This is a genomic window from Rhodanobacter sp. PCA2 (genome assembly GCF_013620825.1).
Classification (GTDB): domain Bacteria; phylum Pseudomonadota; class Gammaproteobacteria; order Xanthomonadales; family Rhodanobacteraceae; genus Rhodanobacter_A.
On the sequence record NZ_NJIC01000015.1, the window covers coordinates 1 to 55810 of the forward strand.

The 55810-nt window shown below is 68.2% G+C and carries 55 protein-coding genes and 1 pseudogene (1 of these 56 cut by a window edge); 31 read left to right on the forward strand and 25 right to left on the reverse strand.

What is annotated here, in order from left to right; translation table 11 throughout:
* The coding region (locus tag PCA_RS05440) for a M13-type metalloendopeptidase (protein ID WP_181301583.1) at positions 1-2013 on the forward strand (2013 nt) is incomplete at its 5' end.
* Between the two features lie 147 nt (positions 2014-2160).
* Here the strand turns inward: PCA_RS05440 and PCA_RS05445 are convergent.
* The 7 genes from PCA_RS05445 to panE all read right to left on the reverse strand — a co-directional run bounded on the left by PCA_RS05445 (position 2161) and on the right by panE (position 8907).
* Entirely contained in the window at positions 2161-3732 is a 1572-nt protein-coding gene (locus PCA_RS05445) for an efflux transporter outer membrane subunit (RefSeq protein ID WP_181301584.1), read from the reverse strand.
* A gap of 10 nt (positions 3733-3742) precedes the next feature.
* Positions 3743-3946: a DUF2892 domain-containing protein gene (locus PCA_RS05450; protein WP_181301585.1), complete on the reverse strand. Its 204-nt coding sequence runs from the start codon at positions 3944-3946 to the stop codon at positions 3743-3745.
* 69 nt (positions 3947-4015) lie between these two features.
* Positions 4016-4726, reverse strand: a complete 711-nt coding sequence (locus PCA_RS05455) for an ABC transporter ATP-binding protein (RefSeq protein WP_181301586.1) — start codon at positions 4724-4726, stop codon at positions 4016-4018.
* A gap of 4 nt (positions 4727-4730) precedes the next feature.
* Positions 4731-5930: an ABC transporter permease gene (locus PCA_RS05460; RefSeq protein ID WP_181301587.1), complete on the reverse strand. Its 1200-nt coding sequence runs from the start codon at positions 5928-5930 to the stop codon at positions 4731-4733.
* The gene (locus PCA_RS05465; protein ID WP_181301588.1) at positions 5927-7078 is read right to left on the reverse strand and encodes an efflux RND transporter periplasmic adaptor subunit; all 1152 of its coding nucleotides are present in this window, start codon (positions 7076-7078) and stop codon (positions 5927-5929) included. The genes PCA_RS05460 and PCA_RS05465 overlap by 4 nt, the downstream gene beginning before the upstream one ends.
* A complete protein-coding gene (locus PCA_RS05470) occupies positions 7075-7683 on the reverse strand; it encodes a TetR/AcrR family transcriptional regulator (RefSeq protein ID WP_181301589.1) in 609 nt (202 codons plus the stop codon). The genes PCA_RS05465 and PCA_RS05470 overlap by 4 nt, the downstream gene beginning before the upstream one ends.
* A gap of 294 nt (positions 7684-7977) precedes the next feature.
* Positions 7978-8907, reverse strand: coding sequence for a 2-dehydropantoate 2-reductase (gene panE / locus PCA_RS05475; protein WP_181301590.1), 930 nt, complete (start codon positions 8905-8907; stop codon positions 7978-7980).
* Positions 8908-9206: 299 nt separating this feature from the next.
* Between panE and PCA_RS05480 the strand changes: the two genes are divergently transcribed.
* The 11 genes and pseudogenes from PCA_RS05480 (at position 9207) to rlmH (ending at position 22863) form a co-directional block, all read left to right on the forward strand.
* Positions 9207-11504, forward strand: a complete 2298-nt coding sequence (locus PCA_RS05480) for a TonB-dependent receptor (protein ID WP_181301591.1) — start codon at positions 9207-9209, stop codon at positions 11502-11504.
* 103 nt (positions 11505-11607) lie between these two features.
* Entirely contained in the window at positions 11608-12294 is a 687-nt protein-coding gene (locus PCA_RS05485; RefSeq protein WP_181301592.1) for a Fe2+-dependent dioxygenase, read from the forward strand.
* Between the two features lie 14 nt (positions 12295-12308).
* Positions 12309-13049: a tetratricopeptide repeat protein gene (locus tag PCA_RS05490; RefSeq protein WP_343204416.1), complete on the forward strand. Its 741-nt coding sequence runs from the start codon at positions 12309-12311 to the stop codon at positions 13047-13049.
* Positions 13050-13225: 176 nt separating this feature from the next.
* The gene (locus tag PCA_RS05495; RefSeq protein WP_304624777.1) at positions 13226-13693 is read left to right on the forward strand and encodes a type IV pilin protein; all 468 of its coding nucleotides are present in this window, start codon (positions 13226-13228) and stop codon (positions 13691-13693) included.
* Positions 13690-14277, forward strand: a complete 588-nt coding sequence (locus PCA_RS05500) for a GspH/FimT family pseudopilin (protein WP_181301594.1) — start codon at positions 13690-13692, stop codon at positions 14275-14277. The genes PCA_RS05495 and PCA_RS05500 overlap by 4 nt, the downstream gene beginning before the upstream one ends.
* Before the next feature lie 11 nt (positions 14278-14288).
* Positions 14289-14735: a type IV pilus modification protein PilV gene (gene pilV / locus PCA_RS05505; RefSeq protein ID WP_181301595.1), complete on the forward strand. Its 447-nt coding sequence runs from the start codon at positions 14289-14291 to the stop codon at positions 14733-14735.
* A 58-nt stretch (positions 14736-14793) separates the two neighbouring features.
* Entirely contained in the window at positions 14794-15921 is a 1128-nt protein-coding gene (locus PCA_RS05510) for a PilW family protein (protein ID WP_255436684.1), read from the forward strand.
* Positions 15922-15987: 66 nt separating this feature from the next.
* A complete protein-coding gene (locus tag PCA_RS05515; RefSeq protein WP_181301596.1) occupies positions 15988-16536 on the forward strand; it encodes a hypothetical protein in 549 nt (182 codons plus the stop codon).
* A 173-nt stretch (positions 16537-16709) separates the two neighbouring features.
* Positions 16710-20723, forward strand: coding sequence for a PilC/PilY family type IV pilus protein (locus PCA_RS05520; protein ID WP_181301597.1), 4014 nt, complete (start codon positions 16710-16712; stop codon positions 20721-20723).
* Positions 20724-20872: 149 nt separating this feature from the next.
* Positions 20873-22132 (forward strand): annotated as a pseudogene (locus PCA_RS05525) (SNF2-related protein); the annotation flags it as partial.
* 260 nt (positions 22133-22392) lie between these two features.
* Positions 22393-22863 carry a 23S rRNA (pseudouridine(1915)-N(3))-methyltransferase RlmH gene (gene rlmH, locus PCA_RS05530; protein WP_181301598.1) on the forward strand — a complete coding sequence of 157 codons (471 nt, stop codon included), beginning with the start codon at positions 22393-22395 and terminating at the stop codon, positions 22861-22863.
* A gap of 7 nt (positions 22864-22870) precedes the next feature.
* On the opposite strand, the gene PCA_RS05535 is transcribed toward rlmH, so the two are convergent.
* On the reverse strand, positions 22871-23545 hold the full coding sequence (locus PCA_RS05535; RefSeq protein ID WP_181301599.1) for a hypothetical protein: 675 nt from the start codon (positions 23543-23545) through the stop codon (positions 22871-22873).
* 195 nt (positions 23546-23740) lie between these two features.
* Between PCA_RS05535 and PCA_RS05540 the strand changes: the two genes are divergently transcribed.
* Together PCA_RS05540 and PCA_RS05545 are read left to right on the forward strand one after the other, a co-directional pair.
* On the forward strand, positions 23741-24190 hold the full coding sequence (locus tag PCA_RS05540) for a GNAT family N-acetyltransferase (protein ID WP_181301600.1): 450 nt from the start codon (positions 23741-23743) through the stop codon (positions 24188-24190).
* Between the two features lie 11 nt (positions 24191-24201).
* Positions 24202-24771: a Maf family protein gene (locus PCA_RS05545; RefSeq protein ID WP_181301601.1), complete on the forward strand. Its 570-nt coding sequence runs from the start codon at positions 24202-24204 to the stop codon at positions 24769-24771.
* Position 24772: 1 nt separating this feature from the next.
* On the opposite strand, the gene PCA_RS05550 is transcribed toward PCA_RS05545, so the two are convergent.
* Complete coding sequence (locus PCA_RS05550; protein WP_181301602.1) at positions 24773-25585, reverse strand: CPBP family intramembrane glutamic endopeptidase; 813 nt, start codon at positions 25583-25585, stop codon at positions 24773-24775.
* A gap of 193 nt (positions 25586-25778) precedes the next feature.
* On the opposite strand from PCA_RS05550, the gene PCA_RS05555 reads away from it, so the two are divergent.
* Together PCA_RS05555 and PCA_RS05560 are read left to right on the forward strand one after the other, a co-directional pair.
* Positions 25779-26555, forward strand: coding sequence for a class I SAM-dependent methyltransferase (locus tag PCA_RS05555; RefSeq protein WP_181301603.1), 777 nt, complete (start codon positions 25779-25781; stop codon positions 26553-26555).
* 109 nt (positions 26556-26664) lie between these two features.
* Complete coding sequence (locus PCA_RS05560; protein WP_181301604.1) at positions 26665-28215, forward strand: TerC family protein; 1551 nt, start codon at positions 26665-26667, stop codon at positions 28213-28215.
* 15 nt (positions 28216-28230) lie between these two features.
* Here the strand turns inward: PCA_RS05560 and PCA_RS05565 are convergent, their stop codons facing one another.
* The gene (locus PCA_RS05565; protein ID WP_181301605.1) at positions 28231-28626 is read right to left on the reverse strand and encodes an MAPEG family protein; all 396 of its coding nucleotides are present in this window, start codon (positions 28624-28626) and stop codon (positions 28231-28233) included.
* A 96-nt stretch (positions 28627-28722) separates the two neighbouring features.
* Between PCA_RS05565 and PCA_RS05570 the strand changes: the two genes are divergently transcribed.
* Positions 28723-29589 (forward strand): neutral zinc metallopeptidase, encoded by an 867-nt coding sequence (locus tag PCA_RS05570; RefSeq protein ID WP_181301606.1) that lies wholly within the window; start codon positions 28723-28725, stop codon positions 29587-29589.
* A 214-nt stretch (positions 29590-29803) separates the two neighbouring features.
* Positions 29804-30190 (forward strand): YkgJ family cysteine cluster protein, encoded by a 387-nt coding sequence (locus tag PCA_RS05575; protein WP_181301607.1) that lies wholly within the window; start codon positions 29804-29806, stop codon positions 30188-30190.
* A 39-nt stretch (positions 30191-30229) separates the two neighbouring features.
* Here PCA_RS05575 and PCA_RS05580 read toward each other — a convergent pair whose 3' ends face one another.
* Positions 30230-31027 carry a class III extradiol ring-cleavage dioxygenase gene (locus PCA_RS05580; protein WP_181301608.1) on the reverse strand — a complete coding sequence of 266 codons (798 nt, stop codon included), beginning with the start codon at positions 31025-31027 and terminating at the stop codon, positions 30230-30232.
* Between the two features lie 132 nt (positions 31028-31159).
* Positions 31160-33028, reverse strand: a complete 1869-nt coding sequence (locus PCA_RS05585; RefSeq protein ID WP_181301609.1) for a DEAD/DEAH box helicase — start codon at positions 33026-33028, stop codon at positions 31160-31162.
* A 109-nt stretch (positions 33029-33137) separates the two neighbouring features.
* Here PCA_RS05585 and PCA_RS05590 point away from each other — a divergent pair, with 109 nt between their 5' ends.
* Positions 33138-33887 carry an SDR family NAD(P)-dependent oxidoreductase gene (locus PCA_RS05590; RefSeq protein WP_181301610.1) on the forward strand — a complete coding sequence of 250 codons (750 nt, stop codon included), beginning with the start codon at positions 33138-33140 and terminating at the stop codon, positions 33885-33887.
* A gap of 1 nt (position 33888) precedes the next feature.
* Positions 33889-34443: a GNAT family N-acetyltransferase gene (locus tag PCA_RS05595; RefSeq protein WP_181301611.1), complete on the forward strand. Its 555-nt coding sequence runs from the start codon at positions 33889-33891 to the stop codon at positions 34441-34443.
* Positions 34444-34452: 9 nt separating this feature from the next.
* Here PCA_RS05595 and PCA_RS05600 read toward each other — a convergent pair whose 3' ends face one another.
* On the reverse strand, positions 34453-35796 hold the full coding sequence (locus PCA_RS05600) for a DEAD/DEAH box helicase (RefSeq protein WP_181301612.1): 1344 nt from the start codon (positions 35794-35796) through the stop codon (positions 34453-34455).
* 149 nt (positions 35797-35945) lie between these two features.
* Positions 35946-36632, reverse strand: a complete 687-nt coding sequence (locus PCA_RS05605) for a class I SAM-dependent methyltransferase (protein WP_181301613.1) — start codon at positions 36630-36632, stop codon at positions 35946-35948.
* A gap of 82 nt (positions 36633-36714) precedes the next feature.
* On the opposite strand from PCA_RS05605, the gene PCA_RS05610 reads away from it, so the two are divergent.
* Both PCA_RS05610 and PCA_RS05615 read left to right on the forward strand, forming a co-directional pair.
* The gene (locus tag PCA_RS05610; RefSeq protein ID WP_181301614.1) at positions 36715-37968 is read left to right on the forward strand and encodes an MFS transporter; all 1254 of its coding nucleotides are present in this window, start codon (positions 36715-36717) and stop codon (positions 37966-37968) included.
* Between the two features lie 37 nt (positions 37969-38005).
* Complete coding sequence (locus PCA_RS05615; protein WP_181301615.1) at positions 38006-38491, forward strand: peptidylprolyl isomerase; 486 nt, start codon at positions 38006-38008, stop codon at positions 38489-38491.
* 244 nt (positions 38492-38735) lie between these two features.
* Here the strand turns inward: PCA_RS05615 and PCA_RS05620 are convergent, their stop codons facing one another.
* From PCA_RS05620 to PCA_RS05635, 4 genes are all read right to left on the reverse strand, one after another.
* On the reverse strand, positions 38736-39266 hold the full coding sequence (locus PCA_RS05620; RefSeq protein ID WP_181301649.1) for a C40 family peptidase: 531 nt from the start codon (positions 39264-39266) through the stop codon (positions 38736-38738).
* 105 nt (positions 39267-39371) lie between these two features.
* The gene (locus PCA_RS05625; protein ID WP_181301616.1) at positions 39372-40598 is read right to left on the reverse strand and encodes a TonB family protein; all 1227 of its coding nucleotides are present in this window, start codon (positions 40596-40598) and stop codon (positions 39372-39374) included.
* A 1-nt stretch (position 40599) separates the two neighbouring features.
* On the reverse strand, positions 40600-40986 hold the full coding sequence (locus PCA_RS05630; RefSeq protein WP_181301617.1) for a BlaI/MecI/CopY family transcriptional regulator: 387 nt from the start codon (positions 40984-40986) through the stop codon (positions 40600-40602).
* Between the two features lie 70 nt (positions 40987-41056).
* Positions 41057-42388: a hypothetical protein gene (locus tag PCA_RS05635; RefSeq protein ID WP_181301618.1), complete on the reverse strand. Its 1332-nt coding sequence runs from the start codon at positions 42386-42388 to the stop codon at positions 41057-41059.
* A 90-nt stretch (positions 42389-42478) separates the two neighbouring features.
* Here PCA_RS05635 and PCA_RS05640 point away from each other — a divergent pair, with 90 nt between their 5' ends.
* Positions 42479-43738, forward strand: coding sequence for an FAD-dependent oxidoreductase (locus PCA_RS05640; protein ID WP_181301619.1), 1260 nt, complete (start codon positions 42479-42481; stop codon positions 43736-43738).
* Positions 43739-44008: 270 nt separating this feature from the next.
* A complete protein-coding gene (locus PCA_RS05645) occupies positions 44009-44266 on the forward strand; it encodes a hypothetical protein (protein ID WP_181301620.1) in 258 nt (85 codons plus the stop codon).
* Between the two features lie 236 nt (positions 44267-44502).
* On the opposite strand, the gene PCA_RS05650 is transcribed toward PCA_RS05645, so the two are convergent.
* The 7 genes from PCA_RS05650 to asnS form a co-directional block, all read right to left on the reverse strand.
* Positions 44503-44934 carry a Rid family hydrolase gene (locus tag PCA_RS05650; protein WP_181301621.1) on the reverse strand — a complete coding sequence of 144 codons (432 nt, stop codon included), beginning with the start codon at positions 44932-44934 and terminating at the stop codon, positions 44503-44505.
* Positions 44931-45593 (reverse strand): carbonate dehydratase, encoded by a 663-nt coding sequence (gene can / locus PCA_RS05655; RefSeq protein WP_181301622.1) that lies wholly within the window; start codon positions 45591-45593, stop codon positions 44931-44933. Before can ends, PCA_RS05650 begins: the two co-directional genes overlap by 4 nt.
* A gap of 10 nt (positions 45594-45603) precedes the next feature.
* Complete coding sequence (locus PCA_RS05660; protein WP_181301623.1) at positions 45604-47070, reverse strand: aldehyde dehydrogenase; 1467 nt, start codon at positions 47068-47070, stop codon at positions 45604-45606.
* 90 nt (positions 47071-47160) lie between these two features.
* Positions 47161-47949, reverse strand: coding sequence for an SDR family oxidoreductase (locus PCA_RS05665; protein WP_181301624.1), 789 nt, complete (start codon positions 47947-47949; stop codon positions 47161-47163).
* A 31-nt stretch (positions 47950-47980) separates the two neighbouring features.
* On the reverse strand, positions 47981-48295 hold the full coding sequence (locus PCA_RS05670; protein ID WP_181301625.1) for a hypothetical protein: 315 nt from the start codon (positions 48293-48295) through the stop codon (positions 47981-47983).
* A gap of 2 nt (positions 48296-48297) precedes the next feature.
* Positions 48298-49143 carry a MalM family protein gene (locus tag PCA_RS05675; RefSeq protein ID WP_181301626.1) on the reverse strand — a complete coding sequence of 282 codons (846 nt, stop codon included), beginning with the start codon at positions 49141-49143 and terminating at the stop codon, positions 48298-48300.
* An 8-nt stretch (positions 49144-49151) separates the two neighbouring features.
* Positions 49152-50567, reverse strand: a complete 1416-nt coding sequence (asnS, locus tag PCA_RS05680; protein ID WP_181301627.1) for an asparagine--tRNA ligase — start codon at positions 50565-50567, stop codon at positions 49152-49154.
* A 165-nt stretch (positions 50568-50732) separates the two neighbouring features.
* Here asnS and PCA_RS05685 point away from each other — a divergent pair, with 165 nt between their 5' ends.
* The 7 genes from PCA_RS05685 to radA all read left to right on the forward strand — a co-directional run.
* Entirely contained in the window at positions 50733-51059 is a 327-nt protein-coding gene (locus PCA_RS05685) for an iron-sulfur cluster assembly accessory protein (RefSeq protein ID WP_181301628.1), read from the forward strand.
* 201 nt (positions 51060-51260) lie between these two features.
* Positions 51261-51689 carry a 30S ribosomal protein S6 gene (rpsF, locus tag PCA_RS05690; RefSeq protein ID WP_181301629.1) on the forward strand — a complete coding sequence of 143 codons (429 nt, stop codon included), beginning with the start codon at positions 51261-51263 and terminating at the stop codon, positions 51687-51689.
* 14 nt (positions 51690-51703) lie between these two features.
* The gene (gene rpsR, locus PCA_RS05695) at positions 51704-51934 is read left to right on the forward strand and encodes a 30S ribosomal protein S18 (protein ID WP_077483437.1); all 231 of its coding nucleotides are present in this window, start codon (positions 51704-51706) and stop codon (positions 51932-51934) included.
* A 159-nt stretch (positions 51935-52093) separates the two neighbouring features.
* Entirely contained in the window at positions 52094-52546 is a 453-nt protein-coding gene (gene rplI, locus PCA_RS05700; RefSeq protein WP_181301630.1) for a 50S ribosomal protein L9, read from the forward strand.
* A 302-nt stretch (positions 52547-52848) separates the two neighbouring features.
* Complete coding sequence (locus tag PCA_RS05705) at positions 52849-54243, forward strand: replicative DNA helicase (RefSeq protein ID WP_181301631.1); 1395 nt, start codon at positions 52849-52851, stop codon at positions 54241-54243.
* A gap of 169 nt (positions 54244-54412) precedes the next feature.
* On the forward strand, positions 54413-55501 hold the full coding sequence (alr, locus tag PCA_RS05710) for an alanine racemase (RefSeq protein WP_181301632.1): 1089 nt from the start codon (positions 54413-54415) through the stop codon (positions 55499-55501).
* Between the two features lie 91 nt (positions 55502-55592).
* Positions 55593-55810 carry the start of a DNA repair protein RadA gene (gene radA / locus PCA_RS05715; RefSeq protein ID WP_181301633.1) on the forward strand. The gene runs 1159 nt beyond the window's last position, so the window shows 218 of its 1377 coding nt (coding positions 1-218); it begins with the start codon at positions 55593-55595; the stop codon falls past the right edge of the window.

The window sequence follows — 55810 nt, forward strand, 5'->3', positions numbered from 1 at the left end:
GCCCCGGCCCCGGCCGCCACCACTGCCGCAGCCCCCGCGCCGACCACCGCGTTCGACGTCAGCGAGCTGGGCCCCAGCGACGAGGCCTGCACCGACTTCAACAGCTTCGTCAACGCGAAGTGGGTCGCGGCGAACCCGATCCCGGAAGACCGCACCCGCTGGGGCGCCTTCGACAAGCTGGCCGAGGACAGCCTGAACACCCAGCACGACATCGTCGACGCCGCCGCCAAGGGCGCCGCCACGGCCCAGGCCGGCTCGATCGAGCAGAAGATCGGCCAGCTGTACCAGTCCGGCATGAACGAGGACGCCATCGAGAAGGCCGGCTTCGACCCGATCAAGCCCAAGCTCGACGCGATCGCCGCGCTGAAGAACGGCGCCGACGTGGCCGCCTACATCACCAAGGCCTACGCCGAAGGCGACGGGCTGGTGTTCGGCTTCGGTTCCGGCGCGGACTTCCAGAACGCCGCCATGCAGATCGCCTACGCCAACCAGGCTGGCCTGGGCCTGCCCACCAAGGACTACTACACCGACGCCAAGTACAAGGATCTCCGCGACGCCTACGTGGCCTACATCGCCAAGGCGCTGCAGCTGACCGGCGTGTCCGAGGCCGACGCCAAGAAGCAGGCCGACGAAGTGCTGGCGTTCGAGACCAAGCTCGCCGCCGCCTCGCTGGCGCCGGTGGAAGAGCGCGACCCGAAGAACCAGTACCACTTCGTCAGCGTCAAGCAGGCCGACAAGGTCACCCCGCACTTCAACTGGGAGAACTTCTTCAAGGCCCAGGGCGTGACCATCGACAAGGGCTTCTCGCTGTCGCAGCCGAAGTTCTTCGCCGAGTTCGACAAGCTGCTGGCCAGCGCGCCGGCCAGCCAGTGGCAGGCCTACCTGCGCTTCCACACCATCGACGACGCCTCGAACTACCTGAGCAAGAACTTCCAGGACAACAAGTTCGACTTCTACGGCAAGACGCTCGCCGGCCAGCCGCAGCAGAAGCCGCGCTGGAAGCGCGTGCTGGGCGCGGTCAACATGTCGATGGGCGAGGCGCTTGGCCAGCTGTACGTCGCCAAGGTGTTCACCCCCGAGGCGAAGGAGCGCGCGCAGGTGCTGGTGGACAACGTGCGCAACGCGCTCAAGACCCGCATCGAGAACCTCGACTGGATGAGCGACGCCACCAAGCAGCAGGCGATCGCGAAATGGAACACCTTCCTGCCGAAGATCGGCTACCCGGACAAGTGGCGCGACTGGTCGGGCCTGAACGTCAACGGCGACAGCTACTACGGCAACGTGATGGCCGCCTCCAAGTTCAACTACGACTACGACATCGCCAAGATCGGCAAGCCGACCGACCGCAAGGACTGGGGCATGACCCCGCAGACGGTCAACGCGTACTACAACCCGACCGACAACACGATCAACTTCCCGGCCGCGATCCTGCAGCCGCCGTTCTTCAACGCCAAGGCCGACGACGCGATCAACTACGGCGGCATCGGCGCGGTGATCGGCCACGAGGCCAGCCACGGTTTCGACGACCAGGGCAGCCAGTTCGACGGCGCGGGCAACAACAAGAATTGGTGGACCAAGGACGACCGCGCCAAGTTCGACGCCCGCACCGACAAGCTGGTGCAGCAGTTCAACGACTACGCGCCGATCAAGGACAAGCCGGACGCGCACGTCAACGGCAAGCTCACGCTGGGCGAGAACATCGCCGACCTGGGCGGCCTGAACGTGGCGTACGACGCGCTGCAGGTCGCGCTGAAGAACAACCCGAAGGAGGCCGGCGAGAAGATCGACGGCTACACCGAGGACCAGCGCTTCTTCCTGAACTGGGCGCGCGTGTGGCGCGGTTCGGTGCGCGAGAAGCAGGCGCTCCTGTACCTCAACACCGATCCGCACGCACCGGCTTCGCTGCGCGCGATCGGCGCCCCGTCGAACATGCCGGCTTTCGCCTCGGCGTTCCAGTGCAAGCCGGGCGACGCGATGGTGCGTTCGGGCGACAAGCAGGTGAAGATCTGGTAATTCCCGCCGGGCCGCGACGCCAGTCGTCGCGGTCCGCGGTCTCCTCGACGCCGCGCGCATGCGCGGCGTTTTTTTCGTGCGGGTGTTCCCGGCGAATCCGGGCGAACGCCGGATCGGGTGCGGAAGCGGGAAAAACGGCAAAGCCCGTCAGTCGGACGGGCCCCCGCCGTGGATGCCCGCCACCTGCGCCCGGCCGACACCCTGGCGGTTCGCCGCCGCGGGCGTCCCGTAGCCGCCGCCCATGGCCTGATACAGCGCCGCGCTGTCGGCAAGCCGTTGTGCCTGGGCGCCGATCAAATCGATTCGGCTCTGCTGCGCCCGTTGCCCCGCGACCAGCCATTGAACGTAGCTGGCAGCGCCGAGCGCGTATTGGCGCCGCATGGATTCAAGCGAGGCCTGCGCCGCCGCGTCGGCGGCAGCGAACGAGGCCAGCGCATCGGCATCGTGGTCCAGCGCCCGCAACGCATCGGCCACGTTGCGCAGCGCATCTAGCACCACGCTCCGATAGTTGGCCGCCGCCGCATCGAGGGCGGCCAGCGAGGCCCGTTTCTCGGCCGGCAGGCCCGGATCGAACAGCGGCTGGGTCAGCTGGCCCAGCACGCTCCACACGGCCGAGCCGCCGCCGAACAATGCCCCCGTGGTCAACGCTTGCGTGCCGAGGCCGGCGCTGAGGTCGAGCTGCGGGTACAGCTTGGCCACCGCCACCCCGTATTCGGCGTTCGCGACGTGCAACAGCGCCTCGGCCGCCTGGATGTCGGGGCGACGACGTACCAGTTCGGAAGGCAGAACCACGGGCAGGTCGGAAGGCAGCCTGAACTCGTCCAGCGCGAAATCCGGCACCTTCGCCGCTCCCGGCGCCTGCCCGGCGAGTACGGCCAGAAGATGCTCGCTTGCTTCCAGTTGCTTGCGCAGCAATGGCAACCCGGCACGCGTCTGTTCCACCTGGGTCTGGAGTGCCAGCACATCGTCCGGCGAAGCATTGCCGAGACGCACCCGCTCCCGGGTCAGTTGCAACTGCTCGTCCTGCGCATGGATCACGGCTTCCGTTGCCGCGATCTGGCCGGCAAGCCTGGCCCGGGCAATCGCGGTCGTGGCGATGTTGGCGGCCAGGGTCAGGCGGGCGCCGTCCAGTTCGTGGCGCCGAAAGTCCGCACGGGCGGCCAGCGCTTCCAGCGCCCGCCGGTTGCCGCCAGCCAGATCGAGCCGGTAATGCACGCCGATGCTGGCGTTGTACAAACTGAATTCGCGCGCCTCGCCAGCCTGGCCGAGCATGTTCGGATTCAGGCGTTGGCGCTGCGCGGAGACACCTGCATCGACGCGTGGATAGAGCGTCGATCCGGCCTGCGCCGAATAGGTCTCCTGCGCCTGCCGCAAGGTGGCCTTGGCGGACGCCAGCGTGGGACTGGCCAGGAAAGCCTGCTCGATCCACGCATCCAGCCGGCGGGAGTTCAGGCCGTGCCACCACTGCGCGCCGACGTCCGCGCCGACATCGAAGCGTTGCGCATCTCCAAGCCCCGTCGCTGCGGCTGCCGTCTGGACGGGCAATGGCGTCGTCGTGTAGCCGGATGCGTCGGGAGGCGCTGGCTGCTTGAAGTCGGGCCCGGCGGCACAGCCCGCCAGCAATCCGGCAAGAAGCGACGAAAGCACCACCCGCACTGGAGCACCCCGCAGCCTCGGGCGACCTGCCGCATTGCGGTGGATCGAAACGGCGCTGTTCATGATCGCCAGCTCACCGCGGCCTGCGCAACGGGCAGGTGTTCAGTCCCAGCAGGCGGTAGCCCGGACAGCGCCCGGCGATGCCGGTCAGCAACGGCATCACGCCGATCAGGCCGAACCAGCGCCACGGCGTATCGAGCCAGAGCGGCAGGCTCAACAGCAATAGTCCGACGACGATACGGATGAGGCGATCGATGCCTCCGACATTGATTTGCATGGTGCTGTTCCTCGCTGGGTGGTGGGATGTGCGGTCACGGCCGACTTTGCGGCGGCCCGGTTTGTGCGGTCAGTCGAAACCGCGTCCCTCGCCGGCTTCCTCGTGGGTCACGCCGTCGCGGATGTGGTAGATGCGCTTGAAGGTCGGGATGATCTTTTCGTCGTGGGTGACGACGATGACGGCGGTCTCGAATCGCCTGGCCATGTCGTTCAAAATGCGGATCACCGCCATGGCGCGCTGCGAGTCCAGCGGCGCGGTCGGTTCGTCGGCAAGGATCACCGGCGGCCGGTTCACCAGCCCGCGCGCGATGGCCACGCGCTGCTGTTCGCCGCCCGACAATTGCGAGGGCATGGCCTGGGCGCGATGCTGCACGTCCAGCGCGGTCAGCAGTTCCAGCGCACGCTGGCGCGCCTCGTCGTTGGACACGCCGGCCAGCATCGGCAGCAGCGCCACGTTGTCGGTCGCGTCGAGGAACGGGATGAGGTAAGGCGCCTGGAATACGAAACCGATCTTGTCGCGGCGCAAGGCGCGCAGGTCGCGTACCTTCCAGCCGTCGTCGTAGATCACCGTGTCGTCCAGGATCATGCGGCCGGACGTCGGGTCGATCACCGCGCCCAGGCACTTGAGCAGGGTGCTCTTGCCCGAGCCGGAGGGACCGATCAGGCCGACCACTTCGCCGGGCGCCACTTGCATGTTCACGTCTTTCAAGGCAAGGACGGCGGTGTCGCCTTCGCCGAAGCGCTTGCTCAGGTTCTCGATGCGGATGCCTCTTGCGCTCATGCCCTTACCCAATGGCCTCGGCCGGATCGACCTTGAGCGCCATGCGGATGGCGACGACGCTGGAAAGCACGCAGATCGCGAGCACGGCAAAGAAGCCCGCGACCGTGTCGCCCGGCACCAGCAGCACGTACTTCGGGAACAGCGGCGCAGCGAACGTGGCCGTGATCTTGCCCACGACGAAACCGATCACGCCGAGCACCAGCGCCTGCTGCATGATCATGGCGGCGATCGTGCGGTTGCGCGTGCCGATGAGCTTGAGCACGGCGATTTCGCGGATCTTGTCCATGGTCAGCGTGTAGATGATGAAGGCCACGATGGCCGCGCTGACGATCGCCAGGATCGCCAGGAACATGCCGATCTGCCGCGCCGACGTGGCGATCAGCTTGCCGATCAGGATGCCTTCCATCTGCGTGCGGTCGTACACCGTGAGCCGTTTCCAGCGACGGATCGGTTCGGCCACTTCCTGCGGCGTGAACTCGGGCCGGATGCGTACCAGGATGGCGTTGACGTAGCTGTTGCCGGTCTGCGAGCCGATCACCGCGTCCAGCAGGCCCGGCACGCCGGGGCGGTTGAAGGCCGGATTCGCTTCGGTGCGGCGGCGCTGCATGAGGATGGCGTCGTTGTCCTTGAGGAACTGGGCCTCCTGCGCGTCCTTCAGCGGAACGAACACCATCGGGTCGCCGTTCGACGAAACCATGCGGCGCGTCAGGCCGACCACGGTGTAGCGGTTGCGGCGGATCTGGAGCGCATCGCCGAGTTGGAAACCGGTGGCGAGGTCGGCCACGGCCTCGTAGTGCCCGCGGGTGATCTGGCGTCCGGCGACGAGATGGGGCGGCCAGCCCGGAACGCCGGGTTCGCCCGCGGCGATACCCACCACCATCGCCCTGACGTCCTCGTCGCCCTTGCCCACCTGCATGGTCAGATAGGTGACGTTCGCCGCCTGCGCCACGCCGGGCATGGCGCGGATGCTGCGCCACAGGTCATCGGGGATGCTGGAGGATTCGGCGTAGGGGCCGAGGGTGCCTTTCTGCACTACCCAGAGATCGGCGCCGCTGTTGTCCAGCAGGACCTTGCCGTCGTCCACCATGCCGCGATACACCCCGGCCATGGTCAGCGTCACGCCGATCAGCAGGCCCAGGCCGATGCCGGTGAAGATGAATTTTCCCCAGGCATGCAGGATGTCGCGTCCGGCCAGGCTGATCACGGCAACACCCCGGGAAGGCGATCGACCACGTGGATGCGGCTGCGCGCAGTGAGCGCCTTCTCGCTGTACACCACCAGCCGGTCGCCGGCGGCCAGCCCCTTCGCCACTTGCACGCGACCGTCGAGATCGGAACGGCCGAGCACGACCGGCGCGAAGGCGAGCTTGCCGCCGGCGAGCTTCCACACGCCGCGCTTCCCGCCGACCGTGCGGATGGCGGCGTTGGGAATCGTCGGCGCGACGGGCAATGCGGGCAGTTGCACGGTGACTTCGGCCAGTTCCCCCACCGGCGGCAGCGGCGACAGCGGCGTGTCGAAGACGATCTTGGCCAGCGTTTCTTCCGTTACCGCGTCGGCCAGGGGTTCGATCCGCAGCACGCGGCCCGGCTGGAACCCGCCCGGCCGCGAGCGCAGCACGATGCGGGCGGGCAAGCCGGCGGCCAGACCTTCCGCGCTGATCTGGTCGAAGCGCGTATCGATCCACAGGCTCGCGGGATCGATCAGCTCGACGACCGGCTGGCCCGCCACCACGGTCGTACCGGGGTCCGCATCGCGCGCGGTCACCAGTCCGGCGACCGGCGCCACCAGCCGCAGGTTGCCGCGTTGCGCGCGCAAGGCTTCCAGTTCGGCGCGCATGCGGCCGGCGTCTCCGCGCGCCGCTTCCAGCGCCGCGTTGGCGACCGCCAGCTCCTGCCGCCGGGTCGCGGCGTTTTCCTCGCTGGTGCTGCGCGCAGCCAGCAGCTGCTCGTAGCGGTTCGCCTGGGTCTGCGCGAAGGCACGCTTCGCCTCGGCCTGCCGCAAGGCGGCTTCGGCGCTGCCGATCGCGGCCTGCTGTGCGCCGATGCGCTGGTCCAGGTCCACCGGGTCCATCTCGCCCAATACCTGGCCCGCCCTGACCACGTCGCCCACGTGCACGTCCAGCCGCGCGACCCGCCCGGCATAGGTCGGGCCGATCCTGTACGTGTAGCGTGCCTGCACCGTGCCGATGCCCGACAACGCCGGCGCGATGGCCTGCGGCTCCGTGGTGGACACGGTCACCGCCACCGGCGCCAGCGGACCCGAGCGCAGGACGACGAACGCGAACAGCAGGACGAACGGCGCAATGACCGCGATCAGCGCGAGCGTGCGCCGCTGCAGGCGGGGGAATTTCATTGGCCGCTCCCGATGCCGCGGCGATAGATCGCGAACACGCCCGGCGCGTCGCGACGGATACGCGCCACGTCGCCCGCCAGCAGCGACTGCATCACCAATCCCTGGATCGTGCCGATGAACAGGACCACGGCGGCATCCGCGTTCAGTCCCGCATCCAGTTCGCCCTGCGCCTTGCCGGCTTCGAGCAGGCGGTGCAGGCGTTCGCCGTAGCGGCGGATCAAGGTCTGCACGATGCGCTTCGGCAAAGTCTCCCCCTGCCGCTGCAATTCGCCGAACAGCATCCTCGGCACGCCCGGGTGCTCGGTCACGAAGTCGACGTGCGCCATGAAGACCGCCTCCAGCGCCGCGACCGGCGACGCAACGCCTTCGGCCGCCGCGTCCACCCGCGCCAGCAGGTGGTCCCCGACCCAGGACATCACCGCCTCCAGGATCGCTTCCTTGGTCGGGAAGTGGCGGAACAACGCCCCCTGGGTCAGCCCCATGCGCTGCGCGATGGCCGTGGTCGTGATGTCGCCGGGATTCTGCTCGGCCGCCAGCCCGACCACGGCCTCGACGATGACCGCACGCCGCTCGTCGGCCGGTAGATGCCTGCGAATGCTGCCCATGATCTGCGCCATAAGTAAGTAAGTTATTACTATCTTACCGTTGTGCAGGCCAATTGCAACAAGGCGCGCCCGAAAAGCCGGCCACGGCGATCTTCAGCCCGGCCGGACCAGGAGGGAGGACTTCCGCAGGTGCGTCTGCAATGCGACACGGGCGTGGCATGGCGCACGCACGCCGGACCAGACGGCCGGGCCACAGCGTGTTCCGCGGTCGGGCGCAGCGATTCCACCCATCCGCCGTCAGAACCACCGCGTCGCGTTCGCGGCGACGCGGTTCATGGTCGGCGCGGCGCTTCGCTACGCCGCGTGCGCGCTGCGCACCTCGTAGGCCTTGAGGTGGGTGTAGGCCAGCCGCAGCATCGGCGTGTCCACGCCGTGTGCCTCGCCGCGGGCCAGCAGGTCGCCGATCACGTGGTCGGCCTCGACGCGGCCGCCGTGTTCGAGGTCGCGCATCATCGAGGCGCTGAGCGCGGAGCCGGTTTCGGTGAGCACGTCGCTGCCCCGCTGCAGCACTGCCGGGTGCGGTTCGTGGCCACAGGCGGCGGCGACGCGGCGACACTCGTCGAACAAGGCCAGCGCGGCCTCGCGGCCGCCGGGCGCGGCCATGATGTCGCCCACCGGCGCGCGCAGCAGGCAGGTGATGCCGGCGAGGCTGGCGAGGAACACCCACTTGTCCCACATGTCCTGCACGATGGCGGTGCTGGCGTGCGGTTCGAAGTTCGCGCCGGCCATCGCCTGCGCGACGCGCTGCACGCGTTCCGGATCGCCGCCGTCGCGCGCACCGAAGCTGAGGCTGTGCGAACGGTTGAGATGACGCACGGCGCCGTCGGCGTCCAGCGTGGCGGCGATCACGCATTGGCCGCCCAGCACCCGCGCGGCGCCGAAGCGCGCGTCGAGCAGGTCGAGCTGGCGCATGCCGTTGAGGATGGGCAGCACCGCGCTGCGTTCGCCCATCGCGGGCGCGATGTCCTCGATCGCCTGCGGCAGGTCCCATGCCTTGCAGCTCAGCAGCACGAGATCGAACGGCTCGCGCAGCGTGGCCGCGGTCACGGTGGGCGGCGCGGGGAGATCGGCGTCGCCCAGCGCGCTGCGGATGCGCAAGCCGTTGTGCGCGAGCAGCGCCGCGCGTCGTTCGCGCACCAGGAAGCTCACGTCCTGCCCTGCCTGCAGCAGGCGCCCACCAAAGTAACCGCCGGTGGCGCCGGCGCCGACAACCAGCATGCGCATGCCTGCTCTCCTCGTGACCGTTCCCGTCGAAACGCCGGTCAGGGTAACGCGTCGCACGGCGGATGCCGAAGCAACCGGGCGCGACCCACTTTTTCGCAACTATATATTGCGAATCATTATCGTTTGCCTTATCTTGCCGGCGGTCAGGGGGAGCGTGTCACCGGCATCGATGCACGCGCTCCACCGCCCCGCATGCGGTTCGCCACAGGTCGTTGCAGCCACACCGCGCCTCTTTCAACCCAAAGCGCGAACCGGCGCCTCGCAGCGCCGGCTCCGACTGCAATCTCAAAGGAAACACGATGTCCGCCTCTTCGTCGCCGCTGGTCGCCGTACGCTCCCGCCCCGCCGCCCCGAAACACCTGCTCGCCTCCACCATCGGCCTCGCGCTGGTGTCTGCCCATGCCACCGCCGCCGACAACACCGCCAGCCCGCCGGAGCCGCCGGCCACCGGCCCGCAAACCACCCAGCTCAAGGGCGTGCAGGTGCAGGCGAACACGCTCAATGCCACCTCGCCCAAGCTCACTGCAAACCTGCTGGACACGCCGCGCTCGATCGACGTGATCCCCGCGCAGGTCATCCAGCAGACCGGCTCCAACTCGCTGGTGGACGCGCTGCGCACGGTGCCGGGCATCACCTTCGGCGCCGGCGAAGGCGGCAACCCGAACGGCGACCGCCCCTTCATCCGCGGCTTCGATTCGCAAAGCTCGCTGTTCATCGACGGCGTGCGCAGTTCCGGTTCGCAGTCGCGCGAGATCTTCGACATCGAGCAGATCGAGGTGACCAAGGGCCCCAGCTCCGCCTACAGCGGACGCGGCTCGGCCGGCGGCAGCATCAACCTGGTGACCAAGGCGCCGGAAGCGCACGACTTCATGCACGCCAGCGTGGGCGTGGGCAGCGATACCTACGCCCGCGCCACCGTCGACTGGAACCAGCGCGTGGGCGACGACGTGGCGTTCCGCCTCAACGTGATGGATCACCACAGCGACGTGCCCGACCGCAACGGCCCGCAGCAGAAGCGCTGGGGCGTGGCGCCCTCGATCACCTTCGGCCTGGGCCAGCCCACCAGCGTCACGCTGGGCTACTACCACCTGCACAGCAACGACATACCCGACAGCGGCATCCCGTACGACAACCCGTTCGCCGCCACCAGCCCCAACGCGCATCTCAACGGCAGCGGCAAGCCGATAGCCGTGCCGCACGACACCTTCTACGGCCTGCTCGACCGCGACTTCCAGCGCCAGGACAACGACGTCGGCACCATCCGCGTGCAGCACGATTTCGGCGGCGGCTGGCTGCTGCGCAACAGCAGCGTGTATGCGCGTTCCACCAACGACTACATCTGGACCCTTCCCGACGACAGCAACGGCAACTTCCTGTTGAACGGCGGCGTGTGGCGGCGCGGCAACAATCGCGTCAGCAGCACCGACAGCCTCACCAACCAGACCGACCTCACCGGCGAGTTCACCACCGGCAGCATCAAGCATAGTGTCGCCATCGGCGCCGAGCTGGCCCGCGAGAAGACCTGGCGCGACAGCTACATCCTCGGCGCGATCGATCCCGCCACCGGCAAGGTGTACCCAAGCCAGACCGGCAGCATCGTCAACGGCGCCTGCAAGCCGGGTATCGGCGCGGTCTCCGGATACTGGTGTGCCCCGGTGCTGAATCCGAACCCGCACGATCCGTGGAACAGCCCGATCACGCGCGCCAACGCACCGACCAACATCGTCACCAACACCCGCTCGGCCTGGGCCTTCGACACCATGACGCTCTCCGAGCAGTGGGAGCTGAACCTCGGCGCGCGCTTCGACAGCTTCCGCACCCGCTCCACCAGCGCGGCGGCGCGCCTGAGCAACGACAGCAACTTCTGGAACTACCAGGCCGGCCTGGTCTGGAAGCCCGCTAAGAACGGCAGCGTATACCTGTCCTGGGGCACCTCCTCCACCCCGCCCGGCGTGGATGCGGGCGACGGCGCCGACGGCATCGCGGTCACCAACCAGGATCTCAAGCCGGAGAACAGCCGCAACCTGGAGCTGGGCAGCAAGTGGAGCCTGCTGGACGAGCGCATTTCGCTGTCCGCCGCGGTGTTCCGCACCGAGATGAGCAACGCCCGCGTCGCCACCGGCGGCCGCGGCAGCGCGCAGATCAACGCCGGCAAGCAGCGCGTGGACGGCGTGGAGATCGGCGTCAACGGCAAGCTCACCGAGCGCTGGACCGTCTACGGCGGCTACACCCACCTCGACAGCAAGCTGGTGAAGGCCGCCCCCGGCGACCCGGCCAGCCTCGGCAAGCGATTCCCCAACACGCCCGAGGACAGCCTGAGCGTGTGGACCACGTATGCGGTCACCCAGCGCCTCACCATCGGCGGCGGCGCGTTCGCGATGGGCAAGGTCTACGGCAACGCCGACAACACCAAGTGGGTGCCCGGCTACACCCGCTACGACGCGATGGCCGCGTACGTGGTGAACCCGCACCTCACGCTGCAGCTCAACGTGCAGAACCTCACCGACAAGTACTACTTCAACGAGGCCTACACCACGCACTACGTCGCGGTGGCGCCCGGCCGCGCGGCGATGCTGACCGCGGACTTCAGGCTGTAGGCGCGTAGCCGCCCGGCTTGGGCACCACCGCCGGTCCGCACCGCGCACCCTCTGCAACCCGCTCCCCCACGGGAGCGGGTTGCGGCACTCCACAAGGATCACCATGCTGCTGCACATCCCCGACATCCTCGACGCCGAGCAGATCGCGCAGTTCCGCACGCGGCTGGACGGCGCCGAGTGGGCCGACGGGCGCGTCACCGCCGGCTACCAGTCCGCCCAGGCCAAGCGCAACGGCCAGCTGCGCGAGGACGACCCGCTCGCCCGCGAACTCGGCGCCGTCGTCACCGACGCGGTGTTGCGCAATCCCACCTTCTTCGCCGGCGCGCTGCCGCGGCATGTCTATCCGCCACTGTTCAACCGCTACGGCGAAGGACAGGACTTCGGCATGCACGTCGACAACGCCGTGCGCTACGACCGCACGCGCCAGCCCGCGCAGACCGTGCGCACCGACCTCTCCGCCACGCTGTTCCTCGCCTCGCCGGAGGAATACGACGGCGGCGAACTGGTGATCGAGGACAACTTCGGCACGCATGAGGTGAAGCTGCCCGCCGGCCACCTGGTGCTCTACCCCGGCAGCAGCCTGCACAAGGTGCAGCCGGTGACGCGCGGCGCGCGGGTCGCCGCGTTCTTCTGGATCCAGAGCCTGGTGCGCGGCGACGGCCAGCGCCGCATCCTGTTCGAACTCGACGTGACGATCCAGTCGCTCACCGCCAGCGGCGCCGATGCGGACGCCCTGCTCTCGCTCACCGGCGTCTACCACAACCTGCTCAGGCAATGGGCGGAGAGTTGAGGCAGGACGCGCCCGTGTACGCACGGCGCCTGGATGCGGACGCGCTGGCGCAGCAACTGCGCGACGATCCCGCCGCCGCCATCGTCGCCTTGCGCGACGCCGCCCGCGCCGACGACGCCGAGGCGCAGGCCTGGCTGGGCCAGCTCCATCTCGACGGCAACGTCGTGCCGCGCGACGCGGCCGAAGCGCACTACTGGTTCCAGCGCGCCGCCCATGCCGGCGTGCCGATGGCAATGAACATGCTGGGCCGCTGCTGCGAGAACGGCTGGGGCGTGGCCGTGGACTTCCCGCTCGCCGCCGTGTGGTACCGCCGCGCCGCCGCGCACAACCTCGACTGGGCGATCTACAACCTCGCCCACATGCACTGGAACGGCCGCGGCATGGCCGCCGACCGCGTCGCCGCCTTCACGCTGTTCCGGCGCGCCGCCGCACTGGGTCACGCGCGCGCCATGCACTTCCTCGGCCAGTTCCACGAACACGGCTGGGAGACGCCGGTGAACCTCGACCGCGCGTTCGATCTCTACCGCCAATCCGCGGAACTCGGCGACTATCGCGGCCTGTGCAGCTGGGCCTCGGTGCTCGCCGGCATGGGCCGCGTCGACGAAGCCGTCCCGTTGATAGAACGCGCCATCCCGCTCGCGCCGACGCACTATCTTGGCCCGCTCGCTGCGCAACTGCGTCCATCTGCGCATGTGGCCTTGCACCGGCTCGCGATATGGATCGACGAGCTCAGCACGCCGCGCGCAGACGCTTGATCCCTCGCTTGAGCGCAGCCCGCATCCGCGCCTTCAACGCAAATTCTTGCGTCGACAGGTGGTAGCAAAAACTCGATCAGCGGCGGGCACCTGATTATCCACCGCATGCATAATCGTGCTGCGTCCGCAACCCGTTGCGGACCGAAGTTGAATTCAATCACCGGGGAAACATCACGATGAAGAGGACGCGCATGCGCCGCTTGCCGGTTTGCGGCTTCACGTTGATCGAATTGATGATTGTGGTTGCGATCATCGCAATCCTGGCGGCGATCGCCATCCCCAGCTACATGGACTACGTCACCCGCAGCAAACTGAGCGAGGCCTACAACGCCTTGTCGGCCTATCGCGTCAGCATGGAGCAGTACTACCAAGACAACCGCACCTATGACAAGGGATCAGCCTGTGGCGTAGCGGTAGCAGCGAGTACGTACACCTATTTCACTGTCGCATGTGCGCCCGCCAGCGGTAGTTCCGCTGGCGAAGCGTATACGGCAACCGCGACTGGCAAGACCGGAACTCCGGTTGCCGACTTTACATTCCAGATCGATAACAACAACAACCGTCAGACCACCGCCACCCCGGCTGGCTGGGGAACGGCCCCCATCGATTGCTGGGTCATGCGCAAGGGTGGAGGCTGCCAATGAACCCGGCGCCCCAGCACGGTTTCAGCTTGATTGAACTGATGGTGACGATTGTCATTTTCGCCGTGCTGGTGCTGCTTGGCGTTCCCAGTTATCAGGAGTGGATACTCAACAGCCGCATCCGCAATGCCTCGGAATCCATCCAGAATGGCTTGCGTCTGGCCCGCAATGAAGCTACTCAACGCGATCTCGACGTCCGGTTCGAACTGACCTCCGCTGCGGCCACCGCCGACTGGACCGTATGCGCCTTGACGGCGACGGCGACGAGTTGCACCGATACCGGGGCGGTTCCGATCCAGAGTTTTGTGGCCAGTGGTGGCGCTGGGGGTGTCCTGGTTGGCGCCAGCGTCGCCATCGCCCAAAGCACGACCTTTGACACCGGCCTCACGGGCGGATTACCCGCCGGCATCACATTCGACCCGCTGGGCCGACCGACAGCATATGGCACTACGTCGCTGCTGCGCATTGATGCTTATGCGGCGCAGGCAGGCAGCCGGCGACTGGTTACCACCATTTCACCCGGAGGCCAGGTGCGCATGTGCGATCCCCAACTTCCATTGAGCACCAGTCCCCAGGGGTGCAAGTGAAGACCAGGCGCATGAAAACTGGTGGTCGTGTTCCTTTGCAACGAGGCATCGTACTGCTCGATGCACTGGTCGCGATCGTGATTTTCTCGATCGGCATCCTGGGCATGGTGACTCTGCAGGCAGCCGCGATAAAACTCGCCGGCGATGCAAAGTACCGTACCGACGCCGCGATGCTGGCCGATCAGGTGATAGCGCAGATGTGGACCAGCGATCCGACTGTGCTGTCGACCAATTACGCGGGCGCCTCCGGTACCGGCGGGACCGGTTATACGACATGGGCTGCAACCCTCGATTGCAAGTCCGCTACTGCATCCACCAGTTGTCTGCCCGCGGCAGCGGCTTATCCGCCCAGCATCGTAGTCGGGGCCGACAATCTCGTCACCGTCACCGTCAAGTGGAAAGCTCCGAACGACACCGGCCCCCACAACTATGTCTCCATCACCCAAATCACCCGCTGACAAAGCGTTCACCCACGGCGACCATGCCTGCGCATGCGACACGCATTGTGCGGCGACGATGCGCCATCGGGGCTTCAGTCTGATCGAGCTCATGGTCGGCATGCTCGTAAGCCTCATCTGCATTCTCGCCATCATGTCGGCTTTCGCGGTGTACGAGGGTCGCAAACGAACCACGACCAGCGGCGACGATGCCCAGCAGAGCGGCAGCTATTCGCTGTACTCCCTGGAACAGCAGATCCGCACGGCCGGTTCCGGCATGGTGCAAGGCAATCGCTACGGCCTGTGGGGTTGCCCGATGGAGGCATGGTCGTCGAGCACAAAACGGCTACCGCTCGCCGGGGCACTGCCTGCGCCGTTCGACACTTGGCCGCTAGCCACCCGCGCCGTACCGGTACTTGTGGCCGATGGCGGCACCGATGCCGGCGGCAACGTGCTGCCCGATGTAATCGGCATCATTGGCGGCAACCCGGCGCTGCGGGTGTTCAAGGCACCTGTCACCGGCACTCCGGATGCCTCCCATGTGGTGCTCGGCAACTCGTTCGGTATCAACCAAGGCGACTACCTGCTGGGCATCCGCTCCGACGGTACCTGTGCCCTGGCACTTGCCGCGACGGCGCCCGATGCCTCGAACAACATCACGCTGTCCGTACCCGGAAGCCCGAGCACGGGCTTGATAAATACGGTCAATTCGTACGTCTTCGACATGGGAACCGAGCCCGTCATCAGCCTGTACGGCGTCGATGCGACCAGCCACTCCCTGGTCTCGTTCGATCTGCTGCAGCGCCCGGTGAACGGCCTCGCCGCTGCCGTGCTTCCCGTCGCCGACGGCATCGTGCAGATCAAGGCCCTGTATGGCATCCACGATGGCAGTGGCGGGGCCGGTGAGGATCCGGACGTTGTCGATACATGGGTACAGCCCACAGGGGCATGGTCCATCGGGACGCTTACCGCGACCACAGCTGCCGCCGCTGCAGCCATGAACCAGATCAAGGCCGTTCGCGTGTCCATCGTTGCGCAAAGCAAGTTGCCCGAGCACGCATCCGATTACACAAACGGCGGCAGTTTGGTGCTGTTCCCCGACCAGCCAACCGTGAAATACACGATCACCACGCAACCGCATTATCGGTACAAGGTCTACGACACCACGATCCCGATCCACAACGCACTTATCACCAAGTACTTCTGAGCCGCCCACATGAGCACAAAGAGCGTTGGAATGACAGGCAGGCACGGACCGCGGAATCAACGCGGCATGATCGCGACCCTGCTCGCCATCATCGTCCTGGTCGTGACCGTGCTGGCCGCCGTGGCCCTGATGCGTTCCGTGGATACCAGCAACACCATCGCCGGCCGCGTTGCCTTTCGCCAGACAGTGATCCAAGAGGCTGCACTCGCCTATGAGGATGCCAAAGCCAAGATCATCTTCAATGAACCAACCAGTGACAACAACGTGACCAGCCTGGGTTATTACGCCACCCCGCAAGCGGCTACCGTTCGCACCGACAAGGATCTACCCGATGTATTGGTGAACGAAACCGCGGGTGGCATCGGTACCGTGCTTGGGGTAACCAGCGGCGACAAGGTGTTCTATGTGGTGGAACGACTCTGTCCCAACATCGGTCCAGCCGACCCCAAGACCTGCATCGTACCAGGCGCTTCCATCCAGGGTGGTTCCGTCTCCAACCAGACCAAGGACAACGGGCCACCGTTCACCTCGGGTGCCTATGCGGCTTTCCGCCTTAGCGTAAAGGTGGTTGGTCCGAAAAATACCGTGGGTTATGTGCAATCCGTAATGCGCTGACCGAGGTAGTCGCACAGCGACAGGCGAATCTTGATCATGCAGACAGCAGACATGTGCCCGACGCAGTCAGCACTCGCGCACAGGAAGGTCAAGGGCAGCTTTTCATCCATCGAGAAGCAGGCGCAAATTGCGGCTTCGACAAGTTCTCTACTCATCGAATTGTGGAAATGGCCATGTACAAGTCACTTCGCGCATCTTTCATGTCTGGACCAGGAAGCATGCTACTGGCCTGCATGCTGACTTTGGGTGGAGGCGGCACCGCACAGGCAGCGACGACAACGCTGGCCGACACTCCGGTCTACAGCGCCTCCAACGTGCCGGCCAATCTGATGATGGCACTATCCGTGGAATTTCCGACGGGTACGGTTGCAGCCTACAAGGGTACCAACGACTACACATCGACCACGCGATATCTTGGCTATTTCGACAATGCAAAGTGTTATACGTACGACAGTACGGACGGGTATTTCGTGCCTGCCAGTACAACCACAACCGCCAGCTGTGACAGCACACACTGGAGCGGCAACATGCTCAACTGGGCCACGATGGCGGCCTTGGATGAGTTTCGGCAAGCACTGACCGGCGGCAATCGCGGCGCAACAGGTCTCGGGGGGGCCGATACCGCAACCACTACCGTGCTGCTTCGCTCGAACCTTACCAAGCAGGGAAGCTACCGCACCAACTTTCCTGATAAAAACGTGAATCCTTCGGGAGTGGTCGGAGACACAACCCTCAATACAGCGAGCACGGTGTACATCAGGAACGGGGGTCTGGGCACCACATTCGAAGTCGCAGACAACTCGGGCTTCACCAATAATCCAGCCAGCGGCACCCCCGGGCGTAGCGGCTACCAGGCCGCGACACACATGAAAACATACAACGCGCAGGTGCAGGTATGCGTTGCGGACCTGCTTGAAACCAATTGCAATTCCGCACACGCCAGCACCGATTATCCAGGTGCTGGCGTTTATGCCAAGCCCGAGGGGCTGATTCAGCAGAATTACACCAAGATACGAGTCGGCGCGTCGGGCTACGGATATTTGATGGGAAATGTCAACGGCCAAGCCAACGGCGTCGTGCGCGCACTGTTACGTGACAATGGCCCAACCGCATACAACGGCAACGCCCCCCGCATAAACCCCAACCCATATGCGGAATGGGATCCAACGACTGGCATCTTCGCCTCCAATCCCGACACTGCCGATACCACCGGAACAGCGCCTGGCGGTGGAAATGCGACGCAGACTGGCGCGATCAACTACCTGAATCAATTTGGCTATACAAGTGCGGGCTATGAAACATACGACACCATAGCGGATCTCTACTGGGCGACACTTGCCTATTTCATGCAGGTTCCCCTTGACACCAGCTACACGAGCAACCTGTCCAGCACCAACAGCACCGACCCAAGTTTTCCAGCATTTACTGGAACCCCTCCCAATGACCCGATAAGTTATTCTTGCCAAGCCAACGCCATTGTGACGATCGGCGATGATCACACCCACTACGATACCAGGGTTCCCGGCGGCACACTCACCAGCGCCGTCGTTGGCGGCGGATTACCCGCCATACCCGCCAATGGTACCGTTCCGGCAGTAAACGCCGCATCCTATACGACGGCGCTCGGCAATCTTCCACTTATCGAGGGGACGACACCGGCAACAAATAGCTATGCCCAGTACATAAATTCCGGAACTCCTCCTTCACTCGGGAGCGTGGTCTGGGGGGATCAGGCAACGTACTACATGCCTGGCTTGGCCTACTTTGCGCATACCAACGATATACGCAATGACGACCCCAATGTGAAGTCCACGCAGGGCAAGCAAACGGTGGACACCTATACGGTCGATGTCCTGGAACCAGGCAGTTATGATGGCACTTCGGGTCACGAGATCTATAATCCGACAAAATATACAGCTGCGGGCCCCAATATTTATTGGCTTACGGCCAAGTACGGTGGCTTCAACGACATCAATGGGAATGGAAGACCGGCCAGTTTCTTCACCTGGCATACCAATTCGACCACAGTCGCTGCCAAGACTTTACGTCCGGACAATTTCTTCGTGGGCAACCAACCGGACCTGCTGCAGTCCGGGCTCAAGCAAATTTTTGGTCGCGTAGCCTCGACCAGCATTGCGCGCGGCGCCGCCCCTGGTGTCACCTCGACACGCGCCCTGGCTTCAATACCAGCCAGTACGGCGCCCTACTTCTCTCCAGTCAGCGGCTTCCCGATCTACAACGTCCAGTACAAACCTGTCTCGTGGGATGGTGATGTGTCCGCCTTCGTAGCCAGCAACACGGCAGGAGGCAGCGTGACACCGGTCGCAGGCACCAATACCTGGAGTGCCCAAACGCAGTTGGAGGCATTGACGCAGTATGTAAATAGCACCAACAACGGATGGGATACCGGCCGCCGCGTCATCACCTGGAACAACGCCACGAAAAAGGGCGTACCTTTCCGTTACGCCAACTTGTCGCCGGCCGAGCAGACTGCTGTAGGCAGCACATCCCTGGTCAGTTTCCTGCGCGGCGACAAGAGCAACGAGGGGACGACCTTCCACGTACGCAGTCACATCCTTGGCGACATCGTCAATTCCTCGGCCGTGCTGGTGCAAAACGCACTATCGCCCTCGTACTCGGAATCTGCCAACCCGGGCTATACCGCCTTCGCGACATTGGTGCAGAACCGCCAACCTGTGACCTATGTGGGTGCGAACGACGGCATGCTGCATGCCTTCGAGGCCGACTTCACCAACCCGACGGTGACCAACCCGGTAGGGGGGGGCGGCAGCGAATTGTTTGCCTACGTGCCCAGCCTGCTCTATGCGGGACCAAACAATTCCCCCCAGGTCGACGGACTCGCCGCGCTGGCGAACCTGGACGGCGTTACCACGAACAACTACAGCCATCATTTCTATGTCGACAGCACGCCACAGGTGGGCGACGTCGATTTCAGCTATACGGGCCTCAATCCCCTGCCTTCCACTGCCACAACATCCAGTTGGCATACCGTCCTGGTGGATGGCCTGGGCAAGGGCGGCAAGGGGATCTTCGCACTCGACATCACATCGGTACCTTCATCCATCCAGCCAACCGGCAGCAATACGGCAACGGGAGAACAGGCACTCGCGTCCAAGGCGCTATGGGAGTTCACCGATGCCGACATGGGTTACAGCTACGGCCACCCATTGATCCTCAAGACACGCAAATACGGCTGGGTGGTGGTGATGACGTCCGGCTATGACAACACCACGGGGCCACTTGCGGGCCACGGCATCCTGTACGTGCTAAACGCCAAGACCGGTGCCTTGCTGCAAAAGATCGACACCGGCGTAGGCAGCGCCACCAATCCTGCCGGCTTGGCGCAGGCAACGGGCTATACCCAGGACGTGAGCGACGGCACGATCGACCAGGTCTACGCAGGCGATCTGCTGGGGAATGTCTGGCGTTTCGATTTGTCGGAGACGGCACTCGACGCCAGCGGAAATCCGACCCCAAACTATCCCGCGCCTACCCTGTTTGCCACGCTCACCGATCCCTCGGGCAATCCGCAGCCGATCACCACCGCTCCGCGCATCGAAGAAGGCATCGACTCCACCGGCCTGGGTACGCTGCGCTGGGTATTCGTGGGCACGGGCCAGTTCCTTGATACCAGCGACCTGAACAACGCACAGAAGCAAACCATGTACGCCCTCCGCGACGGCAGCGGCAGCACGCCATCCACGACTGGCCTCCCCTTGACTCGCAGTGTTCTGGTGACGAATCCGCTGACAACTCCGCTGAATGTTGCTGACAGTGCCAGCGGCTGGTACTACGACCTTCCGGGAGCCGCCGGCAGCAACGGCGGTACCGAACGGATCGTGGTGAATCCCGATGCATCTGCTGGCGTCTCGGTGATCGCGTGGGCCACAGTTACACCGTCCACCGATCCGTGTTCGTTGCAGGGAAATATCTACGCCGCCGACTTCTCGACAGGGCAGTCCGTGTTGCAGGACAGCGCGGGCAATGTGATGCAATCCATCACCACCAATACGGCGACTACCGGACTGCAGATGATCCAGTTGCCAGGTGGCCAGTTCGCGATCCTGTATGGACAGACCGGATCCCTGCCGCAAACTGCCAAGATCAAGCAGCCCGCTGGCAGCAACCTGCTCAATCGCGTCAATTGGCGCGAAATCCTCAACTGACCGGCACAAGCATGTGATCCACGGCGGCGCCCGGGGCAACCCGGGCGCCGCTTTTCATCTTCAAGGACGGGTACAAGCGATACGTGGCGGTTCCCACCACACGGCTTGCAGCGGATAATTGTCGGCCCTCGAACCCAAGCGGCTGTGCAATGTTCGTACCTGGTCAACGCTGGATCTCCACCGCCGAGCCGGAGCTCGGCCTCGGCACCGTGCTGCGCGTCGAAGGACGCGGCGTGCAGGTGCTGTTCGCCAAGGCCGGGGTGTTGCGACCTTACGCGGTGGATTCCGCGCCGCTGGTGCGCGCCGAGTTCCGCGCCGGGCAGCGCGTGGCCGGCAAGGGGATCGCGTTCCTGGTCGAGCAGGTGGAGATCCGCGAGGACCTGCTGATCTACCGCGGCGAAGGCCGCGAGCTGCACGAGGGCCAGCTCGACGACGAGCAGAGCGTGAGCCAGGCCGACGATCGCCTGATCGGCGGGCGCACCGATTCCGTGGCGCAGTTCGAGTTGCGCGTGGAAGGCCTGCGCCGCCGCGCCGAGGCGCGCCGTTCGCCGGCCTGGGGCCTGGGCGCCGCGCGCGTGGGCCTGGTGCCGCACCAGTTGCGCGTGGCCGGCATCGCCTCGGCGCGCCGGCCGCCGCGCGTGCTGCTGGCCGATGAGGTGGGCCTGGGCAAGACCATCGAGGCGGGCATGATCGTGGCGCGCCAGCTCGCCACCGGCCGCGCCTCGCGCGTGCTGTTGCTGCTCCCCGACACCCTCGTCTACCAGTGGTTCGTGGAACTGCTGCGCCGCTTCAACCTCAGCTTCGCGATCTACGACGAGGAGCGCTGCGAGGCGCTGTCGCTGTCGGACGAAGGCGAGGCCAGCGGCAACCCGTTCGAGGACGAGCAACTGGTGATCGCCGACTTCGCCTTCCTCGAAGCGAACCCGAAGCGCGCGCAGCAACTGCTGGACGCGCCGTGGGACCTGCTCGTGGTGGACGAGGCGCACCACCTCGCCTGGACGCCCGAGGCCGCCAGCCCGCGCTACACCCTGGCGGAACGGCTGGCCGCGAAGACGCCGGGCGTGATCCTGCTCACCGCCACGCCGGAACAGCTGGGCCGCAGCGGCCACTTCGCCCGCCTGCGCCTGCTCGGTCCGCAGCGCTACCACGACCTCGACGCCTATCTCGCCGAGGCCGAGCGCTTCCAGCCGCTGTCGCAGGTAGCCGACAAGCTGCTCGATGGCGAAGCATTGAGCGACGCCGAACTCGCCATGCTGCGCAACGCCTTCGCCGGCGATGCGGCGCTGGAAGCGCGGCTTGCCGACACCACCAGGCCCGAGCACGCGCGCGAAATCCTCGCCGCGCTGATCGACCGCCACGGCACCGGCCGCGCGATGTTCCGCAACCGCCGTGCCGGCATCGGCGGTTTTTCGCCAACCGTGCCGCCGTGGGAGGGGGCCGGGGGCGCCCGCGGGGGGGGGGGCGGGGGGGAGGGGGCACGCTCGCGCCATGTCGACCACGAAGCGAAGCGCTGCTTCGGCAGGTGCTTGCGCAAGCCCCGACCCCTCACCTCGATCCTCTCCTCGCTCCTCAAAGCTGCGGCCATCCATGGCCGCTCTCCGCGTGCCCCTGAGGGGAGAGGAAGCGAACGCGGGCGCTGCGCGCCGGCTTTCATTTTTGGACGGCAATGATGCGTGTGCGCATCGTTGCCGTCGGCGAACGCATGCCTGTGTGGGTGGCCGAGGGCTTTGCCGAGTACCGCAAGCGCCTTTCGCACGAGTTGCCGCTGGAGCTGGTGGAACTGAAGCCCGGCGTGCGCGGCAAGGGGCGTGATGATGCGAAGGCGATGCTGGATGAAGGCGCGGCGATCCTCGCCGCGTTGCCGCGCGACTGCCATGTGGTGGCGCTCGATGGCCGCGGCAGGACCTGGTCCAGCGAGGAGCTGGCCGAACAGCTGACGGCGTGGCGCATGGCGGGCCGCGACCTCGCCTTCCTGATCGGCGGACCTGATGGCCACGCACCCGCGGTGCTGGCGCGTGCTGACCAGCGCTGGTCGCTGGGTCCGCTCACCTTGCCGCACATGCTGGTGCGGCTGGTGCTGGCCGAGCAGCTCTATCGCGCCACCACCATCGTGGCGGGGCATCCCTACCACCGCGCCTGAGCGCGCGTCAGCGGTGCTGCTCGTCGTCGCCCAGGCCGTGGGCGACGCCCATGCCCGCACCCATGCCGCCCACGCCCATACCCATGCCGCCGCCACCACCGCCGGTCTTGCCGCCCTCGCGGCCGCCGCCTTCGTTCCTGCCGCGGCTGGCGCCGGGGCGTGCCGGTCCCTGCTTCGGTATCGCGAGGCTGGCCGGCACGGGTTCCAGGTCCAGCACGCGGCGAATGAAATCGCGCAGCGACACCACCAGCTCGTCGGTGTGCGTGGGCCGGCCCGCGGCAAGGTCGGCGGCGGCCTTCGCGGCCAGCCGCACCTGGGGCTCGGTGCCCAGCAGGATGATGTCGGACAACGCGGCCTCCACCGCGTCGCGCATGCGTCGCGCGCGGTCGCCGTTGGCCGAAGATGCGGCATCCGGCACGGGCGATCCTTCCGCACGCTGCCGCAACTCGCGCAGGTGGGTGGGATCGACCGCGAGGTTGCCGGTGAAGGAGCCGCCCAGCGTCTTGTAGGCGGCGATCAGGGTACGCAACCGTTCGTTGATCTGGCGGTTCTCGCGCTCGCGTCGCTGCTGGATCGTCTGCATCGCGAGCAGCCGGATGCCCACGCCGATCAGGGTGATCACGGCCAGCCCGAACAAGGTGGAGAGCAGCGCCTGCCACGAGCTGAAATCCAGGTTGCGCATGCATGCTCCGGGCGGGATGGCTGGCGCCAGCATGCCGCCCGCTGCCGTGCATGGCAACGCCTGCACGGATCGCCATGGTCGTGAAACCGCGGCCCTGGCTTGTGCGATCATCCCTGGTCGCGAGAATCGAACGGGCGGCCCGTCGAGGTCGCAGCGTTCTTCGTCTGACCCTCTGATCCGCGCGGTACCGATGCGATGAATTCCACGATACGGCAAGCCACCTTCCACGACATCGACGCGCTGCTGCCCTTGTTCGACGGCTATCGCCAGTTCTACGGCAAGCCTTCGGACGAAGCCGGCGCGCGCGAGTTCCTCACCGCACGCCTGCGCCTGAACGAATCGCTGGTCCTGCTGGCCCGCGATGCGCATGGCGCGGCGCTGGGCTTCACCCAGCTCTATCCGCTGTTTTCCTCGGTGCGCATGGTGCGCACGTGGCTGCTCAACGACTTGTTCGTGGCCGCACACGCACGGCGGCAGGGCGTGGCGAAGGCCTTGCTGGAAGCGGCGGCCGGGCAGGCGAGGAAATCGGGTGCGGCCAGCCTGTCGCTCTCCACTGCGCACGACAACCTCGCGGCGCAAGCCTTGTACGAATCGCTGGGCTGGCGGCGCGACACGCAGTTCCGCGAATACAGCCTCACGCTTTGAAGGACACGCGCATGCTCCATCTCGCTTCGCAGTCGCCGCGCCGGCGCGAGCTGCTGACCCAGCTCGGCGTCGATTTCCGCGTGGTCGACGTCGACGTGCCCGAGTTGCGCGCGGCGGCGGAGTCGCCGCGCGAGTACGTGAGCCGGGTGGCGCGCGACAAGGCACGCGCCGGCCTGGCCGCGCTCGCGGGCGTTGCCGATGCCGCGGTGCTGGGCGCGGATACCGAGGTGGTGCTGGACGACGAAGTGTTCGGCAAGCCGCGCGACGCGCACGACGCGGCGGCGATGCTGCGCCGCCTGTCCGGCCGAACGCATGCGGTGGTCTCGGCGGTGTGGCTGGTCGATGCGCACGGAGAACGCAGCGCCTGCTGCGTGTCGCGGGTGCGCTTCGCGGAACTCGACGAGGCCGCCATCGCCGCCTACGTCGCCACCGGCGAATCCTTCGGCAAGGCCGGCGCCTATGCGATCCAGGGCCGCGGCGCGGCCCTGGTCGAGCACCTGGACGGCAGCTATTCGGGCGTGATGGGCCTGCCCCTGTTCGAGACGGCGCGGCTGCTGCGCGAGGTCCGCGCGATCGCCTGAATCATCCGGGTTGGTGCAGCGAGACGAACATCGCCAGCATCGCCAGCAGGTTGTTGCAGGCGTGGGCGATCACCGCCGGCCACAGCGAGCCGGAACGCAGCCGCAGCCACGCCAGCGCCGCGCCCAGCAGCGCGAGGTTGGGCACGGCGTACCACAGCCAGCGCAGGTCGGGCAGGTGCACCAGCGCGAACAGCACGGCGCTGACCGCCACCGCCCGCACGGCGCGCATGCGCCGCAGCAGGGCGGACAGCAGCACACCGCGGAACAGCAGTTCCTCCGCCACCGGCCCGATGGTGGCCACCGCCAGCGTCAGCGCGATGCGCAAGCCGGTGCCGGCGCCGCTGCCCAGTTGCTTCACGTCCTGCGGCACGGCGTGGCCGTGCGCCAGCCATTCGGTGAGCTTGCCGCCGACCAGCGGCAGCAGCACGCCCAGCGCCACCGCGGCGACGCAGTACACCGTCGCGGGGGCGACGAAGCCGAAGCCGGGCGGTTCGGCCCGCGACCACAGCTCCGGCCAGCGCGTACGCGCCAGCCACAGCGTGCCCAGCGCCGCCCCGCACAAGGTGACGATCACCAGCGCGCTGCTGACGTCAGGTTGCGCGATCAGCGTGGGCAGGTCGGCGGGCATGCCGGGATGCAGCAGGCGATGGCCCAGGCCCAGCAGCAGCGCCGCCAGGAAGCCCGTCGCCATCTGCAGCAGGAAATACACCGCGATCAGGCCCAGCGCACCGCGGAGGCCCGGTAGCCGGGACGGGGAAGGGACGGGCTGGTGGGGCGGCAGTACGGGCGGCAGGCTGGTGCGTGGTGCATCCATCGGGCGGGGAATCCATGCGCCTGACGGACGGAATCGCCGGGTCGCGCGGCGCCGCATCCCGATGCCCCATCTTGGCGGCAGGCCTCGACGCGGCGCAATCCTCCCTCCGGCAGGGGGCGGTGCTACGCTCACGCGCGATTCGCTGGCGCCCGGGGCGGCGCCATGCGGGCCGCCGACCCCGAGGAGAGGAACAGTGAGCGAGGATTTCGTGCGCAACGCAGCCGAACGCCTGCGCCAGGTCACCGAGTTCCCCGAAGTCTTCTTCGAGCGCGTGATCGCCGACGGCAGCGTGCGCTCGGGCGGCGCCGTGCTGGACCTGCATTGCGGCGGCAGCAACGTCGCGCGCGGGCTGGCGGTGCGCGGCTGCGCGCTCACCGGCATCGACCACTCCGCACCGCTGCTGGCGCAGGCCGCCGAGCTCGACCGGCGCGCCGGCGTGACGGTGAGGCAGTGGCGGGCGCGGGTGGAGAACGCGGATTTTCCGCCCGCCTCGTTCGACGCCATCACCGCCGCGCAGTGCTGGTCAGCCTGCGACCGGCCCCGCACGCTGGCCCTGGCGCGCGGCTGGCTGCGTCCGGGCGGCCGCCTGCTGATCGCCCAATTCCAATGGCTGCCGCTGGCCGGCAATGTGGTACAGGACAGCGAGCGGCTGATCCTGGCCCGCAACCCCGGCTGGACCGGGCACAGCGGCAGCGGCCTGCACCCGCTGTGGCTGAAGGAGGTGGCCGAGGCCGGTTTCGCCGACCTGCGCAGCTGGTCGCTGGACGTGCAGGTGCCGTGCAGCCACGTGGCCTGGCGCAGTCGCGTGCGGTCCAGCCCCGGCGTGGCGGCGCTGGGCGACGAGGCGCGGGTGCGGCAACTGGATGTGGAGCTGATGGCGATGCTGTCCCTGCGCCACCCGGGCGAGCCCATGGTGGTGCCGCACCGCCTGTGGGTGGTGAGCGCGGCGGCGCCCGGCGGGGCGGGCTGAGACCTTCGCCGCGGCTGCACGCGGCGTGCCGGCCGGCGCGGTGGCGCGCTGCCCAGCTTGTATAGTGGTCAACCCTTCAAGGAGGACGACGGCGTCGCGGCGCCCGCCCATGTTCGCATTCGACTGGCTGACTGACCCCGCTGCCTGGGCCGGCCTCCTCACCCTGGTGGTGCTGGAGATCGTGCTGGGCGTCGACAACCTCGTCTTCGTCGCGATCCTCGCCGACAAGCTCCCCCCGCAGCAGCGCGACCGCGCCCGCCTGTTGGGCCTGGGCCTCGCGCTGGTGATGCGCCTGCTGCTGCTGGCCGCGATGTCCTGGCTGGTGCAACTGACCACGCCCATCCTCCATTGGCACGGCTTCTCGCTGTCCTGGCGCGACATCATCCTGCTGCTGGGCGGCGCCTTCCTGCTGTTCAAGGCCACGCTGGAGCTGCACGAGCGGCTGGAGGCCGACGACGACCACGGCAACGGGCGCCGCGCGCGGCCGCGCTTCTGGCTGGTGGTGGCGCAGATCGTGGTGCTTGACGCGGTGTTCTCGCTGGACTCGGTGATCACCGCGGTGGGCATGGTCGACCACCTCTCGGTGATGATGATCGCGGTGGTGATCGCGATGGCGCTGATGATCAGCGCCAGCAAGCCGCTCACCGCCTTCGTCAACGCGCGGCCCACGGTGGTCATCCTGTGCCTGTCGTTCCTGCTGATGATAGGTTTCAGCCTGGTCGCCGAAGGCCTGGGCTTCCACATTCCCAAGGGTTACCTCTACGCCGCGATCGGCTTCTCGATCATGATCGAGGCGTTCAACCAGACCATGCGGCGCAACCGCCGGCGCAGCCTGTTCAGCAGCCCGCACAAGCTGCGCGACCGCACCGCCCAGGCGGTGCTGCGCCTGCTGGGCGCCGGCGGCGAGGAGGAGGAGGACGCCTCCGCCGCGCCCGCGGCGGCCGACAGCGGCAGCGCGGTGTTCGGCAAGGACGAGCTGGCGATGGTGCAGGGCGTGCTGGACCTGGCGCACCGGCCGGTGCGTTCGATCATGACGCCGCGGCCGGAGATCAGCTGGATCGACCCGCGCGAGGACGCCGCCACGCTGCGCGCCGAGGTCACCGCCTCCAGCCACCACTGGCTGCCGGTGGCCGGCGACGACCTCGACCAGCTGGTCGGCGTGGCCACCTCGCGCGACCTGCTGGCCAGCCTGCTGGAACACGGCCGCATCGACACCGACGCGGTGGTGCGCAAGCCGATGACCGTGCTGGAGTCGCTCAGCGTGCTGCGCCTGATCGACGAGTTCCGCAGTTCGCCGCTGCAGATGGCGCTGGTGGTCGACGAATACGGCAGCGTGCTGGGCCTGGCCACGCCGGCCGACGTGCTGGAAGTGATCGCCGGCGAGTTTCCCGACGGCGGTGGCGACGACCCCGCCGCCGTGCAGGAAGGCGACGGCGCCTGGCTGCTGGACGCCAGCCTTGACCTGCGTCGGGTGGAGCACCTGCTCGGCCACCGCCTCAGCAGCGACGACGGCTTCTCCAGCCTGGCGGGTTACGTGCTGCAGCAACTGGGCCGGCTGCCGGCGGAAGGGGATCGTTTCGTCAGCGAGGGCCTGCAGTTCGAGGTGATGGCGATGGACGGCGCCCGCATCGGGCGCCTGCGCGTGCAGCCAGCCGGCTGAGCCCGGCTCGCCGGATCAGCCCGTCAGAAGCGCCCGACCCACGCCGATCGCGGCCATCACCAGCACCGCGGCCCAGGCCAGCATGCCCACCATGTAGCCGCCGCCGCGGCGCGACGCGTCGCCCAGGTAGGCCAGCGCATACCAGACGCGGCCGGCGATCCACAGCAGCCCCGCGATGCCGGCCCAGCCGGCGAAACCGTAGTGCACGGCCAGCCACAGCGTGGGCAGGAACATCAGCACCGCCTCCAGCGTGTTCGCCTGCACCCGGTAGGCGCGCTCGAACGCGGGGTGGCCGGTCGTGGCCGGCGCCTTGATGCCGTACTTCCCCCGCGCGTGGCCCACCGCGAACATGGTGCCGAACTGCAGCAGCACGGCGAGCAGGACGACCAGGGCGGGCAATTGCTGGAGCATGGCGGATCTCGCTGGAAGGGAGTCGCCAATGTAACGTCTGGCAGGACGGCCGGCGAGGCGCTATCGTCGCCCCGTGCACCCGCATGGGATGGAACTATGGACTGGCAGAAAGGCGAACGCAGTCAGAACGTCGAGGTCGACAGCGGTGGCGGTGGCGGCGGCCCGGGTTTCGGGGGCGGCCGCGGCATGGGCATCGGCGGCATCATCATCCTGGCGATCATCGGCCTGGTGTTCTTCAAGAATCCGCTGGCGCTGCTCTCCGGCGACCAGGTGGGCGGCGGCGCGCAGCAGACCACCAGCGGCGAACCGGCGCAGGTGGACCCGCAGCAGAAGGACTTCGTCAGCGCGGTGCTCGGCTCCACCGAGAAGACCTGGGGCGACGTGTTTGCGGCTTCCGGCCACACCTACACCGATCCCAAGCTGGAGCTGTTCAGCGGCGGCGTGAACACCGCCTGCGGCGCGGCATCCACCGCGGTGGGTCCGTTCTATTGCCCGGGCGACCAGAAGATCTACCTGGACCTGGATTTCTTCCGCGAGCTGCAGGACCGCTTCCATTCCAGCGGCGATTTCGCGCGCGCCTACGTGATCGCCCACGAAGTCGGCCACCACGTGCAGAACGAGCTGGGCGTGTTCGACAAGGTGCGCCAGCTGCAGCGGCAGGGCGTGCCGATGGACGGCGCCGACGGCCTCTCGGTGCGCCAGGAATTGCAGGCCGACTGCTTTGCCGGCGTGTGGGCGAACCGTACCGAGCAGCGCCTGCAGTGGCTGCAGCCGGGCGACGTGGAATCCGCGCTCAACGCGGCCAGCCAGATCGGCGACGACACCTTGCAGCGCGAGACGCGCGGCACCGTGGTGCCCGACTCCTTCACCCACGGCACTTCGGCCCAGCGCGTGAAATGGTTCAGGACCGGCATGACCAGCGGCGACATCCAGAGCTGCAACACCTTCACCGGCGAACCCTGAGCCCCACCGCTCGCGCTGGGCGCGGGGCCGGAGTCGAAGGGGCGCGCACCAGTACGCGCCCTTCGACTTCCACGCTTCTTCACAGTCCCCTCACCGCAAGTTTTTGCGTTCGCCGACAGTACCTGCGACAGCTGCCCGACCATCTTCCGCAGCGCTGCGCGCCGCCCTAGAATCCGCGATCTGCGCGCCTGGGGGCGCGCTTCCGCCCGCGTGCATGACCCACCCCTGCCTGAGCTGCGGCGCCTGCTGCGCCCATTTCCGCATCGCCTTCCACTGGTCCGAAACCGAACCCTTCATGGGCGGCACGGTGCCCGCGGAACTCACCGAGAAACTGGATCCCCACCGCGTGGTGATGCGCGGCACGCAGTCGAAGACGCCGCGCTGCGTGGCGCTGGTCGGCGAGATCGGCACGGCCGCGCACTGCGGCATCCACCCGATCAAGCCCTCGGTGTGCCGCGAGGTGGAGCCGTCGTGGGAATTCGGGCGGCACAGCCCCCAGTGCGACAAGGGCCGCATCGCCCACGGCCTGCGCCCGCTGACGCCGGAGGACTGGGTCGATCCCTCGGGCACAAACGAACCGCCGCTACCGCAGAGTGCGTGAAGCCGTGGGCGGCGCAGCCTGCGTACGCCGCGTGAACACTCAATCCGGCCGCGCGCCGTCGAAGCGGTAGATGTCCATGGCGAGGAAGCCCAGGTCGATGCCCGCATCGATGCGCTGTGCCTGCGCGCCGTCGCCGGCCGCGCCCAAGGCCACGTAGAGCGGCAGGAAGTGCTCGTCGGTGGGGTGGGCGTGCTGGGCGAACGGCGCCTGGCGTCGGTAGTCGAGCAGGGCGTCGATGTCGCCGGCCGCCAGCTTCTGTTCGACCCAGCCGATGAACGGACGCACGTAGGGCGCCTCGTGCTCCGCGCTGTAGCCGCTGCGCAGGTCGTGCAGGTTGTGGGTGATGCTGCCGGAACCGATCACCAGCACGCCTTCCTCGCGCAGCGGCGCCAGTGCGCGGCCCACCGCGTACTGGTGGGCCGGGCCAAGCTCGGGCTGGATCGACAGCGGCACCACCGGGATGTCGGCGGCGGGATAGAGCAGGTGCAGCGACACCCAGGCGCCGTGGTCCAGTCCGCGCTGCGGATCGAGTTGCGGCGCGAGGCCGGCATGGTCGAGCAGCCCGGCCACCCGTGCGGCGAGCGCGGGTGCGCCTGGCGCGGGGTAGCGCAACTGGTACAGCTCGCGCGGGAAGCCGTAGAAGTCGTGGATCGTTTCCGGCTGCGCGGCGCCGCCGACCAGGGGCGAGCGGGCCAGCCAGTGCGCGCTGGCGATCACGATGGCCTTGGGGCGCGGCAGCGCATGCGCCAGTTCCGCCAGCCGCGCGCCGGTCGCGCCGGGTTGCAGCGCGGTCATCGGCGAACCGTGGGAGATGTACAGGCTGGGCAGGGCAGGCATGGCGGATCGCCTCGTGGGGAATCGCCCCAGAGTAGGGGCTGCCGCCGCATTTGCAGCGGGCACGAAGGGAACGCAGCGTTGCCGCCGGCGAACGCCGCTGCCTCCGCCCGTCGCGGGCGGAGGCGGCAGTGCTTACTTGCGCGGCGGCTTGCCGCCGTGCGCGTGCGGCTTGCGCGGGCCGGGCCTGGCGCCATCGGGCTTGAAGTTGCCGCCCTTGCGGAAGCCGCCCGGGCGGCGGGCCGGATGCGGGCCAGGCTCGGCGCCGCCGTCGTCCTTGCCGTCCCACGCACGGATGTGCAACTGCTGGCGCGCCACCCAGACCTTCTTCAGGTGCTCGAAGATTTCCTTCGGCATGCCTTCGGGCAGGTCGATCAGGCTGTGGTCGCCGCGGATGCTGAGGCGGCCGATGTACTGGCTGTCCAGCCCCGCCTCGTTGGCGATGGCGCCGATGATGTTGCCCGGCTTCACGCCGTGGTCGTGGCCCACGTCGATGCGGTAGGTGATCTTGCCCGCCTCGGTGTGGTGCGGACGCGGCGCATGGCCGGCGAAGGCGCGCGGATGATCGTGTTCGGCATGGCCGCGTTCGGCGCGCTCGCGCGGGGCGCGTGCGGGCTTGTCGTGATGCTCGGCGCGTTCGCGCGGCGAGGCCTCGCGCTTCGGCGGCGGCGTCAGCAGCAGCGGGCGGTCGCCCTGGGCGATGCGCGCCAGCGCGGCGGCGATCTCGATCGCCGGCACGTCGTGCTCCTGCTCGTACTGTTCGATCAGTTGCTGGAACAGGGCCAGCTCGCCGGCCGCCAGCGTGTCGCTGATGCGCTGCTTGAACTTCGCGATGCGCTGGTCGTTCACGGCTTCCACCGTGGGCAGCTTCATCTCGTCGATCTTCTGCCGCGTGGCGCGTTCGATCGCGTGCAGCATGCCCTTCTCGCGCGGCGTGACGAACAGTATCGCCTCGCCGCTGCGCCCCGCGCGGCCGGTGCGGCCGATGCGGTGCACGTAGCTCTCGGTGTCGTAGGGGATGTCGTAGTTCAGCACGTGGCTGATGCGCTCCACGTCGAGGCCGCGCGCGGCCACGTCGGTGGCGACGAGGATGTCGAGCTTGCCGTCCTTGAGCTGCTGGATCACCCGCTCGCGCTGCGGCTGGGCGATGTCGCCGTTGATCGCGGCGGCGGCGAGGCCGCGCGCCTGCAGCTTCTCGGCCAGTTCCTCGGTGGCCTGCTTGGTGCGCGCGAAGATGATCATCGCGTCGAACGGCTCGGCCTCGAGGATGCGCGTCATCGCGTCCAGCTTGTGCACGCCGCTGACGAACCAGTAGCGCTGGCGGATGTTCGCCGCGGTGGTGGTGGCCGCCTTGATGGCGATCTCCACCGGTTCCTTCAGGTGCCTTTGCGCGATCTTGCGGATCGGCGCCGGCATGGTGGCGGAGAACAGCGCCACCTGGCGGGTGGGCGGCGTGGCTTCCAGCACCTTCTCCACGTCGTCGACAAAGCCCATGCGCAGCATCTCGTCGGCTTCGTCGAGCACGAGGTACTTCAGCTCGGAGAGGTCGAGCGTGCCCTTGTCCAGATGGTCGATCACGCGCCCCGGCGTGCCGACCACGACGTGCACGCCGCGGCGCAGCGCGTGCAACTGCGGGCCGTAGCTCTGGCCGCCGTAGATCGGCAACACCTGCAGGCCGGCCAGGTGCGCGGCGTAGCGCTGGAACGCCTCGGCCACCTGGATCGCCAGCTCGCGCGTGGGCGCCAGCACCAGCGCCTGCGGCTTGCCGGGCTTGAGGTCGATGCGCGACAGGATCGGCAGCGCGAACGCGGCGGTCTTGCCGGTGCCGGTCTGCGCCTGGCCCAGCACGTCGCGGCCTTCCAGCAGCGGTGGAATGGTGGCGGCCTGGATCGGCGAGGGCGATTCGTAGCCCACGTCGGTGAGCGCGCGCTGCACTTCCGGCGAAAGCGCGAGTGCGCCGAAGCCGGCGGTCGCCGGGGCGGAATCGGAGGACGGGGCGGACATGAGGGAACCTCGAGGTGGCATGCGCTGCGGCATGCGGGAGAATGGCAGCATTGTAACAGTCCGTGCGCTACCCACCGGGGCGGCGCGTTCGACAAACGGGAGACGAAAGATGCAGAACCGCCTGAAAGATCGTATTGCGCTGGTCACCGGCGCCTCCTCCGGCATCGGCGAGGCCACCGCGCTGGAGCTGGCGCGGCTGGGCGCCAGGGTGGCGATTGCCGCGCGCCGGCGCGAGCGGCTGGAATCGCTGGCGAAACAGCTCGGCGCACTCGGTGCCGAACCGCTGGTGCTGACCGCCGACCTCGGCGACGAAGCCGAGGCCCGGCGGATCGTGAAGGACACCGAGGCGCATTACGGCCGGCTCGACATCCTCGTCAACAATGCCGGCGTGATGTACCTGGAACCGGTCGCCGAAGCCGACCTCGGCCGCTGGCGACACATGCTGGAACTCAACGTGCTCGGCCTGATCGCCGCCACGCAGGCGGCGCTGGCCGGCATGCGCGCGCGGCGCGACGGCCACATCGTCAACATTTCCTCCACCGCCGGCCGCGTGGCCAACCCGAACGCGGCGGCCTACTCGGCCACCAAGTTCGGCGTGGTGGCGTTTTCCGAGGCGCTGCGCCGCGAGGTGTACAAGGACAACATCCGCGTCAGCGTGATCGAGCCCGGCGTGGTCGAGACCGAGCTGCGCGACCACATCGGGCATGCCGCGACCAGGGACGCGCTCAACGCCTGGGCCGACAGCATGCGCCAGTTGCAGAGCGTGGACGTGGCCGAGGCGATCGCGTTCTGCGTGAGCCGCCCGTCGCACGTCAACATCAACGAAGTGCTGATGCGGCCCACCGACCAGGAGCGCTGAGGTGGACCTGGCGCCCCGACTGCAGACGACGCGCACGCGCATCCGTCTGGCGGAAGAGACCGACGCGCCGGAACTGCTGCGCTACCGGGTGGCGAACCGCGCCCATCTCGCGCCCTGGGAACCGCTGCGCGAGGCGTCGTTCTGCACGCTGGCGCATTGCCTGCAGTCCATCGCCGAGGGTCGCGGGCATGCGCGGCTGGACCGCGGCTACCCGCTGCTGGTGTTCGACCGCGACGAGCGGGAAATCCTCGCCTCCTTCACGCTGGCGAACGTGGTGCGCGGCCCGTTCCAGGCCTGCCACCTGGGTTACGGCGCGGCGGCGCACGTGCAGGGGCAGGGGATCATGCACGAGGCGCTGCAGGCCGGCCTGGACTGGGCGTTCGGCGAACTGGGCCTGCACCGCGTGATGGCGAACCACCTGCCGCGCAACGAACGCAGCGCGCGCCTGCTGGCGCGGCTGGGTTTCGAGCGCGAGGGCTACGCGAAGCGCTACCTGCAGATCGCCGGCGTGTGGGAGGACCACGTGCTCACCGCCCGGGTTCGCCCGGACGGCTGAGGCGGCCCGTCAAGCCTTCGCGGCGGGACGGGGCCGCCGGCGGCGCTTGTGGTTGCCCGCGGCGTGCTCGCCGCCGCCCTGCTTCTGCGCGTGGGCGTGCGGGCGGTGACCCTGCGACGCGGCCTGCCCGCGCTGCTGCGAGCCTTGCCCGCGCTGCGGCGCGCGCGGCTGGCGCTGGCCCTGCTTGGGACGAGGCGCGCCCGCGTCCAGCCGCAGCGGCGAGGACGGCTCGAAACCGGCCACCTCGTCGATCGCGATCTCGTCCTTGAGCAGCTTGCGGATGTCGCGCAGCAGGCCGGATTCGTCGTGGCTCACCAGCGACACCGCCATGCCTTCGCTGCCGGCGCGGCCGGTGCGGCCGATGCGGTGCACGTAGTCTTCGGCCACCATCGGCAAGTCGTAGTTGATCACCATCGGCAACTGGTCGATGTCGATGCCGCGCGCGGCGATGTCGGTGGCGACCAGCACGGTGACGCGGCCGCCCTTGAAGTCGGCCAGCGCGCGGGTGCGCGCGTTCTGGCTCTTGTTGCCGTGGATCGCCGCGGCGCGCACGCCGGCGTGTTCCAGGTACTTCACCAGCTTGTCGGCGCCGTGCTTGGTGCGGCTGAACACCAGCGTCTGCCGGCGGCTGTCCTGCGCCAGCACGTGCAGCAGCAGCTCGCGCTTGTGCTCGGCGTCCACCGGGTGCACGTGGTGGCTCACAGTGGCGGCCACGGTGTTCGGCGGCGTCACCGAGACCTCGCGCGGCTCGCGCATGAACTGCAGCGCCAGCGCCTTGATCTCCGGCGCGAACGTGGCGGAGAACAGCAGCGTCTGGCGCTGCTTCGGCAACGCGCCGAGGACGCGCTTCAGCGCCGGCAGGAAGCCCATGTCCAGCATGCGGTCGGCTTCGTCCAGCACCAGCGTCTCCACGCCGGAGAGGTCCACGGTGCGCTGCTGCATGTGGTCCAGCAGGCGGCCCGGCGTGGCGATCACGATGTCCACGCCGCGGCGCAGCGCGTTGATCTGCGGGCCCATGCCGACGCCGCCGAAGATGGTGGTGGCGGAAATCCGCAGGTGCTTGCCGTAGGCCTGCACGTTGTCGAGGATCTGCGCGGCCAGCTCGCGGGTGGGCGTGAGCACCAGCGCGCGCGGACGGCGCGTCATGGTCGGGCCGGCGCCGGACAGCTTGTGCAGCAGCGGCAGCGCGAACGCGGCGGTCTTGCCGGTGCCGGTCTGCGCGGCGGCGAGCAGGTCGTGGCCGGCCAGCACCAGCGGGATGGAACCGGCCTGGACCGGGGTGGGTTCGGCGTAGCCCTGTTCGGCAAGCGCACGCAACAACGCGGGCACCAGGCCCAGCGATTCGAAGGACATGAAAATACTCCTGTGCAACCCGGAGCATTCATGCGGAACCGTGTTGCGATCTTGAGGGAATGAGGCGGTGAAGCCGCCAACGGCGGGGAAGCCGTGCGGCGATTATAGCGGAAGCGGCCGCCGCTGTCCGGCGCGGCCCGTGAACCGGTTCAGCCCGGGCGCCGCGCCACCACCAGGTAACTGTTGAACGGGGTGCGGCCGCGCAGCGGGCGTATCGTCACCGACAGCCCCAGCGGCTCCAGCGTGGCGCGCATTTCGTCCGCGGCCGGATAGTGCTGCGCGCCCACCCGCATCTGGCCGCTGACGCGCAGGAACCACTCCTCGACGCGGGTGGCGTGGAAGCGCCAGTTCGGCTCGCGCAGCACGTTGCGGATCAGCAGCACTCCCTCCGGCGCCAGCCGCGCCGCGGCCGTGCGCAGCAGCGCGGCCTGGCCGGCGGCCGGCAGGTAATGCAGCACATCCAGCATCGCGACGTGGCCATGGAACGCGGGCAGTTGCGTGGCGTCGCCGCACTCCAGCCGCAGCGGCGGCGGCGCCAGTGCGGCTGCGGCGATGCGCCCGGCCTCGATGCGGCGGGCGTCGAGGTCGATGCCCAGGTAGCCGTGCAGCAGGCCGCACTGGTGCAGGTACTGGCCCAGCAGCCCCAGGCCGCAACCGATGTCCAGCACGGGGTGGGGCGCGGCGCCCGCGAGCAGCGCGGCCGCGGCGGCGTAGACCGGGTCGCCGGCCAGCTTGCCGTGGGCATAGCCGCGCCAGAGACGGCCGGGGTAGCGTTGCGCGATCGCGCGCCGGCCGGTGCGATCGAGCGGCGTTGGGGTGGCGTCGCGATCGTGCATGCGGTGATGGTGCCTGCGCATCGCGACCGCAGGCAAGCGAGGCAGCGTGCTAGCCTGCGCCATCGCCCCGCGGAGCGCTCGCATGTCGCTGCTGTCGTCATTGCGTGAACTGAACCACGAGCAGCGCCACACCGTGCTGGCGAGCTTCCTGGGCTGGACGCTGGACGCATTCGACTACTTCCTGCTGACCTTCGTGATCGTGGCGGTGGCGAAGGAGTTCCACACCGACAACGCGGCGGTCACCTACGGCCTGTTCCTCACGCTGGCGGCGCGGCCGCTGGGGGCGCTGATCTTCGGCCGGCTGGCGGACCGCTACGGGCGCCGCCCGGTGCTGATGCTGGATGTGGTGCTGTTCTCGCTGTTCGAGCTGGCGACCGCGTTTTCCACCTCGCTGGCGATGCTGCTGGTGCTGCGCTTCCTGTTCGGCGTGGCGATGGGCGGCGAGTGGGGCATCGGCGCGTCGCTGGCGATGGAGTCGATCCCGGCGAAGTCGCGCGGCGCGGTCTCGGGCCTGCTGCAGAGCGGCTACCCCTGCGGCTTCTTCCTGGCCGCGCTGGCGAACTGGCTGCTGATCGACGCCATCGGCTGGCGCGGCCTGTTCGTGGTGGGCGCGCTGCCCGCGCTGCTGGTGCTGTACATCCGGCGCAAGGTGCCGGAATCGCCCGTGTGGCAGGAAGGGCGGCACGCGCGCGGCAAGGTCGGCATGCGCGCGGCGATGCACGGCCACTGGAAACTGTTCGCCTACATGATCGTGCTGATGACCGCGTTCAACGCCTTCAGCCACGGCTCGCAGGACATGTACCACACGTTCGAGGAAGTGAACCTGCATCTGCCCACCGGCTCCGGCACGGCCTTCCTGCTGGTGGCGCTGCTGAACCTCGGCGCGCTGGCGGGCGGCCTGTTCTTCGGCGCGTGGTCGGAGCGCGTGGGGCGCCGGCGCGCGATGATCGTGGCGGCGCTGCTGGCGATCCCGGTGATCCCGCTGTGGACGCACGGCGGCTCGCTGCTGCTGCTGGGACTGGGCGCATTCCTGATCCAGGTGATGGTGCAGGGCGCCTGGGGCGTGGTGCCCTCGCATCTCAACGAACTGTCGCCCGACGCGGTGCGCGGCACGCTGCCGGGCTTCGCCTACCAGCTCGGCAACCTGCTGGCCGCGGGCACCGCCACGGCGCAGACCTGGATCGCGCACCGGCACGGCGGCGACTTCGCGTTCGCGATGTCGGTGTGGATCGCGGTGGTGGCGATCGTGCTGGCCCTGCTGGTGTGGCTGGGGCCGGAGGCGCGCGGCGTGGGTTTCGGCCGTACCTCCGGCAGCGAGCCGGCGCGGACGCTCTGATAGAATCGGCGTTTTGCACCCATTCGAGAGACAGGCAATGAAGGCTGGCAAGGACAAAGTCGTCGCGCTGCACTACACGCTGAGCGTGGACGGCGAGAAGGTCGAGAGCTCGCACGACCGCGGCGAGCCGCTGTGGATCCTGCTGGGCCACGGCCAGCTCATCCCGGGGCTGGAGAAGGCGCTGGACGAGCATGCCGCCGGCGACAACCTGCAGGTCTCGATCGCCCCGGCCGACGGCTACGGCGAGCGCGAGGAAGGCCAGATCCAGCGTGTGCCGAAGAAGTACTTCCGCGACGCCAAGTACCTCAAGCCCGGCATGGCCACCGTGCTGGCGCTGAAGGAAGGCGGCCAGCGCGCGGTGACCGTGCACAAGGTCGGCATGAGCGCGGTCGACGTGGACCTCAACCACCCGATGGCCGGCAAGACCCTGGACTTCGACGTGAACATCCAGGAAGTGCGCGACGGCACCGAGGAAGAGATCAAGCACGGTCACGCCCATCCGCCGGGCAGTGCTGCGCACTGACCGGCTGATCGAGAGTCCAAGCAAAACGGCGCCCGCGGGCGCCGTTTTTCGTTCGCCCCCTCTCCCCTCCGGGGAGAGGGTTGGGGTGAGGGGCCGATCTCGCGGGAAGCTCCCGCCCCCTCTCCCCTTCGGGGAGAGGGTTGGGGTGAGGGGCCAATCCCGCGGGGAAGCTTCTTTCGGCCAGCATCCCCGCCATGCAGCAATAGCCCGCCTCGCCCCCAGGGGGACGGGGAAGGCGCTACGCTCAATCCAGCACCCGCCGCCCGAACGCGAAGTGCTCGCCCCAGTACGGCCCGTCGATGTCGTCCAGCCGCACCGTGCCGCCGCTGTTCGGGGCATGCACGAAACGCCCCTTGCCCACGTACACGCCCACGTGGCTGATGCGGCCGCCGATGTCGAAGAACACCAGGTCGCCGCTGACCAGCTTGGTCATGCGCTTCACCTTGCGACCGCCCTGATCCGCCATCTCGCCCGAGGTGCGCGGCAGCTGCAGGCCGGTGGCGTTGCGGTAGATGTAGTCGACCAGGCCGCTGCAGTCGAAGCCGCCGCTGGGCGTGTTGCCGCCCCAGCGGTACGGCGTGCCGACCAGCGCCATCGCACGGAACAGCACGTCGTTCGCGGCAGCGACCTGGCCGTCCGGCGCACGCGCCGGTTCGCTGGCCAATGCGGAGCGGGTGGCAGCCGGCGCGGCACGGCGCGGCGCACTGGCGCAGGCGGCAAGCAGGGCGATCGCGACGGTCAGCAGCGCGAGGCGGACCGTGCGCGCGGGCGCGATGGCGAATCGGGTGGCGGACGGCGTATCCACGGGACAACCTCGGCGTGGGATGCGCCGAGGTTATCAGGACCATAAACCATATTCAAATCAACTGGCTTCACGGTGTTATGAAGCCTTTTTCTCAGCTTTGTCTTCGGTCTTGCCGGGAAAGGGATGAACATCGAACTGAATCGGCACGCGCACGTAACCGTCGATGGGCCTGCCGTCCTTCATTTCCGGTTGGAAGTGCCATTTCCGCACGGTGTCGGTCGCTGCTGCAATCAGGTCGGCAGAGTCGGTGGTGCTGTGCTGGACGTCGTAAGTGATGGTGCCCACTGAGCCGTCAGCGAACACTTGAACCCGCAAAATTACCGTGCCCGACACCATGCCCTTGATCGCTGCGGCCGGGTAGTGGGGACTTTTGCCCGGGACGTAATTCGTATCGATTGAGTGGACCGGATGGTTGTCTGCAGCCGCCTGCGCCACGAACGCGCTGCCCGCCATCAGCACGGCAAGCGCGGCATGGCCCGCGCGGCGGCGCAGGGCGCCGGGACGTTGACGCTGGATCATGGTGAGTCGCTCCTTGAGTTGTGGCTCGGCGAGCCAGGGGATGAGCGTCGGCGCGGTGGCCACGCCGACGCTGTGCAGCAAGGTGTGGGCGTAAGCGGCCGCGTCGTGCGGCGCGTCGCGCAGCGCACGCTCGTCGCAGGCCAGCTCCTGGTCGAGGCGGAAGCGCGGCCGCGCCAACCACGCCAGCGGGTGGAACCACAGCAGGGCGGCGGCCAGTTCCGCGAACAGGTTCCACAGCGCGTCGCCGCGGCGCAGGTGGGTGAGTTCGTGGCGCAGCACCAGCCGCCGCGCGTCCGCGTCGTGGCGATCCATGAAGTCCGGCGGCAGCAGCATCAGGCTGCGCGGTGCCCACAGCACGGCCGGGCCGGCCGGGTGCAGGCGCAGCCGGCGCGGATCCAGGCCATCCAGCACCGGCTGCAGGCGGTCCGCCAGCGCCGCCGGCAACGGCCGCCCTTGCCGGCGCAGACGCAGGTATTGCACCGCCAGCCGCAACAGCATCGCGCCCGCGCCGAGCAACCACAGCCAGCGCCACCCATGCGCGCTGGAGGCGGCGTCGCTGCCTGCTGCGACGATGGACGCGGGCAGGGCCCGGATGGCGGGCAGCACGGTCCAGTGCGCGGGCAGGCCGGGCAACCACGGCAGCGCCATCGCCAGCACGGGCAGCAGCCACAGGCCGAAGGCCGGGGCGGCGCTGAAGGCCCGGCGCACGGGACGGCGCACCAGCAGCACCGCGCCCAGCGCCACGGTGACGAACAGCAAGGCACGCAGCAGCGTGGCGTCCATCTCAGCGCTCCTTCTTCTCGATGCTTTCGAGCAGCTTGCGCAGTTCGGCGATGTCCTTCGCGCCCAGCTTTTCGTGCTGGCTGAAGTGCGCCAGCAACGGGCTGAGCCGGCCACCGAACACGCGGTCGAGCAGGCTGCGGCTTTCCTGCGACTGCCACCGCTCGCGGCTGAGCGCGGGCGAATAGAGATAGCGGCGGCCGTCCTTCTCCGCGCTCACCGCGCCCTTGGCCAGCAGCCGCCCCAGCAGGGTGCGGATGGTCTTCTCGTGCCAGTCGCTCTCCCGCTGCAAGGCGGCGACGATTTCCTCGGAACTCTGCGGCGCCTTGCGCCACAGCACCTCCATCACGCGGCTTTCGGCCTCGCTGATCGCTGGAACGGGGTTCGGCATGGTTGCACCTGCAAGGATTACGGGCGTAGTCCGATTGAAGACTACGCCCGTAATCCTTGCGGCGCAAGAGTCATTTGGAGGCGATGTCGACCGTGCTTTCGGCCAGCGTGCGGCCGTCGCTGTTGCTGGCGCGCAGCCGGTAGCGGCCGGGACGCAGGTAGAGCTCGGCCGCCTCGTTGGGACCCATGAACGCGTAGCGGTCGGCGGCGATCGCGTCATCCGGTTCGGCGGCGTAGTGCGCGTCGACCACGCAGGGAATGGTGCCGCGGCACAGCGCCGCGCTGATCGGATAAGGGCGTCGCCTGCCGTCCAGCGTGAGCCAGTTGGCCCGTTGCATCTCGTTCGCTTCGACGACGTGGGGCAGGCCGGATTCGTCGCTGTTGAGCCGGTATCCGTACCGGTACTTGCCGAACGCGTCGAGGCTGAGGCTGGCTGGAAGGATCACGTTGATGTCGTAGGCCGCCGGGCGCGCGCTCCACGGCTTGCCGGTCTGGCGGTTGAGCAGGACCTCGGGCCGTGCCGAAGGAAAGGCACGCAGGAGTCGATGGTAGGCGTCCGAGGTATCCAGGCCGGTTTCGAGGATGTCGGTCTGGTCGACGCTCAGCGGCACCTGGCCGGTCAGCGCCTGCAGGCGCATCGCCATCGGCTGCACGCTGCCCAGGCGTTCCGCGGCCTTGTCGATGTGCGCGTAGCCGGCATGCACGAACAGCCGCGCATCGGGATCCTTCGCGAACACCTGCCGATACAGGGCCTCGGCCTGTGCGTTCTCGCGTCGTTGCCCGGAGAACGTGTTGTCGTAGGGGACGACGGTGAAGCCCAGCCGGATCGCCACGCGGATGATGTCCCCGTACAGCGGATCGCGCAGGTATTCCGTGCCGCTCTTGCGGACGGGGTAGCCGCGCCCGGCCAGGCCGGGATCGTCCGCGCTCAGCGCCTCCGCGGCGAAGTAGTTGAAGCCCAGGGCGCGCAGGCGCGGCAGCAGTTCCAGCGTGAGCCGGCGGGTGTGGGCGTCGTGGTGCGCCTCGTTGATCATCACGATGCGCCGCTGCGCCGCCAGCGCGACGATGGTGTCGGCCGCGTCGGCCGAGCTCCATTCCGCCGGCGTCGGCAGCTTGAGACCGGCCGGCAGGCTGTTCTTCAGCGGGAAACCGAACACGGCCTGGTCGTAGAGGCCCAGCTCGTTCTGCGAGAACGCCGCGAACTGCTGCGCCAGCAGCCGGTTGCCGCCCCGCAGCGACGGCACGGTGCGCAGGAGGTACTGGTAGCGGGCGAGCGTGGTGGGCTGGCGGTCCATCGTCTCCAGCAGCCTCAGTTCGACCGGGTCGAACGACTGCGCTGCCGCCCCGGCGCAGGCCAGCAGCGCGCCAGCAAGGCAAGCACGAGCAGCGAAACGGGCCGGCATGGCGAGGCCTCCGGGGACAGGCGGTCCCTATCGTGCATGCGCCGGGCGGCGCGTACATGACGCGCCGCAGCAAGGCGCTACAATCAGCGGATGAATGCGACTCGCGGGGATGTACTGGTACTCGGCGGCGGCGTGATCGGGCTGGCCAGCGCGCTGTTTCTGCTCAAGCGCGGCGCCACCGTGCGGGTGCTGGAGCAGGGCACGCCCGGCTGCGGCGCCTCCCACGGCAACTGCGGCACGATCACGCCCAGCCATGCCGCGCCGCTGGCGATGCCGGGCACCCTGGGCGTGGCGCTGCGCTCGATGCTGCACGGCGACGCGCCGCTCTACCTCAATCCCCGCTTCGACGGCCCGCGCCTGCGCTGGCTGCTGGGCTTCGCCCGGCACTGCAACTGGGCGGACTTCCATCGCGCCGCCGCGGCGCGCTCGGCGATCCTGCAGCGCTCCCGCCGCCTGCTGGGCGAACTGGTGCGCGACGAACCGCTGGACTGCGAATTCGCCGAGGAAGGCGAGCTTTACGTCTACCGCGATGCGAAGACCATGGCGGCGGACGAGCGGCATCACGTGGCGGTGCTCGAAGGCCTGGGCGTCGAAGTGCAGCGCCTGCGCGGCGACGCGGTGGAGGCCAGCGAGCCGGCGCTGAAGCCCGGTGTGGCCGGCGGCCTGTTCCATCCCGGCGACGCGCGGCTGCGGCCGGATCGCTACGTCGACGAGCTGGCCCGGCGCGTGCGCGAACTCGGCGGCGTGATCGAGAACGGCGCGCGCATCGAGGGGTTCGTCGCCGAAGGCGGGCGCATCGCGCAGGTGCGCACCAGCCGCGGCGCATTTGCCGGCGAGCGCGTGCTGCTGGCGCTGGGCGCCTGGTCGCCGCTGCTGGCGAAGGAGCTGGGCCTGCACTTGCCGATGCAGCCGGGCAAGGGCTATTCGATCACCTACAGCCGCCCCGCGCGGGCGCCGCGCCACGCGCTGGTGCTGCGCGAGGCGCAGGTTTGCGTCACCACCTGGGCCAGCGGCTACCGGCTGGGCAGCACCATGGAATTCTCCGGCTACGCCGAAGGCCTCAACCGCGCCCGTCTGGACGCGTTGCGCCGCGGCGCGGCGGCTGGGCTGCACGAACCGGAAGGTCCGGAGCTGCTGGAAGAATGGTGGGGCTGGCGGCCGATGAGCGTGGACGAGGTGCCCATCATCGGCCCGAGCACGCGCTGGACCAACCTGCATCTCGCCACCGCGCACGGCATGCTGGGCGTGAGCATGTCCGCAGCCACCGGCGAACTGGTGGCCGCCCAGCTGGCCGGTGCCACGCCGGCGCTGGATCCGCTGCCTTACGCGCCGGCACGCTTCGGTCTCTGAAAAGCGGTTGCCGGATACGAAGCGGGCGATTTGCCGGAGTCGCACAGGCAGCTTCGCGAATGCTTTGCGACGCGGCTTTTGCCATGGCTTGTTACTCCCGTCGTCATCAAGCTGAAGCTCTGGTATCCGCGATCTTTGCATTTCGCAAAACCAGCGTCTCGTTCAGTCCCGGTACGCCTGAGTTGCTGTTATTGTGGCGCCGTCGCGCCACCCGTGGTGCCGGGTTCCGGCCGGGTTCGCGATATAACAATATCGTCGAGGTTCACCGTCATGATGCGTAAACTTGCGATCGCCACCCTGCTCGTCGCCGGCGTTGCCCTGTCCGGTTCCGTGCTGGCCCAGGAAGCTGCGCCGCAGGCTGCCGCCCCGGCTGCGCAGGCCGCTCCGGCTTCCGCCCCCGAGGCTGCCGCTCCGGCCGCCGAGCACAAGACCGCCGCCCATCACAAGGCGGCCAAGCACCACAAGCATCACAAGAAGGCCGCCAAGAAGGCTGCCGAGGCGCCCGCCGCCAGCGGCACCGCCGGCTGATCGCCGGTCACCGGTACCCTGAAAACCCGCCGGCTCGCCGGCGGGTTTTTTTGTGCGCCCGGAAATGAAAACGCGGCCCCGGAGGGGCGCGCTTTTGATTTTCGCGGCCGGGGTCGGCGGACTTCCTGTAAATGCGGCCAGGGCGCCCTCGGAGGCTTGATTCCCTTCGATCCGAGATAATCGCAAATAATTACGAAATCGACGACTGGAATTCGGCTTTACGTATTTTCCTGCGATCAGGATCGATTGCCGGAACCGGGCATCGCCACGCATTTCAGCTCGATCGCGATCGGCGTGGGCAATGCGCTGATGCCCAGCGTGGTGCGGCAGGCATCCACGCCGGCGAAGTATTCGGCATACAGCCGGTTGTAGGCGGCGAAGTCGCGCGCCATGTCGGTGAGGAAGACGGTGACGTCGACCAGGTCTTCCCAGCGCGCCCCGCTGGCTTCCAGCACGGCGCGCACGTTCGCGAACACCTGGCGGCATTGCGCCTCGATGTCGTAGGCCACCAGCGTGCCGTCCGCGGCGTGGACGTTGCCGGGAATCGCGTTCGTGCCGGGCTGGCGCGGGCCCACGCCGGAGAGGAACAGCAGGTCGCCCACGCGCCGCGCGTGCGGGTACGCACCCACCGGCGCGGGGGCCGCGTCGGTGCGCACGACGTCGCTCACTGCGTGCTCCAGCGTTCGTCGAGCCGGGCCAGCACGTTCCCGTAGGCCGCGGGCAACTGCTCGTGGCCGCGCACGTCCAGGCCCAGGTCGGTGATGCGGCCGTTGTCCAGGCCGTAGATCCAGGCATGCACGGCCAGCGTCTGGCCGCGCTCCCAGGCCTCGCGCACCACGGTGCTGTGGCACACGTTCACCGCCTGCTCGACGGCGTTGAGCTCGCACAGGCGCGCATGGCGTACCGCGAACGCCGCGGCCGGGTCCAGCTTGTCGGGATGCTTGAGCGCGACGTCGCCGATGTGGCGCAGCCAGTTGTCGATCAGGCCCAGCCGCGAGTGCTGCAGCACCGCGCCCACGCCGCCGCAGCCGTAGTGGCCGACCACCAGGATGTGCTTCACCTTCAGCACGTCCACCGCGAACTGGATGGTGCTGAGCGCGTTGAGGTCGGTGTGCACCACCACGTTCGCCACGTTGCGGTGGACGAAGATCTCGCCCGGCGGCAGGTCGACGATCTGGGTGGCCGGCACGCGCGAGTCGGAGCAGCCGATCCACAGATACTGCGGCGCCTGCTGGTGCGCCAGCTTCTCGAAGTAGTCCGGCTCCTGCGCGACGACGCGTTCGGCCCAGCGCCGGTTGTTGGTCAGCAGGTCCTTCAGTGAATCCATCGGGGTTCCCTCAATACCGTATGCATACGTTCCTGGGCTCGGTGAAGAAGCGCAGCGCCTCGGTGCCGCCCTCGCGGCCCAGGCCCGAGTGCTTCATGCCGCCGAACGGGGTGCGCAGGTCGCGCAGCATCCAGCAGTTGATCCACACGATGCCGAATTCCAGTTGCGCGGCGAGCCGGTGCGCGCGGGCAAGGTCGCGCGTCCACAGCGAGGCCGCGAGCCCGTAGCCGCTGCCGTTCGCGATGGCCAGCGCTTCGGCCTCGTCCTCGAACGGGATCAGCGTCACCACCGGGCCGAAGATTTCCTGCTGGTTGGTGGCGGCCTCGTTCGGCAAGCCCTCGATCACCGTGGGCGCCACGAACCAGCCGTGCGCGCAGCGGCCCGGCACGGCAACGGCTTCGCCGCCGCAGAGCACGCGCCCGCCTTCGGCGCGCGCCTGGGCGAGGCAGGCCAGCACCTTGTCGTAATGCGGCCGGGAAACCAGTGCGCCGAGGTCGCTGGCGTCGTCGTCCGGGTCGCCCACGCGCAGCGCGCGCACGCGCTCCAGGTAGCGCTCGCGGAAGCTGTCGTAGACGGAACGCTGCACCAGCAGGCGCGAGCCGCACAGGCAGATCTCGCCCTGGTTGGCGAAGCCCGAACGCACGATGGTGTCGAGGTCGGCGTCGGAAAGCGCCGCGTCGGCGAACACGATGGCCGGGTTCTTGCCGCCCATTTCCAGCGACAGCTTCTTGAACTGCGTGGCGGCAGCCGCGGCGATACGCGCACCGGTGGCGGTGCTGCCGGTGAAGGAGATCGCCTTGACGCGCGGATGCTCGACCAGCGCCTGGCCCACCGCGGGGCCGCGGCCGTGCACGATGTTCAGCACGCCCGGCGGCAGGCCGGCCTCGATGGCCAGCTCGCCGAGCAGGGCGGCGGTGCAGGGCGTGATCTCGGAAGGCTTGGCCACCACCGCATTGCCCGCGGCCAGCGCCGGCGCGATCTTCCAGGTGAAGAGGTACAGCGGCAGGTTCCACGGGCTGATGCAGCCGACCACGCCCAGCGGCTGGCGCAGCGTGTAGTTGATCGCGCCCCCGTTCGACGGGCCCAGCGCCATCGCGTGCGACTCGCTGCCCCACGCCGTGACGGCGGCGGCGAAGTGGCGCAGGTTGCTCACCGCGCGCGGGATGTCCACGCTGCGCGCGAGCTTCACCGGCTTGCCGCTGTCGCGCGACTCCAGCGCGGCGAATTCGTCGAGCCGCGCCTCGATGCGGTCCGCCAGCGCGTGCAGCAGGCGGGCGCGTTGTTCGGCGGGCGTGGCGGCCCAGTCCGGTGCGGCACGTTGCGCGGCATCCACCGCGGCGGCGACGTCGGCGGCATCCGCATCGGGGCAATGGGCGAGGATTGCGCCGGTGGCGGGCTCGAACACGTCGAGCCAGCGATCAGCCTGGGGCGGCACGAGGCGGCCGTCGATCAGGTTGGCAAGGCGCGGGATAGGCATCGGTCGAAGCTTACGCTGCGCGCCTGGCGATTGCACCGGACGCCGGCGTACGCGGACCGGCCGCTTGCGCCGCGGTGCGCGGAAATGCGGCTACAGCGAGCGCAGGCGGCCGCCGTCCACCGGCAGGCTGACGCCGGTGATGTAGCCGGCGGCAGGGGAGGCGAGGAAGGCCACGGCGGCGGCGATTTCCGTCGGTTCGGCGAAGCGGCGCATCGGCACTTCGGCTTCCATCGCCTGCTGCACTTCGGCCAGCGGCTTGCCGCTCTTCTGCGCGCGTGCGGCGACGATCTGCTCGATGCGCGGGGTGCGGGTGGCGCCCGGCAGCACGTTGTTGACGGTGATGCCGAACGGCGCCAGTTCGCCGGCCAGGGTCTTGGCCCAACTGGCCACCGCGCCGCGCGTGGTGTTCGAGACGCCGATGCCCGGGATCGGCTCGCGCACCGAGGTGGAGATCACGTTGACGATGCGGCCCCAGCCTGCCGCGCGCATGCCAGGCACCACCGCCTGCGCCAGCGTGTGGTTGGCCAGCAGATGCTGGCGCCAGGCCGCGAGAAAGTCGTCGGGATGCGCATCGAGCACATTGCCGGGCGGCGGCCCGCCGCTGTTGTTGACGAGCACCTGCACCGGCGCGGCAGCGACCAGCGTTTCGACCTGCGTGCGCAGCGCGTCGATGTCGCCGGCGTCGGCGACGATGAAGTCGTGGCGTTGCTCCGCATGCGTGCGCGGCAGTTCGCGCACCAGCGCCTCCAGCACCTCGGCACGGCGCGCCAGCACGGTGACGCTGGCGCCCAGTGCGGCGAGTTCGATCGCGCTGGCGCGCCCGATGCCCTGGGAAGCGCCGCAGACCAGGGCGTGGCGGCCGTCGAGTTGCAGTTGCATGGGCGTGCCTCCGAGGTCGGGTGATGTGCTGCTAGCCCCAGCGCAGGCGCATCGCCAGCGCGGCCAGCCAGCACAGCCAGCCCAGCCACTGGCTGTAGCGCCAGATGCCGCGCCAGCGGTCGATGTCGCGATCCTGCAAGGCCGGCAGGGCAGGCGAGCGCAGCACGTATTGCATGCGCATCCATACGTGCAGCGGGCCGGTCTTGCCCTTGGCGGATTCGGTCACCACCTGCCAGTGTTGCGGATAGCGTTCGCGCATCAGCGCAGCCACCCGGAACGGCGCCACGTAGGAGAGCACGAACAGGACGACGCCGGCGAACAGAAGGCCCAGGTAGACGGCCAGCACGCTCAGCTTCCCCTGGCCTTGACGCCGGCCGGGCTGGCCGGCGCGGCCGCGCTGCTGCTGCTCCAGGGCAGCGGCAGGCTGCTGCGCAAGGTGTTCAGGATGCCGTCGCCCTGCTGCGGCTTCTTGCAGATCGCGTTGTCCACGGCCCTGGCATAGGTGCTGTCCATCATGCCGACCCAGACCGTGCCATCGGGGCCGTGCGGCACGCTGAAAGTGCCGCTGGTGTTCATGTCCAGCGTGGCCTTGCTGGAGAACGCGGCCGGCGACTGTTCCCAGTACGTCTTGCCGGTCTGCTGCGCGGCCGAGCTGTAGACCAGCAGGTAGCGCGCCTGCTTGCTGTCGACGGTGAAGCTGCCGAACGCGCCGGAGGTCGCGTCGCTCCAGCCCATGTGCTCGCACAGCGAGATGTCGCTGGAGCCGATCGGCTGGAAGCCGCTGTCGAGCAGGACCACGGTGGGCGCAAACAGGTAGCTGGATTTCAGCCAGCGGCCGTTCAAGTCGGACTTGAACGCCACGCGGTAGGGCAGCTTGGCGCCGTCGGGCAGCTGGAAGGCGAGGAAGTAGCTGTGCGTGCCGTTGATGTTCGCCACGCTGCTGCCGCTGCCCAGGGTGAACGACTGCGGCTGCCAGGGCAGCAGTTTCTGGTAGGAGAAGTCGGCGAAGCTGGTGCAGCACGGCGTGGCCTGCTGCAGGCGTTGCTGCGCCTGCTTGAGCGGCTCGTCGGTATTGTCCGGTGCGCGCAGGTTCGGTGGCACCAGGGTGGTCGGCACCAGGTCCTTCACGGTGTGGCAGCCGGCCAGCAGCAGGACGGCGAGGGCGAGGGGCAGGGCGTGGAACCGACGATTCATGGATGTACTCAGAATTCGGCCGTCCCCGCCGCGCGCGGATAGGGGATGGCGTCGCGGATGTTGGAGAGGCCGCAGACGTAGACCAGCAGGCGCTCGAATCCAAGGCCGAAGCCCGCGTGGGGCACCGTGCCGTAACGGCGCAGGTCACGATACCAGCCATAGGTGACCGGATCGAGTCCGAATTTGGCCATCCGGGTATCCAGATGGTCCAGGCGCTCCTCGCGCTGGCTGCCGCCGATGATCTCGCCGATGCCGGGGGCCAGCACGTCCATCGCCGCCACGGTCTTTTCGTCGTCGTTGAGGCGCATGTAGAAGGCCTTGATTGCCTCGGGGTAGTTCATTACGACCACGGGACGGCCGATATGTTTCTCGGCCAGGTAGCGCTCGTGCTCGGTCTGCAGGTCGATGCCCCAGGCCACCGGGTATTCGAACTTCTCCCCGGATTTCTTCAGGATGTCCACCGCCTCGGTGTAGTCGATGCGCTCGAACGGCTGGCTGACGAAGGTCTCCAGCCGGCTGACCGCGTCGGGCTGCACGCGTTCGGCGAAGAACGCCATGTCGTCCGGGCGCTCCTCCAGCACCGCCTTGAAGATCGCCTTGAGGAAGCCCTCGGCGCAGTCGGCGTTGGCGGCCAGGTCGGCGAAGGCGATTTCCGGCTCCACCATCCAGAACTCGGCGAGGTGGCGCGGGGTGTTGGAATTCTCGGCGCGGAAGGTGGGGCCGAAGGTGTAGACCTTGCTCATCGCGAGGCAGTAGGCCTCCAGGTTGAGCTGGCCGGACACGGTGAGGAAGGCTTCGCGGCCGAAGAAATCCTTGCGGAAATCGATCTTGCCGTCCGGCGTGCGCGGCAGGTTGGCGAGGTCCAGCGTGGACAGGCGGAACATGTCGCCCGCGCCCTCGGCGTCCGAGGTGGTGATGATCGGCGTGTTGATCCAGAAGAAGCCCTGCTCGGTGAGGTGGCGGTGGATCGCCGTCATCATGGTGTGGCGCACGCGGGTCACCGCGCCGAACAGGTTGGTGCGCGGGCGCAGGTGCGCCACTTCGCGCAGGAACTCCATGGAGTGCTGCTTGGGCTGGATCGGATAGGTTTCCGGGTCGTCCACGAGGCCGGTGACCTCGACGCGGTCGGCCTGGATCTCGAACGCCTGGCCCTTGCCCTGCGAGGGGACGAGGGTGCCGGAGACGATCACGCCGGCGCCGGCGGTGAGGTGCTTCACCTCGCTCTCGTAGTTGTCCAGCGTGGCCGGCACCACCGCCTGGATCGGGTCGAAGCAGGAGCCGTCCGTGACGTTGACGAAGGACAGGCCGGCCTTGGAGTCGCGGCGGGTGCGCACCCAGCCGCGCACGGTCACGGGGCTGCCGGCCTCGAGCTTGCCGGAAAGTGCCTGCTTCACACTGCTTGCCGTGGGGCGGACCGCCGTCATGGATTGAAACTCCTGTGGATGCACCGCATTTCGATGCATGAAACTGCTGGAACGCGCGCCCTGCGGCACGCGTGGACAAACCGGCATGATAATGTAGCCCTTGCCTGCGCCGCGACCCGTCCGGCACAGGCGATTCCCGCTCTCCGCACGAAGTTTCCGCCTGCCATGACCATCACGATCACTCCCGCCGCCAACGAACGCATGCGCCAGTTCCTCGCGCAGTCGCCGGGTGCCGCCGGGGTGCGCTTCGGCGTGAAGCGCACCGGCTGCTCCGGTTTCGGCTACGTGGTGGACCTGGCCGACGCCGCGGGCGAGGGCGACCGCGTGCTGGAAGTGGACGGCGTGCCGCTGGTGGTGGACGACAAGAGCCTGCCGCTGGTGGACGGCACCGTGATCGATTTCCGGCGCCAGGGGCTGAACGCCAGCTTCGTGTTCCACAACCCCAATGCCACCGGCGAGTGCGGCTGCGGCGAGAGCTTCACCATCGGCTGACCGGCGCGCTCATCTGCGCGAAAGGGCGGCCCGATTTGGCGACCGTTCCTTCAAATTCAGTCGCTTGCGCCGGCTCCCTTGTTCCGCGTACAATTCCGTTTCTGTTCGCCCTGCAAAGGGCGTGACGGACACTTGCCTCACCGCATCCGGCGGGAGGCTGCGAGGCCAATACCGGCCGCATCCACAAGGAGTCGAACCACGATGTCCCTGCGACATTACGAAGTCGTGTTTCTGGTCCACCCTGACCAGAGCGAACAGGTCCCGGCGATGATCGAGCGCTACAAGTCGCTGATCGAGGCCGACGGCGGCAAGATCCACCGCCTGGAAGACTGGGGCCGCCGCCAGCTGGCGTACCCGATCGTGAACCTGGCCAAGGCGCACTACGTGCTGCTGAACATCGAAGTCGGCCAGAACGCGCTGAACGAGCTGGAGTCGGGCTTCCGCTTCAACGACGCCGTGCTGCGCCACCTCGTCATCAAGCGCGACGCCGCCGATGTCGAGCCGTCCTTCATCCTCAAGAGCAAGGAAAAGGACGACGCCCGTTCGTCGCGTCGCCGCGACGACGATGGCGACAGTGACGGTGAAGGCCGCGGTCGTGACCGCGACAACGATCGCGACAGCGACGACTGAGAGGAGCCCAGACCATGTCCAAGTTTTTCCGCCGCCGCAAATTCTGCCGCTTCACCGCGGAGAAGGTGAAGGAGATCGACTACAAGGATCTCAACACCCTGCGCCAGTACGTCACCGAGAACGGCAAGATCGTGCCCAGCCGCATCACCGGCACCAAGGCGCGCTACCAGCGCCAGCTGGCGACCGCGATCAAGCGCGCGCGCTTCCTCTCGCTGCTGCCGTACACCGACAACCACGACGTCTGATTTGACGTCCGGGATTCGGGAGACGGGATTCGGCAAGGCGACATGCGGCAAGTCCGCGGCGCTTTCGCGAATCCCGAATCCCCCATCCCGAATCCCAGCTCTTCGGACACCCGTCCACGGCTGCGCCGGCCCTCCCGGCGCTAACGAAAAGGAATACCCATGGAACTCATTCTTCTGCAGAAAGTGCGCAACCTCGGCGACCTCGGCGACAAGGTCAGCGTGAAGCCGGGTTACGGCCGCAACTACCTGATCCCGCAGGGCAAGGCCGTGCGCGTGAACGCCGCCAACCTGGCCGCGTTCGAGCAGCGCCGCGCCGAGTACGAGGCCCGCGCCCAGAACATGCTGAGCGAGGCCGAGGCGCGCAAGGCGAAGCTGGCCGAGGCGTCGGTGACGATCGAGGCGCACGCCAGCCCCGAAGGCAAGCTGTACGGCTCGGTGGGCCCGCGCGACATCGCCGAGGCACTGCAGGCGATCGGCCACGACATCCACAAGGGCGAGGTCATCCTCGGCGAAGGCCCGCTGCGCAACACCGGCGAGTTCGAGGTGGCGATCAACCTGCACGCCGACGTGCAGAGCAGCGTCAAGGTGATCGTGGTCGGCGAGAAGAAGTAATTCTTCAGCCGCATGCGTTGCGAACGGGCGCCTCCGGGCGCCCGTTTGTTTTGCAGCCGGAATGAGGGATTCGAGGTTCGGGATCTGGCGGAAGCGGATGATTGGCAAGCTTGCCGTGCCCTGCGCCCTTGAGCCCGTTTTATCCCCAGCGATCCCCAACTTATCCACAGAGTTGTTGTCTCGACGCCTGAGACGGTGCCGAGCATCATGCTGGTTCGGGAGCCGGGCCTGCAGCCGGCCACGTTCCCTGCCGCTGGCGCCATGCGCGACGGCCGCCGCTTCGCTTCAACAGAGGTAGTCCGATGTCCTTCGTGCCCGATCGCAAGCCCTCGTCGCCGGCCATCGAGGCGCTGCGCGTGCCGCCGCATTCGATCGACGCCGAGCAGGCCGTGCTGGGCGGCCTGATGCTGGCGCCCGATGCGCTGGACAAGGTGGCCGACCGCCTCGGCGAAGAAGACTTCTACCGCCGCGACCACCGCCTGATCTGGCGCGCGATCAACGAGCTGGCGAACAAGGGCATGCCCTGCGACGCGGTGACCCTGGGCGACTGGTTCGAGGCGAACGGCCTGGCCGAGATGGTGGGCGGCGCCAGCTATCTGATCGAGCTGGCGAACGGCACGCCCAGCGCGGCGAACATCGCCGCCTATGCGGAGATCGTGCGCGAGAAATCCGTGCTGCGCCAGCTGATCGACGCCGGCACCTCGATCACCGAGGACGGCTACCGTCCCGAAGGCAAGAGCGTGCACGAGGTGCTGGAAAGCGCCGAGCAGCGCGTGTTCCACATCGCCGAATCCGGCGCGCGCGGCAAGAAGGACTCCGTCTCGATGCGCGAGGCGGTGAAGGACGCGTTCCGCCTGCTCACCGAGCGCTACGAGAACCGCGGCCAGCTCACCGGCATCACCAGCGGCTTCACCGACCTCGACAACCTCACCTCGGGCCTGCAGCCCTCCGACCTCATCATCGTGGCCGCGCGCCCCTCGATGGGCAAGACCGCGTTCGCGCTGAACATCGCCGAGAGCGCCGCGCTGCGCGCGAAGAAGGCGGTGGCGGTGTTCTCGATGGAAATGTCCGCCTCGCAGCTGGCGTTCCGCCTGATCTCCTCGGTGGGCCGCATCCACCAACAGCACCTGCGCAACGGCGACCTCCAGGAAGAGGACTGGCCGCGCGTCTCCAATGCCATCGCGATCCTCTCCGACGCGAAGATCTTCATCGACGACACGCCCGGCCTCTCGCCGGTGGAGCTGCGCTCGCGTTCGCGCCGCCTGCACCGCGAGCACGGCGGCCTGGGCCTGATCGTGATCGACTACCTGCAGCTGATGCAGGTGCCCGGAAACAAGGAGAACCGCGCCACCGAGATTTCAGAAATCTCGCGTTCACTGAAGGGGCTCGCCAAGGAACTCAACGTGCCCGTGATCGCGCTCTCGCAGTTGAACCGCTCGCTGGAACAGCGCGCCGACAAGCGTCCGATGATGTCGGACCTGCGCGAATCCGGCGCCATCGAGCAGGACGCCGACGTGATCATGTTCATCTACCGCGACGAGTACTACAACAAGGAATCGGCGGACAAGGGCCTGGCCGAAATCATCATCGGCAAGCAGCGCAACGGCCCCACCGACACCGTCAAGCTCACCTTCCTCGGCCACTACACCAAGTTCGAGAACTACGCCGCCGATTCCTTCGTGGGTGGATTTGAGTGAGAAAGGCCGGAATTCGGGATTGGGGATTCGGGATTGGGCAAAGCGGCGCGCGACAAGACTGGCGCCGCTGGCGGGTCTGCGGCTTTTGCCTCTCCGAATCCCGAATCCCGTATCCCCAATCCCGGCTTCACCCCGAATCCCGAATCCCCAACCCCTAATCTCGGCAACCATGAGCCGCACCACCGTCGCCACCATCCATCTCGGCGCCCTGCGCCACAACCTTGCGCGCATCAAGGCCATGGCCGCGCCATCGAAGGTGATGGCCGTGGTCAAGGCCGATGCCTACGGCCACGGGCTGGAGCGCGTGGCGCGCGCGCTGGATGCGGAGGCCGAGTGTTTCGCGGTGGCGGCGCTGGGCGACGGCCTGCGCCTGCGCGCGGCAGGGCATCGCCAGCGCATCGTGGTGCTGTCCGGTCCCGACCAGCCCGGCGACATCGCCGAGATGCAGCGACTGGGGCTGGAAGCGGCGATCCATCACGAGGCGCAACTCGCGTGGCTGTCCGAAGCCAGCGCGACGCGCGGCCGCCTGCGCGTGTGGCTGAAGATCGACAGCGGCATGCATCGCCTCGGCTTCGTACCCGAGCGCGTGGCCGAGGTGCATGCGCGGCTCGCCGCGTTGCAGGGCATCGATCCGGAGATCGGCCTGCTCACGCATTTCTCCGAGTCGGAAGTGTTCGAGGGCGACGCCACGCGCGCGCAGATCGCGTGTTTCGACGCGGCGACCCGCGGCCTGGGCGGACCGCGCTCGCTGTCCAACTCCGCCGCCGTGCTGGGCTGGCCCGCGGCGCGCGCCGACTGGGTGCGCAGCGGCGGCCTGCTGTACGGCCTCTCCGTGGTGGAAGGGCAGAGCGGCGCCGATTTCGGTTTCCGTCCCGCGATGACGCTGGCCACGCGGCTGATCGCGATCAACCGCATCGGCAAGGGCGAGCGCATCGGCTACAACGGCACCTGGGCCTGCCCCGAGGACATGCCCGTGGGCGTGGCCGCGGTGGGCTACGGCGACGGCTACCCGCGCAGCGCCGTGGCCGGCACGCCGGTGCTGGTGGGCGACGCACGCGTGCCCTTGATCGGCCGCGTGTCGATGGACCTGATAACGCTGGACCTGCGCGTAGCGCCACGGGCGAAGGTGGGCGACCGCGTCACCCTGTGGGGCGAAGGCCTGCCGGTGGAGACCGTGGCCGCCCGCGCCGGCACCATCAGCTACGACCTGACCTGCGGCATGACCCGCCGCGTGCTGTTCGTCGAGGACGAAGGCTGACGCCGCACAGTGGCGGCATCGTCTCGTCGCCTGCGATGGACGCCGGGTACTCTTGACGGCAGCACACTGCGCTTCACTCAGGAACCTTTTCATGGCCAAGGCCAAGACCGCCTACGTCTGCACCGATTGCGGTGCCGAGCATCCCAAGTGGCAGGGCTCGTGCGTGGAGTGCGGCGCGTGGAACACGCTTTCCGAGATCGTGCTGCAGCCGGCGGTGAAGTCGGCGGGTGCGGCACGCGGCGGCTATGCGGGCAAGGCGGCGGGCGCGCCCAAGGTGATGCCGCTGACCGAGGTCGCGATGACGGCCGA

What these genes read in the sequence shown, in the direction of transcription:
- PCA_RS05445 (WP_181301584.1), bottom strand. Translation starts at nt 3,732, where the DNA reads ATGAACAGCGCCGTTTCGATCCACCGCAATGCGGCAGGTCGCCCGAGG.
- PCA_RS05450 (WP_181301585.1), bottom strand. Translation starts at nt 3,946, where the DNA reads ATGCAAATCAATGTCGGAGGCATCGATCGCCTCATCCGTATCGTCGTC.
- PCA_RS05455 (WP_181301586.1), bottom strand. Translation starts at nt 4,726, where the DNA reads ATGAGCGCAAGAGGCATCCGCATCGAGAACCTGAGCAAGCGCTTCGGC.
- PCA_RS05465 (WP_181301588.1), bottom strand. Translation starts at nt 7,078, where the DNA reads ATGAAATTCCCCCGCCTGCAGCGGCGCACGCTCGCGCTGATCGCGGTC.
- PCA_RS05470 (WP_181301589.1), bottom strand. Translation starts at nt 7,683, where the DNA reads ATGGGCAGCATTCGCAGGCATCTACCGGCCGACGAGCGGCGTGCGGTC.
- panE (WP_181301590.1), bottom strand. Translation starts at nt 8,907, where the DNA reads ATGCGCATGCTGGTTGTCGGCGCCGGCGCCACCGGCGGTTACTTTGGT.
- PCA_RS05480 (WP_181301591.1), top strand. Translation starts at nt 9,207, where the DNA reads ATGTCCGCCTCTTCGTCGCCGCTGGTCGCCGTACGCTCCCGCCCCGCC.
- PCA_RS05485 (WP_181301592.1), top strand. Translation starts at nt 11,608, where the DNA reads ATGCTGCTGCACATCCCCGACATCCTCGACGCCGAGCAGATCGCGCAG.
- PCA_RS05495 (WP_304624777.1), top strand. Translation starts at nt 13,226, where the DNA reads ATGAAGAGGACGCGCATGCGCCGCTTGCCGGTTTGCGGCTTCACGTTG.
- PCA_RS05500 (WP_181301594.1), top strand. Translation starts at nt 13,690, where the DNA reads ATGAACCCGGCGCCCCAGCACGGTTTCAGCTTGATTGAACTGATGGTG.
- pilV (WP_181301595.1), top strand. Translation starts at nt 14,289, where the DNA reads ATGAAAACTGGTGGTCGTGTTCCTTTGCAACGAGGCATCGTACTGCTC.
- PCA_RS05510 (WP_255436684.1), top strand. Translation starts at nt 14,794, where the DNA reads ATGCGCCATCGGGGCTTCAGTCTGATCGAGCTCATGGTCGGCATGCTC.
- PCA_RS05515 (WP_181301596.1), top strand. Translation starts at nt 15,988, where the DNA reads ATGATCGCGACCCTGCTCGCCATCATCGTCCTGGTCGTGACCGTGCTG.
- PCA_RS05520 (WP_181301597.1), top strand. Translation starts at nt 16,710, where the DNA reads ATGTACAAGTCACTTCGCGCATCTTTCATGTCTGGACCAGGAAGCATG.
- rlmH (WP_181301598.1), top strand. Translation starts at nt 22,393, where the DNA reads ATGCGTGTGCGCATCGTTGCCGTCGGCGAACGCATGCCTGTGTGGGTG.
- PCA_RS05535 (WP_181301599.1), bottom strand. Translation starts at nt 23,545, where the DNA reads ATGCGCAACCTGGATTTCAGCTCGTGGCAGGCGCTGCTCTCCACCTTG.
- PCA_RS05540 (WP_181301600.1), top strand. Translation starts at nt 23,741, where the DNA reads ATGAATTCCACGATACGGCAAGCCACCTTCCACGACATCGACGCGCTG.
- PCA_RS05545 (WP_181301601.1), top strand. Translation starts at nt 24,202, where the DNA reads ATGCTCCATCTCGCTTCGCAGTCGCCGCGCCGGCGCGAGCTGCTGACC.
- PCA_RS05550 (WP_181301602.1), bottom strand. Translation starts at nt 25,585, where the DNA reads ATGGATGCACCACGCACCAGCCTGCCGCCCGTACTGCCGCCCCACCAG.
- PCA_RS05560 (WP_181301604.1), top strand. Translation starts at nt 26,665, where the DNA reads ATGTTCGCATTCGACTGGCTGACTGACCCCGCTGCCTGGGCCGGCCTC.
- PCA_RS05565 (WP_181301605.1), bottom strand. Translation starts at nt 28,626, where the DNA reads ATGCTCCAGCAATTGCCCGCCCTGGTCGTCCTGCTCGCCGTGCTGCTG.
- PCA_RS05570 (WP_181301606.1), top strand. Translation starts at nt 28,723, where the DNA reads ATGGACTGGCAGAAAGGCGAACGCAGTCAGAACGTCGAGGTCGACAGC.
- PCA_RS05575 (WP_181301607.1), top strand. Translation starts at nt 29,804, where the DNA reads ATGACCCACCCCTGCCTGAGCTGCGGCGCCTGCTGCGCCCATTTCCGC.
- PCA_RS05580 (WP_181301608.1), bottom strand. Translation starts at nt 31,027, where the DNA reads ATGCCTGCCCTGCCCAGCCTGTACATCTCCCACGGTTCGCCGATGACC.
- PCA_RS05585 (WP_181301609.1), bottom strand. Translation starts at nt 33,028, where the DNA reads ATGTCCGCCCCGTCCTCCGATTCCGCCCCGGCGACCGCCGGCTTCGGC.
- PCA_RS05590 (WP_181301610.1), top strand. Translation starts at nt 33,138, where the DNA reads ATGCAGAACCGCCTGAAAGATCGTATTGCGCTGGTCACCGGCGCCTCC.
- PCA_RS05600 (WP_181301612.1), bottom strand. Translation starts at nt 35,796, where the DNA reads ATGTCCTTCGAATCGCTGGGCCTGGTGCCCGCGTTGTTGCGTGCGCTT.
- PCA_RS05605 (WP_181301613.1), bottom strand. Translation starts at nt 36,632, where the DNA reads ATGCACGATCGCGACGCCACCCCAACGCCGCTCGATCGCACCGGCCGG.
- PCA_RS05610 (WP_181301614.1), top strand. Translation starts at nt 36,715, where the DNA reads ATGTCGCTGCTGTCGTCATTGCGTGAACTGAACCACGAGCAGCGCCAC.
- PCA_RS05615 (WP_181301615.1), top strand. Translation starts at nt 38,006, where the DNA reads ATGAAGGCTGGCAAGGACAAAGTCGTCGCGCTGCACTACACGCTGAGC.
- PCA_RS05625 (WP_181301616.1), bottom strand. Translation starts at nt 40,598, where the DNA reads ATGGACGCCACGCTGCTGCGTGCCTTGCTGTTCGTCACCGTGGCGCTG.
- PCA_RS05630 (WP_181301617.1), bottom strand. Translation starts at nt 40,986, where the DNA reads ATGCCGAACCCCGTTCCAGCGATCAGCGAGGCCGAAAGCCGCGTGATG.
- PCA_RS05635 (WP_181301618.1), bottom strand. Translation starts at nt 42,388, where the DNA reads ATGCCGGCCCGTTTCGCTGCTCGTGCTTGCCTTGCTGGCGCGCTGCTG.
- PCA_RS05640 (WP_181301619.1), top strand. Translation starts at nt 42,479, where the DNA reads ATGAATGCGACTCGCGGGGATGTACTGGTACTCGGCGGCGGCGTGATC.
- PCA_RS05645 (WP_181301620.1), top strand. Translation starts at nt 44,009, where the DNA reads ATGATGCGTAAACTTGCGATCGCCACCCTGCTCGTCGCCGGCGTTGCC.
- can (WP_181301622.1), bottom strand. Translation starts at nt 45,593, where the DNA reads ATGGATTCACTGAAGGACCTGCTGACCAACAACCGGCGCTGGGCCGAA.
- PCA_RS05660 (WP_181301623.1), bottom strand. Translation starts at nt 47,070, where the DNA reads ATGCCTATCCCGCGCCTTGCCAACCTGATCGACGGCCGCCTCGTGCCG.
- PCA_RS05665 (WP_181301624.1), bottom strand. Translation starts at nt 47,949, where the DNA reads ATGCAACTGCAACTCGACGGCCGCCACGCCCTGGTCTGCGGCGCTTCC.
- PCA_RS05675 (WP_181301626.1), bottom strand. Translation starts at nt 49,143, where the DNA reads ATGAATCGTCGGTTCCACGCCCTGCCCCTCGCCCTCGCCGTCCTGCTG.
- asnS (WP_181301627.1), bottom strand. Translation starts at nt 50,567, where the DNA reads ATGACGGCGGTCCGCCCCACGGCAAGCAGTGTGAAGCAGGCACTTTCC.
- PCA_RS05685 (WP_181301628.1), top strand. Translation starts at nt 50,733, where the DNA reads ATGACCATCACGATCACTCCCGCCGCCAACGAACGCATGCGCCAGTTC.
- rpsF (WP_181301629.1), top strand. Translation starts at nt 51,261, where the DNA reads ATGTCCCTGCGACATTACGAAGTCGTGTTTCTGGTCCACCCTGACCAG.
- rpsR (WP_077483437.1), top strand. Translation starts at nt 51,704, where the DNA reads ATGTCCAAGTTTTTCCGCCGCCGCAAATTCTGCCGCTTCACCGCGGAG.
- rplI (WP_181301630.1), top strand. Translation starts at nt 52,094, where the DNA reads ATGGAACTCATTCTTCTGCAGAAAGTGCGCAACCTCGGCGACCTCGGC.
- PCA_RS05705 (WP_181301631.1), top strand. Translation starts at nt 52,849, where the DNA reads ATGTCCTTCGTGCCCGATCGCAAGCCCTCGTCGCCGGCCATCGAGGCG.
- alr (WP_181301632.1), top strand. Translation starts at nt 54,413, where the DNA reads ATGAGCCGCACCACCGTCGCCACCATCCATCTCGGCGCCCTGCGCCAC.